Annotated in this window: 59 protein-coding genes (2 of these 59 running past the window's edge); 41 read left to right on the forward strand and 18 right to left on the reverse strand. The window is 50.8% G+C overall.

What is annotated here, in order from left to right:
• On the forward strand, positions 1 to 1,159 hold the 3' portion of the coding sequence (locus tag A3GO_RS0105030) for a Kelch repeat-containing protein (RefSeq protein WP_169720366.1). It extends 860 nt beyond the left edge of the window; the window shows 1,159 of its 2,019 coding nt (coding positions 861-2,019); its start codon lies off the left edge, out of view; it ends in the stop codon at positions 1,157 to 1,159.
• 51 nt (positions 1,160 to 1,210) lie between these two features.
• Here A3GO_RS0105030 and A3GO_RS0105035 read toward each other — a convergent pair whose 3' ends face one another.
• Together A3GO_RS0105035 and A3GO_RS0105040 are read right to left on the reverse strand one after the other, a co-directional pair.
• Entirely contained in the window at positions 1,211 to 2,443 is a 1,233-nt protein-coding gene (locus A3GO_RS0105035; RefSeq protein WP_084609792.1) for a pyridoxal-dependent decarboxylase, exosortase A system-associated, read from the reverse strand.
• A complete protein-coding gene (locus tag A3GO_RS0105040; protein WP_029132474.1) occupies positions 2,440 to 4,035 on the reverse strand; it encodes an acyl-CoA ligase (AMP-forming), exosortase A system-associated in 1,596 nt (531 codons plus the stop codon). Before A3GO_RS0105040 ends, A3GO_RS0105035 begins: the two co-directional genes overlap by 4 nt.
• Positions 4,036 to 4,800: 765 nt before the next feature.
• Here A3GO_RS0105040 and A3GO_RS26665 point away from each other — a divergent pair.
• The 8 genes from A3GO_RS26665 (at position 4,801) to A3GO_RS0105085 (ending at position 11,319) form a co-directional block, all read left to right on the forward strand.
• Positions 4,801 to 4,926 carry a hypothetical protein gene (locus A3GO_RS26665; RefSeq protein ID WP_281179364.1) on the forward strand — a complete coding sequence of 42 codons (126 nt, stop codon included), beginning with the start codon at positions 4,801 to 4,803 and terminating at the stop codon, positions 4,924 to 4,926.
• A gap of 28 nt (positions 4,927 to 4,954) precedes the next feature.
• The gene (locus A3GO_RS0105050; RefSeq protein ID WP_029132476.1) at positions 4,955 to 6,127 is read left to right on the forward strand and encodes an MBOAT family O-acyltransferase; all 1,173 of its coding nucleotides are present in this window, start codon (positions 4,955 to 4,957) and stop codon (positions 6,125 to 6,127) included.
• Complete coding sequence (locus A3GO_RS26035) at positions 6,127 to 6,264, forward strand: hypothetical protein (RefSeq protein ID WP_157606715.1); 138 nt, start codon at positions 6,127 to 6,129, stop codon at positions 6,262 to 6,264. The genes A3GO_RS0105050 and A3GO_RS26035 overlap by 1 nt, the downstream gene beginning before the upstream one ends.
• Positions 6,265 to 6,328: 64 nt before the next feature.
• Entirely contained in the window at positions 6,329 to 7,372 is a 1,044-nt protein-coding gene (locus tag A3GO_RS0105060) for an SGNH/GDSL hydrolase family protein (protein ID WP_157606716.1), read from the forward strand.
• A complete protein-coding gene (locus A3GO_RS0105065; RefSeq protein ID WP_029132478.1) occupies positions 7,369 to 9,003 on the forward strand; it encodes a class I adenylate-forming enzyme family protein in 1,635 nt (544 codons plus the stop codon). Before A3GO_RS0105060 ends, A3GO_RS0105065 begins: the two co-directional genes overlap by 4 nt.
• Positions 9,000 to 9,248: an acyl carrier protein gene (locus tag A3GO_RS0105070; RefSeq protein WP_051301856.1), complete on the forward strand. Its 249-nt coding sequence runs from the start codon at positions 9,000 to 9,002 to the stop codon at positions 9,246 to 9,248. Before A3GO_RS0105065 ends, A3GO_RS0105070 begins: the two co-directional genes overlap by 4 nt.
• Positions 9,249 to 9,252: 4 nt before the next feature.
• Complete coding sequence (locus A3GO_RS25185) at positions 9,253 to 9,762, forward strand: GNAT family N-acetyltransferase (RefSeq protein WP_084609794.1); 510 nt, start codon at positions 9,253 to 9,255, stop codon at positions 9,760 to 9,762.
• Between the two features lie 561 nt (positions 9,763 to 10,323).
• Positions 10,324 to 11,319 (forward strand): sulfotransferase, encoded by a 996-nt coding sequence (locus A3GO_RS0105085; RefSeq protein WP_029132482.1) that lies wholly within the window; start codon positions 10,324 to 10,326, stop codon positions 11,317 to 11,319.
• Between the two features lie 2 nt (positions 11,320 to 11,321).
• Here the strand turns inward: A3GO_RS0105085 and A3GO_RS22635 are convergent, their stop codons facing one another.
• Both A3GO_RS22635 and cysC read right to left on the reverse strand, forming a co-directional pair.
• Positions 11,322 to 12,479: a TIGR03088 family PEP-CTERM/XrtA system glycosyltransferase gene (locus tag A3GO_RS22635; protein WP_037374695.1), complete on the reverse strand. Its 1,158-nt coding sequence runs from the start codon at positions 12,477 to 12,479 to the stop codon at positions 11,322 to 11,324.
• A gap of 96 nt (positions 12,480 to 12,575) precedes the next feature.
• On the reverse strand, positions 12,576 to 13,202 hold the full coding sequence (cysC, locus tag A3GO_RS0105095) for an adenylyl-sulfate kinase (RefSeq protein WP_029132483.1): 627 nt from the start codon (positions 13,200 to 13,202) through the stop codon (positions 12,576 to 12,578).
• 230 nt (positions 13,203 to 13,432) lie between these two features.
• Between cysC and A3GO_RS0105100 the strand changes: the two genes are divergently transcribed.
• Both A3GO_RS0105100 and A3GO_RS0105105 read left to right on the forward strand, forming a co-directional pair.
• Entirely contained in the window at positions 13,433 to 14,206 is a 774-nt protein-coding gene (locus A3GO_RS0105100; protein ID WP_029132484.1) for a S1 family peptidase, read from the forward strand.
• Positions 14,207 to 14,250: 44 nt separating this feature from the next.
• Entirely contained in the window at positions 14,251 to 15,477 is a 1,227-nt protein-coding gene (locus A3GO_RS0105105) for a hypothetical protein (RefSeq protein WP_029132485.1), read from the forward strand.
• A 2-nt stretch (positions 15,478 to 15,479) separates the two neighbouring features.
• Here the strand turns inward: A3GO_RS0105105 and A3GO_RS22640 are convergent, their stop codons facing one another.
• Positions 15,480 to 16,940: a polysaccharide lyase domain-containing protein gene (locus tag A3GO_RS22640; protein WP_157606717.1), complete on the reverse strand. Its 1,461-nt coding sequence runs from the start codon at positions 16,938 to 16,940 to the stop codon at positions 15,480 to 15,482.
• Between the two features lie 172 nt (positions 16,941 to 17,112).
• Positions 17,113 to 17,247: a hypothetical protein gene (locus A3GO_RS26670; RefSeq protein ID WP_273437590.1), complete on the reverse strand. Its 135-nt coding sequence runs from the start codon at positions 17,245 to 17,247 to the stop codon at positions 17,113 to 17,115.
• 186 nt (positions 17,248 to 17,433) lie between these two features.
• Between A3GO_RS26670 and A3GO_RS0105125 the strand changes: the two genes are divergently transcribed.
• Complete coding sequence (locus tag A3GO_RS0105125; protein ID WP_037374696.1) at positions 17,434 to 17,925, forward strand: low molecular weight protein-tyrosine-phosphatase; 492 nt, start codon at positions 17,434 to 17,436, stop codon at positions 17,923 to 17,925.
• 463 nt (positions 17,926 to 18,388) lie between these two features.
• On the forward strand, positions 18,389 to 21,157 hold the full coding sequence (gene prsT, locus A3GO_RS0105130; RefSeq protein ID WP_029132489.1) for an XrtA/PEP-CTERM system TPR-repeat protein PrsT: 2,769 nt from the start codon (positions 18,389 to 18,391) through the stop codon (positions 21,155 to 21,157).
• 58 nt (positions 21,158 to 21,215) lie between these two features.
• On the opposite strand, the gene A3GO_RS0105135 is transcribed toward prsT, so the two are convergent.
• A complete protein-coding gene (locus A3GO_RS0105135) occupies positions 21,216 to 22,358 on the reverse strand; it encodes a GNAT family N-acetyltransferase (protein WP_029132490.1) in 1,143 nt (380 codons plus the stop codon).
• Positions 22,359 to 22,839: 481 nt separating this feature from the next.
• Positions 22,840 to 23,697 (reverse strand): ThiF family adenylyltransferase, encoded by an 858-nt coding sequence (locus A3GO_RS0105140; protein WP_029132491.1) that lies wholly within the window; start codon positions 23,695 to 23,697, stop codon positions 22,840 to 22,842.
• Between the two features lie 265 nt (positions 23,698 to 23,962).
• On the opposite strand from A3GO_RS0105140, the gene pepA reads away from it, so the two are divergent.
• Positions 23,963 to 24,745, forward strand: coding sequence for a flocculation-associated PEP-CTERM protein PepA (gene pepA / locus A3GO_RS0105145; protein WP_084609797.1), 783 nt, complete (start codon positions 23,963 to 23,965; stop codon positions 24,743 to 24,745).
• Positions 24,746 to 24,911: 166 nt separating this feature from the next.
• Here the strand turns inward: pepA and A3GO_RS0105150 are convergent, their stop codons facing one another.
• Positions 24,912 to 25,910 (reverse strand): HD-GYP domain-containing protein, encoded by a 999-nt coding sequence (locus A3GO_RS0105150; protein ID WP_029132493.1) that lies wholly within the window; start codon positions 25,908 to 25,910, stop codon positions 24,912 to 24,914.
• 240 nt (positions 25,911 to 26,150) lie between these two features.
• On the opposite strand from A3GO_RS0105150, the gene A3GO_RS0105155 reads away from it, so the two are divergent.
• On the forward strand, positions 26,151 to 26,513 hold the full coding sequence (locus A3GO_RS0105155; RefSeq protein WP_029132494.1) for a hypothetical protein: 363 nt from the start codon (positions 26,151 to 26,153) through the stop codon (positions 26,511 to 26,513).
• A gap of 20 nt (positions 26,514 to 26,533) precedes the next feature.
• On the opposite strand, the gene A3GO_RS0105160 is transcribed toward A3GO_RS0105155, so the two are convergent.
• The 3 genes from A3GO_RS0105160 to A3GO_RS22650 all read right to left on the reverse strand — a co-directional run bounded on the left by A3GO_RS0105160 (position 26,534) and on the right by A3GO_RS22650 (position 30,991).
• Positions 26,534 to 27,910, reverse strand: coding sequence for an L-serine ammonia-lyase (locus A3GO_RS0105160; protein WP_029132495.1), 1,377 nt, complete (start codon positions 27,908 to 27,910; stop codon positions 26,534 to 26,536).
• A 211-nt stretch (positions 27,911 to 28,121) separates the two neighbouring features.
• On the reverse strand, positions 28,122 to 28,865 hold the full coding sequence (locus A3GO_RS25190) for a glycerophosphodiester phosphodiesterase family protein (RefSeq protein WP_051301858.1): 744 nt from the start codon (positions 28,863 to 28,865) through the stop codon (positions 28,122 to 28,124).
• Positions 28,865 to 30,991, reverse strand: a complete 2,127-nt coding sequence (locus A3GO_RS22650; RefSeq protein WP_245621668.1) for a bifunctional diguanylate cyclase/phosphodiesterase — start codon at positions 30,989 to 30,991, stop codon at positions 28,865 to 28,867. The genes A3GO_RS25190 and A3GO_RS22650 overlap by 1 nt, the downstream gene beginning before the upstream one ends.
• A gap of 408 nt (positions 30,992 to 31,399) precedes the next feature.
• Here A3GO_RS22650 and A3GO_RS0105175 point away from each other — a divergent pair, with 408 nt between their 5' ends.
• The 4 genes from A3GO_RS0105175 to A3GO_RS0105190 all read left to right on the forward strand — a co-directional run bounded on the left by A3GO_RS0105175 (position 31,400) and on the right by A3GO_RS0105190 (position 33,255).
• On the forward strand, positions 31,400 to 31,699 hold the full coding sequence (locus tag A3GO_RS0105175; protein ID WP_211245083.1) for a TusE/DsrC/DsvC family sulfur relay protein: 300 nt from the start codon (positions 31,400 to 31,402) through the stop codon (positions 31,697 to 31,699).
• Positions 31,700 to 31,747: 48 nt separating this feature from the next.
• Positions 31,748 to 32,221, forward strand: coding sequence for a thioredoxin-dependent thiol peroxidase (bcp, locus tag A3GO_RS0105180; protein WP_029132497.1), 474 nt, complete (start codon positions 31,748 to 31,750; stop codon positions 32,219 to 32,221).
• 94 nt (positions 32,222 to 32,315) lie between these two features.
• The gene (locus A3GO_RS0105185) at positions 32,316 to 32,708 is read left to right on the forward strand and encodes a Spx/MgsR family RNA polymerase-binding regulatory protein (protein ID WP_037374697.1); all 393 of its coding nucleotides are present in this window, start codon (positions 32,316 to 32,318) and stop codon (positions 32,706 to 32,708) included.
• Positions 32,709 to 32,793: 85 nt separating this feature from the next.
• Positions 32,794 to 33,255 carry an EVE domain-containing protein gene (locus A3GO_RS0105190; RefSeq protein ID WP_037374698.1) on the forward strand — a complete coding sequence of 154 codons (462 nt, stop codon included), beginning with the start codon at positions 32,794 to 32,796 and terminating at the stop codon, positions 33,253 to 33,255.
• 28 nt (positions 33,256 to 33,283) lie between these two features.
• Here A3GO_RS0105190 and A3GO_RS26040 read toward each other — a convergent pair whose 3' ends face one another.
• From A3GO_RS26040 to dksA, 3 genes are all read right to left on the reverse strand, one after another.
• Entirely contained in the window at positions 33,284 to 33,439 is a 156-nt protein-coding gene (locus A3GO_RS26040; RefSeq protein WP_157606719.1) for a DUF412 domain-containing protein, read from the reverse strand.
• 155 nt (positions 33,440 to 33,594) lie between these two features.
• A complete protein-coding gene (gene gluQRS / locus A3GO_RS0105200; protein WP_029132500.1) occupies positions 33,595 to 34,479 on the reverse strand; it encodes a tRNA glutamyl-Q(34) synthetase GluQRS in 885 nt (294 codons plus the stop codon).
• A 126-nt stretch (positions 34,480 to 34,605) separates the two neighbouring features.
• On the reverse strand, positions 34,606 to 35,049 hold the full coding sequence (gene dksA / locus A3GO_RS0105205) for an RNA polymerase-binding protein DksA (protein WP_029132501.1): 444 nt from the start codon (positions 35,047 to 35,049) through the stop codon (positions 34,606 to 34,608).
• 191 nt (positions 35,050 to 35,240) lie between these two features.
• Between dksA and A3GO_RS0105210 the strand changes: the two genes are divergently transcribed.
• Together A3GO_RS0105210 and A3GO_RS0105215 are read left to right on the forward strand one after the other, a co-directional pair.
• Complete coding sequence (locus A3GO_RS0105210) at positions 35,241 to 36,008, forward strand: HAD family hydrolase (protein WP_029132502.1); 768 nt, start codon at positions 35,241 to 35,243, stop codon at positions 36,006 to 36,008.
• A gap of 76 nt (positions 36,009 to 36,084) precedes the next feature.
• On the forward strand, positions 36,085 to 37,239 hold the full coding sequence (locus tag A3GO_RS0105215; RefSeq protein WP_037374699.1) for a pyridoxal phosphate-dependent aminotransferase: 1,155 nt from the start codon (positions 36,085 to 36,087) through the stop codon (positions 37,237 to 37,239).
• Here A3GO_RS0105215 and cysZ read toward each other — a convergent pair whose 3' ends face one another.
• Together cysZ and A3GO_RS22655 are read right to left on the reverse strand one after the other, a co-directional pair.
• Positions 37,240 to 37,965, reverse strand: a complete 726-nt coding sequence (gene cysZ, locus A3GO_RS0105220; RefSeq protein ID WP_029132504.1) for a sulfate transporter CysZ — start codon at positions 37,963 to 37,965, stop codon at positions 37,240 to 37,242. It lies immediately after the preceding gene.
• A gap of 62 nt (positions 37,966 to 38,027) precedes the next feature.
• Complete coding sequence (locus A3GO_RS22655; RefSeq protein ID WP_051301859.1) at positions 38,028 to 38,726, reverse strand: 4'-phosphopantetheinyl transferase family protein; 699 nt, start codon at positions 38,724 to 38,726, stop codon at positions 38,028 to 38,030.
• 112 nt (positions 38,727 to 38,838) lie between these two features.
• On the opposite strand from A3GO_RS22655, the gene A3GO_RS0105230 reads away from it, so the two are divergent.
• From A3GO_RS0105230 to A3GO_RS0105270, 9 genes are all read left to right on the forward strand, one after another.
• The gene (locus tag A3GO_RS0105230; RefSeq protein WP_029132505.1) at positions 38,839 to 39,492 is read left to right on the forward strand and encodes a glutathione S-transferase family protein; all 654 of its coding nucleotides are present in this window, start codon (positions 38,839 to 38,841) and stop codon (positions 39,490 to 39,492) included.
• A gap of 68 nt (positions 39,493 to 39,560) precedes the next feature.
• On the forward strand, positions 39,561 to 41,237 hold the full coding sequence (gene recJ / locus A3GO_RS0105235; RefSeq protein WP_245621669.1) for a single-stranded-DNA-specific exonuclease RecJ: 1,677 nt from the start codon (positions 39,561 to 39,563) through the stop codon (positions 41,235 to 41,237).
• Entirely contained in the window at positions 41,237 to 41,755 is a 519-nt protein-coding gene (gene yjgA, locus A3GO_RS0105240) for a ribosome biogenesis factor YjgA (protein ID WP_029132507.1), read from the forward strand. The genes recJ and yjgA overlap by 1 nt, the downstream gene beginning before the upstream one ends.
• 167 nt (positions 41,756 to 41,922) lie before the next feature.
• A complete protein-coding gene (gene sdhC, locus A3GO_RS0105245) occupies positions 41,923 to 42,297 on the forward strand; it encodes a succinate dehydrogenase, cytochrome b556 subunit (RefSeq protein ID WP_029132508.1) in 375 nt (124 codons plus the stop codon).
• Positions 42,294 to 42,638: a succinate dehydrogenase, hydrophobic membrane anchor protein gene (sdhD, locus tag A3GO_RS0105250; protein WP_029132509.1), complete on the forward strand. Its 345-nt coding sequence runs from the start codon at positions 42,294 to 42,296 to the stop codon at positions 42,636 to 42,638. The genes sdhC and sdhD overlap by 4 nt, the downstream gene beginning before the upstream one ends.
• Positions 42,639 to 42,664: 26 nt before the next feature.
• Entirely contained in the window at positions 42,665 to 44,428 is a 1,764-nt protein-coding gene (gene sdhA, locus A3GO_RS0105255) for a succinate dehydrogenase flavoprotein subunit (protein ID WP_029132510.1), read from the forward strand.
• A gap of 10 nt (positions 44,429 to 44,438) precedes the next feature.
• Positions 44,439 to 45,131, forward strand: coding sequence for a succinate dehydrogenase iron-sulfur subunit (locus A3GO_RS0105260; protein WP_029132511.1), 693 nt, complete (start codon positions 44,439 to 44,441; stop codon positions 45,129 to 45,131).
• A gap of 13 nt (positions 45,132 to 45,144) precedes the next feature.
• Positions 45,145 to 45,396 (forward strand): FAD assembly factor SdhE, encoded by a 252-nt coding sequence (locus A3GO_RS0105265; protein WP_029132512.1) that lies wholly within the window; start codon positions 45,145 to 45,147, stop codon positions 45,394 to 45,396.
• A gap of 39 nt (positions 45,397 to 45,435) precedes the next feature.
• On the forward strand, positions 45,436 to 45,909 hold the full coding sequence (locus A3GO_RS0105270; RefSeq protein WP_029132513.1) for a protein YgfX: 474 nt from the start codon (positions 45,436 to 45,438) through the stop codon (positions 45,907 to 45,909).
• Here A3GO_RS0105270 and nadB read toward each other — a convergent pair.
• Positions 45,860 to 47,488, reverse strand: a complete 1,629-nt coding sequence (nadB, locus tag A3GO_RS0105275; RefSeq protein ID WP_029132514.1) for an L-aspartate oxidase — start codon at positions 47,486 to 47,488, stop codon at positions 45,860 to 45,862. The genes A3GO_RS0105270 and nadB overlap by 50 nt on opposite strands.
• Positions 47,489 to 47,682: 194 nt before the next feature.
• Here nadB and rpoE point away from each other — a divergent pair, with 194 nt between their 5' ends.
• The 11 genes from rpoE to era all read left to right on the forward strand — a co-directional run.
• Positions 47,683 to 48,258 carry an RNA polymerase sigma factor RpoE gene (gene rpoE, locus A3GO_RS0105280; RefSeq protein ID WP_029132515.1) on the forward strand — a complete coding sequence of 192 codons (576 nt, stop codon included), beginning with the start codon at positions 47,683 to 47,685 and terminating at the stop codon, positions 48,256 to 48,258.
• A 41-nt stretch (positions 48,259 to 48,299) separates the two neighbouring features.
• Positions 48,300 to 48,878, forward strand: a complete 579-nt coding sequence (locus A3GO_RS0105285) for a sigma-E factor negative regulatory protein (RefSeq protein ID WP_029132516.1) — start codon at positions 48,300 to 48,302, stop codon at positions 48,876 to 48,878.
• Positions 48,879 to 48,883: 5 nt separating this feature from the next.
• A complete protein-coding gene (locus tag A3GO_RS0105290) occupies positions 48,884 to 49,852 on the forward strand; it encodes a MucB/RseB C-terminal domain-containing protein (RefSeq protein WP_037374701.1) in 969 nt (322 codons plus the stop codon).
• 10 nt (positions 49,853 to 49,862) lie between these two features.
• On the forward strand, positions 49,863 to 50,351 hold the full coding sequence (locus A3GO_RS0105295; RefSeq protein WP_029132518.1) for a SoxR reducing system RseC family protein: 489 nt from the start codon (positions 49,863 to 49,865) through the stop codon (positions 50,349 to 50,351).
• Between the two features lie 22 nt (positions 50,352 to 50,373).
• Positions 50,374 to 51,813, forward strand: a complete 1,440-nt coding sequence (locus A3GO_RS0105300; RefSeq protein WP_037374702.1) for a DegQ family serine endoprotease — start codon at positions 50,374 to 50,376, stop codon at positions 51,811 to 51,813.
• Positions 51,806 to 52,075, forward strand: coding sequence for a glutaredoxin family protein (locus tag A3GO_RS0105305; protein WP_029132520.1), 270 nt, complete (start codon positions 51,806 to 51,808; stop codon positions 52,073 to 52,075). Before A3GO_RS0105300 ends, A3GO_RS0105305 begins: the two co-directional genes overlap by 8 nt.
• A 180-nt stretch (positions 52,076 to 52,255) precedes the next feature.
• Entirely contained in the window at positions 52,256 to 54,061 is a 1,806-nt protein-coding gene (lepA, locus tag A3GO_RS0105310) for a translation elongation factor 4 (RefSeq protein ID WP_029132521.1), read from the forward strand.
• A 73-nt stretch (positions 54,062 to 54,134) separates the two neighbouring features.
• Positions 54,135 to 54,953: a signal peptidase I gene (gene lepB, locus A3GO_RS0105315; protein WP_029132522.1), complete on the forward strand. Its 819-nt coding sequence runs from the start codon at positions 54,135 to 54,137 to the stop codon at positions 54,951 to 54,953.
• A 78-nt stretch (positions 54,954 to 55,031) separates the two neighbouring features.
• Positions 55,032 to 55,379 (forward strand): DUF4845 domain-containing protein, encoded by a 348-nt coding sequence (locus A3GO_RS0105320; RefSeq protein WP_169720368.1) that lies wholly within the window; start codon positions 55,032 to 55,034, stop codon positions 55,377 to 55,379.
• Positions 55,376 to 56,053: a ribonuclease III gene (rnc, locus tag A3GO_RS0105325; protein WP_029132524.1), complete on the forward strand. Its 678-nt coding sequence runs from the start codon at positions 55,376 to 55,378 to the stop codon at positions 56,051 to 56,053. The genes A3GO_RS0105320 and rnc overlap by 4 nt, the downstream gene beginning before the upstream one ends.
• Positions 56,046 to 56,824: the 5' portion of a GTPase Era gene (gene era, locus A3GO_RS0105330; RefSeq protein WP_029132525.1), read on the forward strand. Its footprint extends 121 nt past the window's final position; only the first 779 of its 900 coding nucleotides appear in the window; the start codon lies at positions 56,046 to 56,048; its stop codon lies beyond the right edge, outside the window. Before rnc ends, era begins: the two co-directional genes overlap by 8 nt.

Below are 56,824 nucleotides of genomic sequence, written 5' to 3' on the forward strand. Positions count from 1 at the left end.
TCCGGATGCGAAGAATCCTGGATGGCGTCACTACAACTGGATGAAACAGGGGCCCCAGCGCGGGGATGTTCGGGTGTATGGAAAATGGGTCTATCTGAAGGATTACGATTTGTATGCCGGCATTTCGTCCCATGAAACGGGCTTCTGGATATATAAGCATCCTCCACAGATGAAACCGGTCAATTACGCACCGTTCAACCTGGGTGAACTAGTGAAAAAGACAGTAACCGGTGGTGTATTGAAAGTGCCGGCCGGGATCTATGGCCAGGGGCTTTATATCAACAGGTCGATGACTGTCGATCTCACGGGAGTGTCCATCAGAGGGATTGCAAATCGCAAGGGAATAGTGAATGTCTCCTGCAATGGATGCCAGGTGAAAATTACAAATCTCAATGCCGACGGGATACAAGCAGACTGTCTGGGTGGGAATTGCGCCGGTATCAAGGCGGAGGGTAAGGGGTTTGATCTGACCGTTGATCACGCCGTGATCAAAAACACCGTGATAGGGATCATAACTGACAACAGAGGGGGGACTCTTCGTTTGACAAACAGCCTGATCGAAAACAGCGGCCTGGATGATCGTTCGAAAACCCTGGGACATGGATTTTACGCGGGTGATATCGACAAGGTAGTGGTGGAGAACAGCGTCATCAGGCGCTCTTTCGGCAAGGGGCACTTGTTCAAGAGTCGGGCCACAGAAACAGAGATTGTTAACACGGTGATAGCTGGACTTGATGGCAGGCACTCACGCCTGATTGACTTCCCTTGTGGGGGGCACCTTTCGGTACACGAAAGTGTCCTGCAACAAGGCGAACGGACAGACAATATCGACCTGATCAGTGTGGGTACCGAGGCAAAAAACTGTGGTGGTAGTGTGCGGCCCTCCAATGTCTCAATTACCAATAACTGGGTTATTTTTGACCGGGATGAGTCGGAAGATGAACCCGCTTTCAACTATGGCTTTAACCGCTTTTTTACCTGGCGTGCACCGATAGAAAAACTCGTGGTTTCTGGCAACCGGATCATCGAGACTACCGGGCGCTTCCGGTTTGATGGGGAGGATCATGTCCCCGACCTGTCAGAGGGAAATCAATTCTTCAAGAGTCGAAAAGCGGCTGGACTTGGGCCTGACCAGTTACCAGGGAGACCTTCCCGGTAACAAGGCTGAGGCCGAGTAAATAAACAATAGTGCATGCATCCACGGCTCCAACTATAGCAGCACCTCAACGGTGTGTGGGTGGCTTAGGAAATCCTGTGGGCTGGCATTCAGCCCATAGGCCCCAGACTGGTAGATAACCACCAGGTCGCCGATTTCCATCACGGGCAGTTCCATCTTGCCGGCCAGAATATCCAATGGTGTACAGAGTGGCCCGACGATGCTCACGACTTCGGTTGTACCCGATGACACCCGGTTGCCGACGCAGACGGGATAATTCTTTCTGATCACCTGGCCGAAGTTACCCGATGCGGCGAGGTGGTGATGCAGTCCCCCATTGGTAACGACAAAGGTCTCGCCCCGGGAGACTTTTTTATCAATCACTTCGCAGACATAGATGCCGGCTTCGCCAACCAGGTAGCGGCCCAGTTCAATGACTATCTCCGCCTCTGGCAACCTTGGAGCATAGTTGTTCAGAAGGGTTTGCAAATTCTCCGCGACGGGGGCAGGGTCGAGCGCCTTCTCTCCAGGGAAGTAAGGAATGCCGAAACCACCACCAATATTCAGCCATTCAATCGGGGAGGGTGCGTGTTCCGATAAACGCCAGGCCAGTTCAAAGGTCTTTGTCTGCGCCTCGATCAGTGCTTCCGGCCTGAGGTTTTGCGATCCGCTGAAGATATGAAAGCCCCTGAAATCCAGTTCCAATGAACCAATTCTCCGCAGCACCTCGGGAACCCGCTCGGCATCTATACCAAAGGGTTTTGGGCCACCACCCATCTTCATGCCGGAGGTCTTGAGTTCGAAATCTGGATTGACCCTGATCGATACCCTGGGCCGAATCGAAAGTGCATTGCCGATATTGGCAACGCGCTCCATCTCGCCCTCCGACTCCATGTTGATAATCACACCGGCCGCAACAGCAGCCGTTAACTCCTTGTCGGTTTTGCCTGGACCGGCAAAACTGATGTTGCCGGGGGATACACCAGTATCCAGTGCGATTTTCATCTCGCCAAGGGATGCGACATCAAGGCCATCGGTAATTGCCGACAAATGCTGTACCACCGCGGGCATGGAGTTGGCCTTGATGGCGTAGTGCAGATGGATAGTGTCCGGGAGGATCGCGCGAAGTGCCGAAACCCTTGCCGATATCAGCTGGCGGTCATAGGCATAGAACGGGGTCTGACCTACCCGCGCCGCGAGTGTTGAGAGCGGGATGCCGCCGATCTGGAGTTGGTTATCCTGCACCGGAAATTGCGCCATTGTCTCGTGCCTGGGTGTTGCCTTCATGTCAACTCACTCTCCTGAAACAACTCCCGGTACTGCTGGGCAAGGGATTTCCTGTCGATTTTTCCGTTCTGATTTCTGGGCAGACTTTCTCGTATCAGTACCGCCTGTGGCACCATGAAATTGGGCAACGCCTTGCGGCATTGCTGCAGGATGCTTTCTTCCGTTTCAGTACCCGCATCCGTCACGAGCAATAGTATGGCCTGGCCCAATGTCGGATGGGGGATGCCCAGGGCCGCCACCTCGCTGGCCAGTTTGCAGCCGTAGACCACCTCTTCGACTTCCGTGGGGCTGACCCGGTAACCGGAGGTCTTGATCATCTCGTCCTTGCGGCTGATAAAGTAGAGATAGCCCTCTTCATCCCGCTTCACCTGATCCCCTGACCAGACCGCGATCTCGGTTAACGGGATCTCGGCTGCCTGTCCGGGGCAGGGCCTGAAGCGCTCAGCGGTCTTTTCCGGGTCGTTCCAGTATCCCTGTGCGACCAGTGCGCCGCGGTGCACCAGTTCGCCCGGTTCACCCGGCGCGCATTCGGAACCGTCCTCGCGTACCACCAGTATCTCGGCGTTTGGTATTGCCTTGCCCATCGATTCCGGCCGGATGTTCACCTGGTCAGGTGGCAGATAGGTGGAGCGAAAGGCCTCGGTCAATCCGTACATCAGGTAGATATCGGTAGAAGGAAGCGCCTGCTGCAGGTTGCGGGTGGTAGTTTTGGGCATGGCGCCGCCGGAATTAGTGATGTAGCGGAGTGATCTGGCGGTGACCTCGGGCCACTCCAGTTGCGCCAACTGGTTCCATAGCGGGGGGACGGCGGCCAGACCGGTAATCCTGTAACGCTCGACCGCACGAATTACGTCCCGCGGCAACAGGTAATCCATCAGCACGACCCGGGCGCCGACATGGAAGGCGGTGGTCATCTGGCTGAGACCGTAGTCGAAGCTGAACGGTAGCACCGCCAGCAGCCTGTCATCGGGTCTGTTCCCCAGGTATTCGGCAACGCTTTCGGCCCCGGCAATCATATTGCGGTGTGAGAGTACAACACCCTTCGGATTCCCTGTACTGCCGGAGGTATAGAGTATGGCGGCCATGTCACTATCGATACGGCGATGGCCTTCCTTCCGCCCGCCATCCTCGCCGGAGAATGCTTCACCCCAGTGCAGGATATTCACTGCCGGGAGCATCGGTCGCTTACTTTCCGGGTTTCCCGACACCACCACACTGCGCAGGTCATGACACTCAGGCAGGACCTCGGCGAGCAGGTTGAGTCGATCGGTCGATGTGATCAGTATGCGGACATTGCAATCTTTAAGGATATAGGCCACCTGGTGCGGTTTTAGCAGGGGATTGATCGGAACAAACACGCCTCCGGCCCGGGAAGCCCCAAACAGCCCGAATACGGTTTGCGGTTGTTTGGGGAGATAGACAGCCACGCGCTCCGAGGGGCTGAGACCCAGCGCCAAAAGGCCCGATGCGACCGTATCGACCTTTGATCTGACAGAAGCGTAGGTGAACTCCTCCTGTTTGTGAACCAATGCTACCCGGTCTGGCCAGTTATTGGCGGCCGAATCGATTAACTGATGAAGGAGTATTGACATCCAGTTCCCTCTAAGTATTTGAATATACGTGGATTATCTTTAGCAAATTTAATGTGCGGTGGCCTAGTTGTTTAAGTGGCCAAACAAATATCTAACCAACAAGAAAACCCTCAGTAATGAGCAAAGATACCAGAACCTTGAACAAAGTTGCGAAGATTGATGACCACCGAATTCAAAACCACTTTGGTAGGCGGGGGGCTATGAATAGCTTACGCTAAAGTCACCACCCAAGTCGGCCGGGATTGTAATGCTGAAGGTTGGGTACAGAGGAGGGAGGCGGGTACTTGCTCCAAATGTCTGAAACACTTCGGTCGTGAGTATCACGATCATCCTCTGATGACCACAAACTTTAAACAGTCCTTAGGTTTATCTCACAATGCAACCGCGTCCCTATTTTTAGGCTCAAGTGTCATTGGAAGGGGCACTACTGTCTTCACAGACTCAATTATATATGGAATAATACTCCCTCGAAAATTGCCGTATCAGTAGTGTGCTGCGTTCTTCACAAATTCGGTGCGCAGAAGTAATTTAGTATTCTAAGGCAGCGCTACAGTAGTAGCGTTGATTTAGCTTTAGTAAAATCGGCACAGGGAAGAAACAATAAATCCAGATAACTTGGTATGGAGACGCATATTCTGGCCATCCGTGAGTAATACTCCAACGGCGTTCTCCCTGCGTAAATCTATCTACCATCAGAACTTCTGCGCTATCGGTGTCGACAGCACCATTGTGCGAACCAAAAGAAAAAACAATGGTACCGGTGTTATGCAAAAACGTACAGCCCCGCTGTTTGCCTGGTTTCTGAGCATCCTCTTCGCCGCGCTGATCGTCGCTGGGCTAGCTACCTACAGCAAGCTGAAATTTGGAGATATCTGGTATTTCCTAAGCTAAACGGGACAACACACTTACACCAGCATCCATGACCTTTACCTCCCTCACCTGGCTAGCCCTGATTGTGGGCGTCACAGGAATATACTGGCTACTTCCGGCGCCTTGGCGAAACGGATTTCTCGCACTCGTTAGTTTTGTCTTTCTTGCCAGTATTCAATTGACATCGGCTCTGTTTCTGGTCGCATTTACCCTTATAAGTTACCTGATAGTGAGGAAAGACCGGGTATCGAAAGCCATGATTACTGTGTCTGTGGGATTGGTGATCGCCGTGGTCGCTTATTACAAGATGCGGGTCGCACACTCACCGGTCGAGGTCCTACGTGACGTCGCCATGCCTATAGGAATGTCTTATTATGCCTTTCGCGTGGTGCACTACGTGATCGACAAATATCGCGATGTGTTACCCACACACGGCTTTTACGACTATGTCTGCTACCTGTTTTTCGTTCCAACCATGCTGGTTGGTCCCATTCATCGCTTTACCGCGTTTCATAACAATCACATTGCCATTCGTTGGAATGCCTCTGAGCTATCAGAGGGCATTGAACGCATCCTCTTGGGATATTTTAAGATCATTGTGCTGGGAAATTTCCTGTTCAATAAATACCTTGCCAACCAGATTGCGCAACTCGACTCGTCGAACCAGTCGCTTATCTATTACCTAGAGGCCGTGCGTGGTAGCCTAAATCTCTATGTTCAATTTTCCGGCTACTCGGATATCGCCATCGGCTTTGCGCTGATGTTGGGGTATCGCGTAATGGAAAACTTTAACAACCCATTCATGAAGACCAACATTGCAGAGTTTTGGCGCTCCTGGCATATTTCACTGACCAGTTGGTCGCGCGATTATATCTATATGACAATGGTCGGGTTGACTCGTAACCCCTACTTGGGCACGTTGGTCTCGTTGCTTGTTGTAGGTATATGGCATGAATTGTCGCTACGCTACGTGATCTGGGGGCTTTATCACGGCCTTGGCATTATCTTTGTGAATAAGCTGCAGCAGTACGTACGCCGTAGGAACCGCGAAAGGGGCCTCAAGGGAAAAAAGCACCCGGATCCACTACTGGTCAAGGTGTTAAAGATATTTGCAACTGCCAACTACTTTTTCTTCGGATACATTATCATTAGCCAGGAGTCATTCGCAGATACATTGCAAATATATCGGATCATATTCATCGGCTGGATTGGAGGTAATTGATGTATCACTGGATTAGTAAAAAACTACCGCCAAGTTTTGCGGTACCGGCCGCCGCTCTGATCTACGCTCTGATGCTGCTACTTATCCTCTATTTTTCGTTTGAAGAGGAAGCAAAATTCAACTACCTAGTGCTGTGATATGACAACCTTGGGCAGCACACAATCAACACGCCGATATGAAATACTCACTGGCGTTGTACTATTGGGCCTGACCTTGGGCATGTTTTTAGTTGGTGAAATCGGTTTACGCCTAGTCCAGTTTGCTAAGTTCGGTGTTGAGGAGTCTGTGGAGAAGTCTTCTGCGTTCTATGTCGACGATGTCACGGGGCTGCGTCTCATTAATCCAAACCGGCAATTGGGGCAGGTACGCATAAACAATTTGGGATATAGAGGACCAGATATTCCTGAACGAAAGTCTAACGGGGTAATACGAATCCTATTTCTCGGCAGTTCGACGACCTACGAAGCAAACATTACAGAAGGAAAGAACTGGCCGCACATGACAGTCAATCTGCTTTCGAAGTTCTATCCGGATTGCCGCTTTGATTTCATCAACGCCGGGCAGCCGGGATTTGGAACGAAAACCTTGTTGACTCTCTATAACTCCCGGCTAAAGTCATTGGATGTGGATATCGCTATTCTACTTCCCGGCGACATAAATCAGGACCTTGACTGGTTGGCCGCTGAACAGGGGTTCGACACCAGACACTACCAACCTTCGGCGCTCGCTAGCCTATCGATATTATGGGCGAAACTAGAGAAAAATTTCCGAATAATTGAACTGCAGCGATCTGCCTTCAGCCACGCGGGTAAACTCCGCCTGGACCTGGAACTTATTCAGGGGCGCTTCCGCGACCGACTGCAACGTCTTACCGATACTTTGCTCGAAGATGGCCTGACTGTTTTTGTGGCGCAAATCGGCTCACAGCTCCGACGTAACCAAACGCCCGAAAAACAGCTTCAGGCCGCCAATACCAATCTGTTCTATATGCCGCATGTGGCGTTGCCGGATCTGATCGCCACACGCGAGGGTTATAACGAGGTAATCGCGGAGTTACCAGATTATAATAGTGTCGACATTCTGCACAGCACCTTGCTCCCACCAGCCGATCGGAACCACTATACTGACACCATGCACTTTACCGCCCGGGGATCCGCTCTTATGGCCGACGCGACCTTCAAGGAACTCATGGCTCTGCCCCGGTTTCAGCAACGCTTGCAGCAACTGGGTTGCACCACACCATGACACGCCGTGGCCTACTGTCCGTCGTTCGTGAATGCTTCGAGCGGGAAGCCGACGCACCTGCAGTAATGGGTCTGGGAGTTGACTGCGAAGAGCAGGTTTCTTTCTGCGAGCTTTGGATTAAAGCGGAAATCTATGCCACTCTGATAAAAGAATATCACCGACCTGACCAAGTGGTCCCTCTGTTCCTCACACGTTGCGTCGACTGTCTAGCACTCATGCTGGCCTGCGTAATCGCAGGGCGGGTATTCTCAGTGATCAATAGCCGGGTCCAGGTGACTCAACTCGAGCACGTATTGAAGCAAACCCAAACGGGTGCCTTATGGATCGATGGTCCCGGTATGATGGCGTTGAAAAAGGCCGATACTGACCAGTTAGAGTACCTGTCGGGGATAGATATCCTTGCGCTAAAGACCGAGAATTGGTTGTCGATGTACGACAAGCAGGTCATCCGAATGCAGGATCAGTTGTCGATTCGTGTCCTATCGTCGAATGACTTTCGCAAGACACCGGTTAGCCAAGTCGAAAAACGGGACCCTCTTAGTCCCTCCGCCTGCCTGTTTACGTCGGGCTCCACAGGTAAACCCAAAGGCGTGTTGATTTCGGATGCAGACCTGATTTCTCGCGCTGTCTCCGAGGCCCAAAACTTCAGACTCAATCCAGGCGACCGTCTGCTCAGCATACTGCCTTGGTCGTTCGATGTAGGACTCAGCCAGGTGCTGACCTCTTGGGTAATCGGTTGTCCGCTGGTATTACTGAATTCTTGGCTGCCGATCGACATAGTACAGACAGCTAGCCGTTTATCCATCACCGGCATTTCCGCCGTGCCGTCAATCTGGCTCGATCTGTTGGGATCAAACTTGAGTTTTCAGTCGCCCCTGCCCAGATACGTAACCATATCCGGTGGCAGCCTGAGCGCCGAAAAACAGGCGGCATTGATTCAGCGTCTGGATGGCATTCAGGTCATTAAAACCTATGGCCAGACCGAAACCTGTCGCTCGACTATCGCCTTCCCGGACGATATAGCAGTCGCGCCTAGCAGTGTCGGTCGCGCCTATTCCGGTACATGTATCTACATTGTAGACGCAGACATGCGCCCGCTGCCGCCCAACGAGCATGGCGAAGTCCTACATGTCGGAGACGGCGTGATGCTCGGATATCTGGATGGTGATAGTAGCAGCAAGCTCATCGAAAACCCCTTCTACGACCCGCCCTGCAACTCATCTAAATTTGCCGTACGCACTGGCGATCTGGGCTACATGGACGCCGAAGGCAGGCTCCACCTTCTGGGTCGTGCAGATGACATGGTCAAAATTAAGGGGAACCGGGTTCACCTGTCCGAGGTTGCTTCCGAGGCTGAAGCTTTGCCGGAAATCCAACAGGCCCTGCCGGTGGTGTTGGCCGAAGGTGATCAACTGGAACTGGCGCTTTTCGTTACCTTGGCAGAGGATAATCCACCTCTGGATGAAACTGGACTCCGCAGGCGTCTAGCCACTTACCTACCGAGTTATATGCTACCCAAACAAATATTGATCCTTGACCGCTTTCCTCGCACCGCCAGCGGCAAGCCAGATAGCCAAGCCTTGAAAATAATCGCCATCAATCAGCGCCAACAAGGAGTAATAAAGACGTGAACCCTTCATCATTCAAACAAAACCTGTTGACCTATATTGCGGACAATTTCGACATCGACATAGAGGACATAGACGACAACACACCGCTGTTTTCATCTAGCATACTCGACTCCTTCAGCATGGTTGATCTTGTCACTTTCGTGGAGCAAGAGATCAACACGAAAATCGAGGCCCTCGACCTGCACCTCGACAACCTGGATTCGGTCGAGAAAATCACCGCCTTTGTTCAGCGCAAGATTGTATAGCTCAATGCTCGCGACAATCCGTCCTTTGGGTAATGGCGATTATGGACAGGTGGCCGGCTGGTTGATGGATCCAAAAATTAATCGCTGGCTGTATTCCGAATGGCGCAATCGCAGCATCGATGAAAAACTCATTGCCATCGCCTCGAGGACCGGAAAAAACCACATGTGGCTGGCGCTGCTCGATGATGAGCCTTACGGCTTGATCACTGTCGGTGATATCAGCCGCGTGGACAAGTCGGGCGTGATCTGGTATCTCCGCGGATCGAATATGGTGCGGTATCCTGGGGTAATGACCGAATGCGTAAAACTGGCCATACAGCACGCATTCAGTAAGCTGGATCTACATAGCGTATCCGCTAGCACCCAGGCGGGAAACTTGGCTTCGGAGCGATTACTTAGAGCCTTGGGATTCAGGCTAGTGGGGACGATGCGTGAGGCTTTCTTGGTCAACGGGAATTTCGTCGACCGCAATCTATTCGACTTGCTGGCGCAGGACTTGACAAGCAACCTATGAAGTTGGAGCGGGTTAATCGTCCTGTAACGCTTTACTATCGCTCCCTTTTGGGTAAACTCAGGAATCAGCATGTATCGGTAATGTCTATATGGGATATTTCCATCAATCTGTAGTTAACTCGATATATAGATCGACCATGGCAGCGATAGTGCAACGCTCCTCGATCCGATTGCAGACCGCTATACCATGCATTTCCAATAGTTCGGTACCCCACGGGTACCGCACCGATGCATTTCCCAATGCCTGACGGTCTGCAGCGGGGATCGCGGTGCCAGTTTCACCGTCCACGATCAGTTCCGGATTCTAACTCACGACGGTAGGATAGTCCTACTCAGTTATAACAGTGAAAAGAATTTCACAAGGGGATTATTAATGGTCATGGTGGTGTCAGAATACACTAGCAGAACTCGTCGGGATAATACTTGAAAAAGTAAGGATAAAGATATGATCCCATATCCAGGGAAAATGCACTAAAAGATGGTTTGTGTTATCAGTTTGACGGAGAACTACCGGACCGGGGATTAACAACCTGTTTTTTACTCAAAGGAAGTAAATACAAAAATGGATCGTACAATATTTGCTTATGGATCCGGTCGTTCAGGCACTACGCTGCTTGCCAAGCTGATCGACTCTTCCCGCTCGGTTATCTATCGGCACGAGCCGGACAAGACATCTCCAAACAACGATATACCCTTTCTTCCGGAATCTGAACAATACTTGGAGTTTGCAGATGCTTCCCGTCGTTACCTTAGGCATCTGTGCAGGGAGCGGTCTGCTTTCGTAAATGGGAAAAAACCCCTGTTCGAAAAGGATTTCCGTTCGACGGCCGGCACGATGTTGCTGCGATTTCTGATTCCCGCCATCGCGGTTGCGGAGAAGGCTGGGATAAAGCTGCCAATCCCGGATTTGGCAAAGAATGACAACTACCTAACGCTTATCAAATCCGTAAATTCTTTGGGAAGGGTGCCGATGTTTGCTCAGGCGGTGCCCGAGATGAAATTTATACATATCGTACGTCACCCTGGTGCCATTATCGCCTCACAGCTTCGGGGTATAGAACAGAATAAGATGGGACAGGAGTTGTTCATAAATTCTGTTTCAAAAATGTCCAATAACCGTTTTTTCCCAATCGATATCGAGGCGATATCAAACGCCAGTTTTGAGGAGAAGAGCGCCTACATCTGGATGATACAAAATGACAAGAGTTACAGGGAACTCTCGGGCAGTGCAAACTACATGCTCGTTTCTTACGAGGATCTCTGTGTGAATATGAGTGACAGAGTGGAGGCGCTCTGCGAATTTATGGACATTCCCTTTGATAGACAGATGCAAAAATTTATTGAAATGCTCTCGAGAACGGATAGTGAATCCGGCTATTTCTCGGTAATGAAGAATCCGCTCGCGAATATTGATAAGTGGGAGAAAAGTCTAGATTCCCACACGACTGACAAAATACTGAAAATCATTGGTCACTCTGAAATTGGCCGATTTGTAATCGAGAATTATCAATCCTCCAAACAATCAGTCGCTGAAAAATTGGGCCGGGAACCGGCGTGAGTTCAGAGGTTACGGGTGGATGCACTAAGCATTTGGTCGTAAACGCCGATATATTGCTCGACCATGGCGGTTATGCTGAACCGCTCCTCAATTCGCTCGCGAGCCGCTGTGCCATGCGTTTTCAACAGTTCCCGATTCCACAGGTAGTGCGCCAGCGCATTCGCCAAAGCCTGGCTGTCCGCGGCGGGAATCAGTGTACCGGTTTTGCCATCCACGATCAGTTCCGGATTCCCGCCCACTGCGGTGGCAATAACAGGCAATCCAGATGACATCGCTTCCAGCAGGGTGTTGGATATTCCTTCAGCCAGCGAGGGAAGCACGAACAGATCCATGGCAGGAAGGAGGGTGTGGACATCATCTCTGGGGCCGGGGGCCCAGACAAGGTTGGCATAACCCGCCTCATTCAGCCTCTCCAGAACGGATTCACGCAGCGGACCATCGCCGATCATTACCAGTCGGGCCGTTTTCTTTAAATCGGGATGTTTTTCCAGAAGCTGGATAAATCCTTCGGCCAGGTTCATCTGGTCTTTTACCGACTGAAAGCGGCCAACTGTGCCAATGATTATCGATTTGTCATCCGTAAACCCTTCATTGGCCGGCAGGCATGGCCTTACGCCAGGTGACGGCTTGAACCTGTCCGTATCGACACCGTTATAGATCTGGGTAATGTGGGCTGAATCCACACCGATCTTCTCTTTCAGGTAGCGCTCCAGATCTTGTGAAAGCGGTATGTATCGGTTGACCAAAGGGCGATGCAGGCGCCGCAACAGTTGCAGTTTTTTATTGCTGCCATCCAGATCGTCGATATCCCGACCGTGCTCACCGTGGACCCGGTGTTTGATTCCCGCCATGTAAGCGGGTAATAGGGCATCCAGTCCGGAGAGATTGCGCGAATGGAGGATGCTGGGTTGCAAAGCCCGGAACAGCTTGAATAGTCGCCATTTCGCAACAGGATCTCGCCCTGGTTTCTTGTGGATGGCAATAATCTGTACATCATCCCGCTGCAGTCGATCCCGGAAATCTGAAAAATCATCCATGCATATAATGGCGTGCCGGTAACGTTCATTAGGAATGCGATTGATCAGGTTGATCAGGCCGTTTTCCAGGCCGCCGATCCAGAGGTGGTGGATTACATGTGCAATCAGGGGAGGGGATGCCATAGAGCCCTATGAATTGTGCGGATTAATTATTTTTCAACGAGTCATATAGAGGGTGGCGAAAATAAAAACCAGTTGGCTGGTAATGATTGCGACCCTTTAACAACTTGCCGATCTGTCCAGGGTTGCAGGCACAATAATCTGTTTCCTGGTCAGGTACTCAATGATTATTTCCACACATTGATCAATGTTTTTTTCACTGGTGTCGATCACAATTTCCGGTTTTTCCGGTTCCTCATAGGGCGACGAGATGCCGGTGTAACCCTTGATCAGTCCTGCACGCGCCTTCTTGTAGAGACCCTTTGGGTCGCGAGTTTCACAGACTTCCAGCGGACATTTTACATGGATCTCGATAAAATCCCCCTCGTCGACCAGGTCTCTGGCACGCTGGCGGTCTGCCCGAAAAGGGGAAATAAAGGCACTCAAGGCGATCACCCCAGCATCGATGAAAAGCTTCGAGACTTCACCTACGCGCCGTATATTTTCGTTCCGGTCCGTATCGGAGAAGCCCAGATCACCGCAGAGACCGTGCCTGACATTGTCGCCATCAAGCACATAGGTGTTGGCCCCCACTTTGTGGAGACTCTCCTCGAGGGCGTGTGCGATGGTAGACTTGCCGGCGCCGGAAAGTCCGGTAAACCAGAGAATGACGCTTTTGTGTCCATTGTTCTTGGCACGCCTGTCGCGAGTGACGGTGGGTTGGTGCCAGACTACGTTCTTGTCCATCAAATGCTTTCCTTGTGAGTCGCCAAAATCACTTGTAAGTCATCTACGGCATTGTTAGGAGTTTATGTAAGCGCCTATTATAACCGATAAGTTTTCTGGTGGGCAGAGATTGCTCCCCCTATCGGGATGGCTTTTAGTGGAATGTACAAATACTGTGGTATGTGCCCTTCTCTATCCAGGGTACTAGCCATTTTCACTCAGCCAAATGGAATAATTGAAAGGTGTTATTTATGAGAGTCCAGGTCTTTGCAATCTTTTCCGCGCTGCTGTTGGGCCTGTTGTGCCACCCCGCAATCAGTGCGGAACTGCCCGATACTATCGACCGGATTCGACCCAGTATAGTTGCCGTGGGAACGGTTATGCCGCTGCGCCGCCCCTCGGCCCAATTCATGGGGACCGGTTTTGTAATTGGCGACGGGCGGATGGTAGTTACCAATTATCATGTGATTCCGGAGTTGATCGATACGGCAAAAAAGGAGCAGCTGGCCGTGTTCAGTGGTAGGGGAAAAAATGCGACGGCACATATGGCCCGGATCGTGAAGTCTGATCCGGACCATGATCTGGTGCTCCTGGATATTGGCAAGGCTCAACTCCCGGCGATGTCACTGGCACCTGCGACTGCTATTCGTGAGGGTAAGGAGGTCGCCTTTACCGGTTTCCCCATCGGTATGGTGCTGGGACTCTACCCGGTAACACACCGGGCTATCGTCTCCGCCATCACACCGGTGGTGGTGCCCTCCAACAGCTCCAGGGAACTAAAGGCGAAACAAATTATGCGCATGCGGAACAAGTTTGAAGTCTATCAGCTTGATGGCACCGCTTACCCGGGCAACAGTGGCAGCCCGGTCTACGAGTCCGAGAGCGGCAGAGTGGTCGGTGTGCTGAATAGTGTGTTTGTGAAAGATACCAAGGAGACCATCCTGGAGCGGCCCTCAGGAATCAGTTATGCCATTCCTGTTCGTTATGTTCATGAGCTGACAAGTGAAATTACCAAGCAGCCATAGCCATGGTTTGCCGCTTTGCAGCGAAAGCCAGAGCATGATCTGATATGCAAGTTTATCGTGGGGCAAGGCGCTATTTTTATTGGTTTGGATTAACGGCCCATATTCTGCTGATCGCTTTACTCTGGGCTCTGTTTTCCAACCAAATTACCAGTCATTGGCGCTGGAAACAGCTGGCAGGATTTTTTAGTGGGCCTGTTGATTCAACACCGGTGACTGTTATCAATGCGGTTCCGGGTGGCAAGACTAACCCGGCTTTTCACACACTTGCCAAAGGGCGCTGGATCAAAATACATCAGCAGGGAGCTGAAGATACGGTAAAGTTTGATCGTCAGCGGCATGGAGGCAGCGCATTTGATAGCAAGCGGGGTCGATTGATTCTGTTCGGCAGTGATACCCACGGGACGGATTGGTCAAATGTAATTAGAACATTTGATATGGGAGCGCTTCGTTGGTCGGTATTCGGCGAGATTGGTCGGCCCGAACACTACACCGTTTCATCTGATGGTGTGCCCATCGCCAGCACAGGTCATATTCAGCCCTGGGCAATGCATACTTTTGATGCGATTGAGTATGATCCGATCCACGACCGTTTGATTGTTGCGAGTCATCCCGAACATTTGAAGCCTGGGCGATTCGGCAATTGGTTGGCCGATATTTGGCCACAAATTCAGCAACATCCCACTTGGGTGTATGATTTCGTTTCGAATCAATGGGAGTATGACCTCGGGAAGACGACCTCTTTTTTCCCCTATGCTACCGCCTACGATAGTAGGCGTGGGCATTTATTGGGAATCAGGCCCGATGGTATTTTTCAATATTTGCAGCAGGGTGGTTGGAGCAAAGTAGTCAAAAAGGGTCCCTACGCCTACCACACCAATGCTGTTTATGATCAGAAAAATGATGCTGTCGTGATTTTCGGGAACAATAAAAACTCGAACGACGTCTGGATTTACCGGCCGGAGACAGAGCAACTGAAGCGGCAGTCCACGGCCGGTATCAGGCCGCCGGGCACCCAGGCCAGCCCCCTCGCTTATCATGCTGGAGTGGGGCAGGTGGTGGCGCTTGTTGATGATCCTGACCAAGACGCACGGGTGGCTCAAACCTGGATGTACGATACCGCCTCAGACCGGTGGGAGAGGGTACCGGAAGGGGATTTTCCCTTTCGACTGGGTATGAACTACAACTTGCAATACGATAACTTGAATAACCTGCTGGTGTTGGCGGCGAATGCACCGAAAGAAGCAATCTCCGTCTGGGTACTCAGGCTCTGATGTCACTCTCGATAGAGTGGTAAGCAGGATCGGCCATTGCTGTACTGAATCGGTCCAAGGTCTGGATGCTGCGGATCGGCAGTATTGTCACAAAAATCTGTCATCTTTTTATTGATCGTTATCCCGCGTCCCAGAATCAGTGAACCCTTTTGAAGCCTGAAATCTCCCGCGTAGGGTGCCTGGTAAAGTTCATCGACAGCGCAACTGAATGGCCAATACGACCCAGGTTGTACACAATCAATATCGATCAGGTTGTTTTGACGTATTGTTGTTGCTCCATCGCGGTCCTTGATCCGGCCGGCTATGATGTTGTTCGCAATCAGAGCAGAGGTGGATCCGAATCTTGCGTCGATACCTAATGTGTTGATGAGTGCGTTGTGATAGATCCGGGTTTTCGCAGCCTTGTTCAGGTAGATGGCCACATCGGTAGGGCAGTTAAGGATGATATTGTTTTTAATAATGCCTTCGGAATGCTCCGTTTCGCAGGACTGATCCCTGCAAAATGCCGTGCCTGTTCCACCCCCGCCAAAAGAGAGCGCTACCTGGGTTTTTCCGGAATATGTGAGATTCATTTCGCAGATCACAAGGTTATTTTCAAAGATCCCCTTTCTGCCGTTGCCTTTCATAAAGGCTCCGTAACTCAGTTTATCTCCACCAGATTTCATAAAATCGGCCAGCAAATTGCTTTGTACCCGCCAGTTATCGACACTGTTGATATTGAGCAGATTAACCGGATTGGGTGTTTTTCTTGCGTGTTGGTTATAGAAGTTACTGTGTTCGATCAAGCCATTGTCCGGGTAGTGCCCACTGCTGCCGTTGACTTTAACGTGGGCATTAAAATCCTTGATTGTGCTGTTTCTTAATACGAAACCCTGGGCATCACCCACAACATGGAAGGCATGTTCACAGTCAGAATCATTCTTGCAGGTTCCGGTGATAATGAGGTTTTCAAACACCCAGTAAGGCGCCATTACATGGAACCCTTCGAGCATTGAAAACTCCAGCTGGGCTTCTCCCAACCGGTTGGCCCTTACCATAATGGGTTGCTGCACGGTTCCCGCATGGGTCACGGGAATGCTCCTGCCATGAAATCGATAGATACCCGGTTTTATGGTTATCACCTGGCCGGGTTTTGCCGACTTTACTGCCGTCAACAGCGAATCGGTTGTATCGACGGTGATATGTTCCCCCTCTGGAGGGGCAGAGGGAAAAACAGAAATCGCTGAAGAGGGGATAGGAATGCCGTTGTCTGAATAGTGCTGCGGTTGGTAATAGGCATGCTGACGGGCGCCCTGTCCTTTCCACTGGTGCATATCTGTAGATAGCAATGGGACATGTCGAATGCTGAGAGTTTGAAATATCCCTCGAATCAGCTCGCCGGCCTGTTTACGATAGCCGTAGGGCTCATTGGTGAGCCGAGTGCCGGCCCTCTCGACAAACGAGGTAAAGGGCTCTTGATACACCGATCGGACCAGGATAATACCCAGCGCAATCCCAATGTGGATCAATACACCGCTGGCGATGAAATAGACGCCAAACAGCCTCCGGGCGACGACTAGAGGTGTTCTCCGGCCAGATTGTTTTACGGATCTTCTTAAAATTTTTGTAGCTCTTCAGATTTGCCTATCCGCAAGCTTACTGGAATAAGAAAAATTTTTCTTCTGGCAGTTCGAGGATTTCCTGTGCCTCGGTAACCTGCGAATGGCCGAATATCTGCATTTTCATAACAGGCAAGGGATATTTTGCTGATCCGGTGTTCTTACTTTTCATGATCGCCCCGAGTTCCCTGATCGTGTGCCGATCCACTGAAGCCACCGGGACTGCCCGTCGGGCCAGCGGGTGACAGTCGATCAATGCCTGCCGGAAGATCCTGCGTGTATATGTGGTAGATTGTTAAACCTGTTCGGTAAAATGCCTCGGCTTCTCGGTAGATCCCGTAACTACGTCAGCATTAAAATGTTCAAGAAAAAAATTACTATTCTCATGGTCTGTACCGCCAACATTTGTCGTTCACCCATGGCCCAGGGGGTGATGCAGAAAATTATCCAGGAGCGGGGGCTGAAGCGGCGGATCAAGGTCGATTCTGCCGGTACCCATGTGTCCCGAGCGGGGACAAGACCGGACATACGCGCCCGACAGGTGGCCAGTGGGCGTGGAGTTGATATCAGCAGGTTCAAGAGCCGGATGCTTGAAGCGTCCGATTATGAGCGATATGACTACATCGTCGCCATGGATCGTGAGAATATGCACCGATTGGTGCAGGAGTGCCCACCTGAAAATAAACATAAGCTGTCGTCGATCATGGATTATTCAGCTGTAGCGGATGTGCCGGAAGTCCCCGACCCCTATTTTGGCAACTTGACGGGCTTTGAGCGCGTGATTGAGTTGTTGGAGCCGGCTTGTGTCGGCCTGGTGAATTCCATCCTGGAAAGACATCAGGTTACTTGACTTTCAATCTGTGTCGATCGGCTCCTGGTGGCATGTAGTGCTACCGATGAATCGGTTATGCGTTCACCTTTGGAAAAATCCCTGTCCTTGGAGTGGCACCAAGCGCAGTGCTCGCTCCATATTCCAGTAATCTCTGGGGTATTGACGGAAGCTGGTGCCGCAAGACATAGGATCTAAATGACTGGCTAATTGTATCAGGACCAATATGGTCTTGCTCAATAGCGGATTTATACCTGTTTATTAATAAGTTATACGTTAAATTTCGCCTTATGATGTTGCCGATAATTAGTGCCTCGGGCATTATGTGATCATCATTAATATGAGTTTGTCACAGGGCAATCTCTAAACCAGGATTGGGTAACACAGCTACAATTTGCTGTGAACTCGCTGCATTCTCAAGTAGATCATGGAGTTCAGGTCGACTGAACACACCCTGCTTGTGGATCAACAGATAGGAAGTTAAATGAATAAGACCTTAAGACGCGCACTCTGCCTCTCTTCATTGCTGTTTATTGCCGGTTGCGGCGTCGTTGATGATCAGCAGTATCTTCAAAATGCACAAAAATTTGCGGCCGAGGGTGACTTCAAATCGGCACTGATCGAACTCAAGAACGCCCTTCAACAAGACCCTGATAACAGTACTGTCCGAACCTATCTGGGGCAGCTGTACCTGAATACCGGTAACCATCTTGCGGCTGAGAAAGAGCTGAAAAAAGCAAAAGAACTCGGCGCCGATGACAATGAGATATTCCCGAGCTTGAGCCAGGTACTGCTTCAACTGAGAAAGCTCGATGATGTGCTGGCCATGCAGGCAGATCATCTTGCACCGCAAGAGCAGGGTGAAGTTCTGGCGGCCCAGGGGATGGCTTTTTTACTGAAGAGTGAGTTCGACAGGGCCATTGAAAGAACCGAACGGGCAATCGGTATTGCCGCAGGTTCGGCTTATGTTCAGGTTGCCCGGGCCAGCACTTACCTGATAGCGGAAAAGTCCCCGATAAAGGCACGCGAACAGCTGAATCACGCTTTTGAGGTTGACAGGAATTATGCCGCAGCCTGGAGCCTGTTAGGTGACATCGAGCGAACCGAGAAGAATATGCAGGCGGCACGGGAGGCCTATACCAAATCCCTTTCCATTCGTCCCACCAGCCTGGCTGATCGGAATAAGCGGGTGACCGTCAATATTCTGTTGAATGATTTGAAACAAGCTCAATTTGACCTGGATATCCTGAATAAACAGCTTCCTGACAATCCGGGGGTTGCTTTTTCCCAGGGACTTGTCCACTTGGCATCAGGCAATCTGGAGGATGCAAAATCAGCGTTTGATCTGGCGCTGCTCGATCAGGATCGCTATCCGGTGTCACTGTTCTATCTGGCTTACGTGAGCTATCAGCAGGGAAATATTGCGCAGGCGGAAACCCATTCAGAGCGGTATTTTACCTTAACCCCGGAGCATCTGCCCAACCGGAAACTTCTGGCGGAAATCAAACTTGCAAAGAAAGAGTATGATTATGTTGAAACACTACTGAATCCGGTTGTAACAACCGCTAATCCAGATGAGGGTGCACAGAATATCCTGGCTAAAGCACTGCTCATGAGTGGAAAAACAGCAGAGGGAATTGCGCTGCTTAACCAGGTTGTTGAGCGTAATCCTGATTCTGCCGATGCCAGATTCCGCCTGGGTGCCAGTCTGATGATGAGCGGGAATCAGGAGGAAGGAATTGCACAGCTTGAAATGGCCATCAGGCAGGATGAGGAGAATGATCAGGCACATGTTTACCGGATATTAAGCTATCTGCGGTCAAGGCAGATGGAAAAGGCACATCAGGCGGCAGCCGAGTTCCGGGCGAGGGCGCCAGAGAGTGAAATTCCCTATAACATGATCGGCATGATCTATATCGCTGAAAATGATTTCAAGGCCGCCAAAAAAGCCCTCGAACAGTCATGGAAAATAAAGCCGGGAAATACCGATGCGGGTCACAATCTTGCGTCTCTTGCTACCTTAGAGAAGTCATATGACAAGGCAAGAGATTATCTTGACGGGGTGATCGCGGCGCATCCGGATAATTTGGAAACTTTGATAAAGCTTGCGGAAATTGATGCGCTTGAAGGGAAAACACAACAGCAGATCCTGCGTCTGGAAAGAGCAATGCGCCTGTACCCGGACGCACTGAAACCCAGGCTGGTATTGGCCCAGCACTATATCAATTCAGGAAATCCGGGGCAGGTTGCCGGACTCATCGAAACGCTTGATGCTGAGGCAAGAAAACAGCTGCCGGTCATGGAGGTGATTGCAAGCCAGGAGATTGCGCAGAGAAATTTCAAATCCGCTGAGAAGACGGCAAAGGCGATCATATCCAGAGCACCGGAAGCCCCTCAAGGCTACTTTATCCTGGCCCAGGCCTATGCCGGAATGGGGAATCTAGAGCAAGTAAAGGAAATGGTGGAAAAGGCCATACAGTTGGATGACCATTTCATCCCCGCGCGCATTGTGTTGCTTCGCCTTCTTGTGAACAACAAGGATATTCCTGCAATAGAGCGGGAGATTGCTGAATTAAAAACCTTTGCCGCCGATAATGAAAATGTAATGAAAGTGGAGGTTACCCTCGAGGCCCTGAAGGGTAATCAACAGCAAGCGCTGAAACTTGCCGAGCGCGTCTTTGATGCCTTCCCGAATCTCGGCAATATGCTTGCGCTATCAAGGCAGAAATCGCAGGCAGGGGATAATGGAGGTGCGCTTAAACTCAAGGTGGACTGGGCTGAAAACCATACAGATGAGTATTATCCTAATTTAATTGTCGCCATCAGTTATACCCGTCTCAAACAGGATGATTTAGCGGTCAAGTATTATCAACGGGCATTGGTGGTGTCGCCTGAATCTGTCTTGGTGTTGAATAATCTGGCCTGGGCGTTACGGAGTACCGATCCTGCTCTGGCACTGATTTATGCCCAAAAGGCCAATAGACTCAAGCCGGGTTCAGTATCATTAATGGATACCCTGGCAATGGTCTATTTAGCTAACAGCGACTTTGAGGCGGCGCTGCGTACGATAAAAGAAGTACTCTATCTGGAACCAGACAACCCAACGCTGCGATATCACGAGGCGTTAATCAATGCGACCGCCGGGAATAATAGTCAAGCAGTTCAGATACTCACTGAACTGCTTGGAAAGACACAGGATTTTTCAGAACGTCCGGACGCTACTGCATTGCTCGATAGTCTGAAAAGAGGATGAGCGAATTGCACCATGATTCAATAATTCACAGGGCGCACGGGCAGGGGGCTTTCTACAGCTAATTGGAGTTGAAATCGGACATTTCGCTACTTGCCAGGATACGGGAACACAAGCCACGACACATGTTCATCAATACCTTGTTGGCCAGTTGTCCTTCGTGCTTCAGTAGGCGTGATAAGCCCCTTTCATCCAGGGACAACACTTTTACATTATCTGTGGCGGCTATAATACTGGCTGTTCTGGGAACTCCCAGGAAGAATGCGATTTCACCTATCACCTCGCCAGGCGATACCATGGCGATCATCTGGCCGTTTTTCTCTACGGCCACATGACCAGACAACAGAATGAACATGGTTTTTGCCGAGTTATCCTTCTCGATAATATGATTGCCTTTTTTACAGGCAATGATATGACTCTTCTGAATTATACGTTCGATTTCACTCTCTTCGAGCGCATCGAACAGGCTGGGTGTGGTATTGAATGTCCATTGCTTGCCGGGTGAGAGGACGCGTATCTCTTCCAGGAACTGTGCCGTGCTTGAAACAGTGAGGCTGTGAACATTGGTTTTATTGCCAACGATTTGTGAGAGAGACTCGACTGAACTGCAGTAGGCGAGGTCCTCAGGTTTGGTTAGCATGGCAAATGGTGAACCAATCTGCTTCAGGTGCTCATAGTCGCCAACGATCAGCGCCATCGGAATTACCAAGCCTATGCCTGGATAGGTATAGGGTGATGTAAACGGTCTGAATCCAAGTTTTAAGTAAGAGTTGAGATGGTGGGGTTCACAATCGAGAAGTACGATTTCAGCGCGATGTTTGAGGACAAAATTCATTACCTCCTTATACATTTTGAGCGTTACATTGCTCCCTCTATGGCCTTCGGTGACCATCAGTCGCTCAACTATACAGATTTGATCCTGATTCAATACGCCGAGGAAAGGGGCAATACTGTATGCCTCAATCAGTGAATCAGAGAATGGGAAATCACCACCCCAAAACAGACGAAGTGTGCCAATGGGTTCACCATGTTGAATGGCAATAACTGCCCGTGCTGATTTGTCGTATTCGTCCTTCAGCTCTTGTTTTTCATGATCGCCTTTTTCTTTCAGACGTCCCATACTCTTTACATAGATCTGATAACGCAGTCTAAATGAAGCTTGATTGTCTTCTTCCGTTACCGCAAATCTGACGCCATCCTGCATAAAGTTTCCTCGTTTACCTACTACGTATCCAATCTACAACCAACAACTATCAAGACGATCCAATGGACAATGAATAGCAACAGCTCCAACACCTGGAAGCTCAGCTTGGACAGGATAATATAGTACCATTCTCCATGCTGAATCTATCGAATCCTGGATATTTATTCCCCTGTTTGTTTTGTCATTCCCTTAGAGAATATAGCAGTTTGGGAAGATGGGTTCAGGTTATTTTAATAAACTCCTAAACCACTGATATACATGTAGATGGGTGACGGTTAGGCTTCAGGTAATGGACGCTTTACAAGTGAAAGCGATCCAGAAGATCGGCTATCAATCAACGCTCATATGATTAAAAATCGGTAGAACTATTATCTTTGAATGCCCATCAAGGGAATATAGACAAAAGACAAAACGAGCAGATAAATCACGAAATATTTCAAACTTGTCGGCGGCTTCGGTCAACCCTTCGAGCATCACCTATTCACAATCCGAGTAGCCGTTTAGCTACCGTGAACTTGATTTTCTGAATTGGATTCCTGTTCCCCAGCCAGAGCGTTCCCTTTTTCAGCTTGTTAAGCCGGGCGTCATAGCAGGTGTAATAGGGTATCGGTTTTAACTCATTCGGATGGAGTATGGCCAGAATCGTCTGGGTAATGACCATGCCGGTCGCCAGTTTACAGCCACTGGCGATGCTTGGCGCTTTTCGTTGACTCAGATCGACCGATTCTGGATCAACATATTTTAGGTGGAAGCCAGCAGGGGCACATCCGAGGGACATTTTTAATACCTGGTGTTCCAAGGAGGCAGAGTAATCAATGTCAAAGTAATCATCAAAGGTCATCCCATTGTTGGTGTACACCAGCATGCCGACACCAAAACCCAGTGGTACTCCAAAGATGGCCGGTATACCCCTTTCCCGGCAGGCGTTTATGATCATCCGATGGGTCTGGATTTCGAAAAATTCAACGGCATCAACAAAGACATCCACATCTTTTAAGAAGCTGTCAATATTGGACTCGTTGATACCTTCTCCGTAAGTCTCTATATGACACTCCGGATTGATATCCAACGCCAGGTCCTGCATGACCGTCATTTTTGGTTTTCCGACAGATGACAGGGTGGCGCCATACTGCCGGTTGAAGTTACCGACCTCAAACTCATCAAAATCGGATATTTTGAAATTACCCACACCGGCTCTGGCCAGTGTAATCAAATAGTCACCGCCAACGCCTCCCATGCCGGCAATGGCCACAGTAGCCTTTCTCAGTCGCTGCTGTTCCTGATCGGTGGTGATACCACTGTTGCGAGAGAATGCCAGATCGTAATTAAATTCATTCATTGTTATTCTGCCTGTGCTCGTGCAGATGAACTGCCCCCCTGATTATTGGTTGTTTTTACCACGGACGGTGCTATTCCTACAAAATGTGTTCAGCAGACCGTATCAAGAGTGTCGATATTTTTTACAAAAAAATGATTGATAGATAATGTGGTATTTGTAACTAATTGATAAACATAAATAAAAAAAACTGGCACGGGGGATGCATTAGTAAAGGCAGCCCGTGCTTTGGCGGCTGACACAGAATTTTTTTATAAGGAGATACACCATGAATAACATGTTCAATGCAAAGCTACTTACAGCAGCTGCTGTAATTGGTCTTAGCATGGCGAGCGTGCCAGCGGGCGCCGTAGCACTCAATGACTTTATTGTAGATGAAAGCAGCGTAGAGGGTTTGGGTGGCCAGTTCACAGCTGATAAAATCAACGGCTCGTACAGCGAAGTAGTTACTTTTGGCGCTGGCACCTTTGATACAGTCGCCTATGGCGATTTTGGCCAGTACCTGTCCAATGATGGTGCGACAAATGTCACGCCGATTGAGCTTAACAACTCATACGGAATGTATGCCTTGTTCGATGGCGCGGGTACTTTTGCCAATTTGGGTGGAGGTCTCACGCAATTTACCTTTACCTCGGCCAGTTTCAATCTGTACATTGACGTGGATCTGGATACCGGCAAGACGCTGCCAGGTGGAGCGCCCGGTGCGGTTGCCCTCGCAAACAGCGCGGATGACTACCTGATTGCCAGCGCCACCATGATGACCGCAGGATCGGGTGTCCTGGTTGCTGGGGTGGGTGGTTTCTTCGACCTCGTATTCAACGACTTTGCCCTGACAAATCCAGCTGGCACGAGCTACTTCGTAGACCCTGACCCCTTCCACATGCGTGTAAATGTGGATGGTGATTTCGACAGCTTCATCGTTGCTGGCACGCAGACCATCAATGGTGATTTCAGCGCGGTCTTTGTACCGGAGCCTGGCAGCCTTGCATTGCTGGGAATCGGCCTGACCGGTCTGGGTGCACTGGCGCGTCGTCGCCGCAAGAGTGCCTGAAACCTAGTCAGCTAGTTAGCTAGTCAGCCCAGATAAGCCCGGCTTTCCGCCGGGCTTATTTGTGGGGAACGGAACAGGAAAAGTCCGACCGCTCCTTCGCCATTCTGTTTGATACTGAAATATTCGTTGCGTGTCAGATTATTTTACAGTCACGACGCTCTTCGAATCATTTAAATAACAGCACAAATTCAGCGAAAAGCTTCTTGTCGAAATGCTCTGACATCTGTTGCTGCATCAGCTTCAGCGCATCGAATGGTTTCATGGCCTTCTTGTAGGACCGTTCGGACGTCAGTGCATCAAAGACATCGGCGATACAGCAAATGCGTGCATAGCGATGTATCTCCTTGCCCTTAAGGCGCTTTGGATAGCCTGTTCCATCGTGGAACTCGTGGTGCTGCATAACGATGTAGCGGCACTCATCCGAGAGGGCGTTGGCCTGTTTTAGTATTTTATATCCCTGAAAGGGGTGTATTCTCACATGCGCCATCTCGGCATCGGTCAGTTTTCCCGGTTTATTGATGACGTTCGGATCGACCATGATTTTACCCAGATCATGCAGAAAAAAACCTGCCCCCAGTTCATGCAGATCATGGGCATCGGAGTTTTTAAACAGTGCCTTCGACAGTAGAATTGAGGTTATACCTACATTGACTGAATGGGTATACGTGTAAAAATCGTGCGAGGTGATACGCAGTAAATTACTGGATGTCTCATCGTCGGCGAGTATCAGATCGGTAATGGAGGCGATCACCTTTTTGCTGGTTACAATGTTCTCGGAAGATGGGCTTTCAAACAGTCGTTCCATCATGGTTCTTGAATGCTGATACACCGCTTTGGCCTTCATGTCGGAAGCCATACTGCTATCATTCAGCGCTTCCAGAAGTTCGCTCGGGGCGAGAGTTTGCGGATTCCAGTTCTCAGGTACCGGTTGGTCTTTGGGATCGGCAATCCGAGTATCATCTTCTGACAGCGATGCGGGAATTGGCACATCGCTCCGATCGACATCCACCAGTATGTGTGTCAGCTTGCAGTTTTTAATTTTTTCGATCTGTTCTCGGTTCTTGATCTTAAATGAGCTCTTTAAGAACGGATGGTCGCTCCAGGAGAGCGGTAACTCAATGAACATTCCGATCGTTAACTGCTTGGTCGAAATTTTCTGGCGCATTCGATTCTCTTCGATTAATTATTATTAACTATCAATGTTAGTGTGTCTTGCGCTCCCTCCCAAAATAACCTCAAGATAAATAAGGGGTTAATCTCTTTGGAGGGGATGTTGAGTTCACATTATTTAACGGCAGATATGCCTGGGAGTTTAAGAGAAAATCGTAAATGCAGAGGGGCAGGGTGACTCACCGGATCTGATCAAGGATAATGGCCAAAACATGGCCAGTGAGGAGAGCTTGAGTTGGAGCTATCAAACTATTTTTACCGTACCCTGATCTATTCCGAGGTGAAAGGCCAGGTGCATGTTTATGAAAAATTGCCACCACATTCGTTGATTCCCCTGGATCCCTGGCTGGGGCGGGTTATTCAACTGGCCGATGGTCAACACACGCTTCAGGAGTTAATAGATTATGTAGCCAGTCAATATCAGGGAGACATACCGGAAAACTATTTAAAAACAATAGGATCTGTGATTGAACGATTGATTGAGTCCGAGGCTATTGGACTCTCGGAAACCCCCCATACCTTGCCCTATCACTTGGCCATGCCGAAAGAGCATCAAGACCCGGCGATGACAGAACGCTCAATGAAGGGTACAGTTTAGCCCGCTGGAAGATTCAGGGTTCAACAGTCGATAAAATTGACAGCAAGCCCACCACGAGCCGTCTCTTTATATTTGCTTTTCATGTCCTTTCCGGTTTCGCGCATGGTTCGAATGACCTTGTCCAGTGATATGAAGTGACTGCCATCACCATACAGGGCCATGCGGGATGCGTTTATCGCCTTTACCGAGGCCATGGCATTTCGTTCAATACAGGGGACTTGTACCAGTCCACCCACCGGATCGCAAGTTAATCCCAGATTGTGTTCCATGCCGATTTCAGCGGCATTTTCCACCTGCTGCGGTGTGCCGCCAAGGGCCTCGGTGAGTCCAGCCGCCGCCATGGAACAGGCTGATCCGACCTCTCCCTGACAGCCCACTTCGGCACCCGAGATTGAGGCGTTGATTTTATAGAGGATACCTATAGCGCCCGCTGTTAATAGAAAGCGGACAATGCTTTCATTATCGACCCCATTGCAAAATCGACTGTAATAGTGGAGGACGGCGGGGATGATCCCGGCGGCACCGTTGGTCGGCGCCGTAACGACCCGTCCACCGGCCGCATTCTCCTCATTGACCGCCAAGGCATAGAGATTCGTCCAATCCATGGCACTGAGAGGGGAAGAGCCACGCTCTGATTCAGCCTTGAGCTTGCGGTAGAGCCCCGCTGCGCGCCGTTTCACTTTCATCCCCCCGGGTAGAATTCCTTCTGTATGGCACCCCCGTTCAACTGTTTCCTGCATCACTTGCCAGATCTTGAGCAGCTGCTCCCGAACAGCATCTTCCGATTGCCAGCTTTTTTCATTCTCCATCATTAACTTGCTGATACTGTGGCCGGTATTGTTGCAAAGCGACAATAATTCAGCACCGGTTGAAAAGGGATACGGAAGATCAATAGATGTTTGCGGCAATTTGTCATCTTTGATCTCACTCTCTTCCAGGATGAATCCGCCACCTACCGAATAATAGACTTTGCTTTCCAACAGATGGTCATCTTCTCCAATGGCGCTAAAGCGCATTCCGTTTGGGTGGAGAGGCAAGTTCTTGCGCTTATGTAGAATCAGATCACTACCCTCAAAATATGAAACAGCCCGCTCACCGAGGAGATGAAGTATTCCTGAAGTACGTATTTGTGTAAGCCTGGGTTCAATCCGCTCAATATCGGTTGTGTCCGGTTGTTCACCTGATAATCCCAGCAGAACGGCCTTGTCGCTTCCGTGGCCTTTCCCTGTCGCCCCAAGGGAACCAAAAAGCTCCGATTTAATGCGTGATGTCTGGGATAAAAGGCCCGCAGATTTTAGGTGCAATGCGAATAGGCGTGCCGCCCTCATCGGTCCTACTGTGTGGGAGCTGGAAGGTCCTATGCCAATCTTGAAAAGTTCAAAGATGCTGATTGACATTGATTATCTCTCCAATAGTTGCATTGCAATCTTCACTATAGCTTAGACGGTTTATTGGATTGATAAGTGCCCGGGAAAAGTGGTCTGGGAGGAGGGGGCGCATGTAGCTGAAATATTCACCGGGAAGATCGGCTTGGCGTGGATTTTCTTGTCATCGAATCTTGGAGAATGCGGGCGCACTTGACGCGGAAGCTTCGCTGAATCCCTACCATCAGTCGGTGATGCTGGCATGGACGACCAGCTTCCCGATATCCCGGGTCTCTATCAAATCAATACCCTGGTGCATCCAGTGAACGGCCAGATCGGGATCAGTGATGTCATAGAGCATCCAGCGCCACGGGCCTGACGCGGGCATCTTGTCTTGGGATAACTTTGTGTGGTTGCAAATCAGGTATTGAGGATTCAGTCCCAATGCCCGGGTGACGCTTCGCTGGTCATAATTCCGCAGTACCCAACCTATGTCGATATCGCAGTGATTCTTCGCGTATTCGAGAGCATCGATACTGAACGATATCAGTATACACTGCGTCTTGAAACCAGTGAGGATCGGTAGTAGTGCCTGCATGACGGGTTTCAATCCCCAATGAGTGAGGCTCTCTTCCTTGACCTCAACCATGGCGCGCGCTGATGGGTATCGAACGAGTCGGGTCAGCGCTTCTTCCAAAAAACAGATGGGTTCTGGATTGAATCTCTCGCCCAGACGCTCAGGTTCATGAATACTGATTCCCTGCAGCTGTGCTTCAGGAATATCAAACAGGGCTCCCGGGTAATTTGCAGTGCGTTGAAAATCGGCATCATGCAGCAGGATAAACTGCCCCGGCTTATACATCTGGATGTCAAATTCCACCCAATTGGCCCCGGTATCAAGAGCGGCCTGAATACCTCTCCAACTGTTCTCCGGATACATCTCCATATATCCCCGGTGTGCCACCAGACGTGAAGAAAAGTCGTGCACTAGACGGCCTCTCCTTGACTGGATTTGCGATGTTGGCGGTTCATGGTACCTGGACGTGGGTGTCCATAGTAGTAGCCCTGAGCATAGTTTATACCATAGGTCTGGAGCAGGGCGTGGGTTTCTTCATCTTCCACCATCTCGGCAATGGTTTTTATGCCGAACTGATTGGCAATGCTGGCAATATGCTCGACCATGATCCTGTCGCGGCGATCCACGGCGATCTGCCGGACAAAGCTGCCTTCAATTTTAACGTAATCCACGGAAAGATATTTTAGATAGAGGAAGGAGGAGAAACCACTGCCGAAATCATCCAGGGCGAACTCAATACCCAGTTCATGCAGTTCATCGATCAGATGACTTAGCTCGGATATTCTCGGAAGCGCTTCCCGTTCGGTGATTTCAAATACGATCCGATCAGGCGGTATTTCCATCTTATTGGCAAATGCAACCATCTCACGGATCGTCTCTTCGTTTGCCAGGGTGCGTGAAGCGAGGTTGAAAAAGAGTTTGGTCTTTTCCACTGGATGTCTGACCAGGTACTCGATCCCTTTTCTGAAAACCTCCTTGTCCAGTTCGACCGTCAGTCCCAACTCCTCGGCGGCATGTATGAATTCATTTGCGGTAATATATTTTCCCTTCTCTTCAATGCGGGCGAGCACCTCATAGGCATGGAGGCCGCCCGGGATACTGACAATCGGCTGCAGGAAGGCGGCGATTCGATCCTCTTCCATTGCCAGGCGCAGAAATTCCCCTTTTTTGAAAATCTCCATTTCGGCGCAATTTTCATTTTCTCCCAATACAGCCACACAGTTTTTACCGCTGCGTTTGGCTTTGTACATCGCCACATCCATTGCAATATTGAGGTTCTCGACACCATCGCCATTGTGTGGATAGCTAACGACACCAAAGCTGCCGCTGATCCTGATTTTGCAGTCGGGCAACTCCAGCGCAGAATTGACCAGAATATTCCGCAGTTTTTCCGCCGAAGAGAAACCGTGATCAAAATCCGTCTCCGGTAAAATTATGGCGAACTCATCCCCGCCGAGACGTGCGATCACATCACTTTTTCTGGTTTGGCCTTTTAGTAGCAAGGCCAGTTTCTGCAAGGCCATATCGCCGATCGGATGTCCATAGGTATCATTGATATGCTTGAAGTTATCCAGGTCGATCATGATCAGGCAGAAACTGCGACAGTGCCGGGTGGCGCGGTCCACCTCATAATCGAGAAGCTGTTCGAATTTTCGCCTGTTGTAGAGCCCGGTCAAGGGGTCCCGCACTGAAAGCTCTTCCAGGCGGTACTGGAAATCCTGCAGGGTAACCAGCATTCGGTTGAAGTAATCCGTGAGGTGATGTACCTCGCGTATCCAGCCTCCGTGCCTGGCCCGCTTCGAGAGGTCGGCGCTATGGGTGATCTCTCCCATGATTGCGGCCAGGGTGGTTATGGGTTTGACTACGAAGGCTTTGAGTTTAAAAAACAGGCCCACAAACAGCAGTGCCATGATCAGAATAAAGTATCCGAGCATGATGTTGATAATGAGTGAGAGTGATATTTTGAGATTCTCTATCGGATAACGAATATCTATGACGCCGTTGATGTCACCCGGTTGGGCCTCCTCGTGGCACCGCGTACACTCTTCACTGACGATAACCGGGTAGATATAGCGGATCTCTGATGAACCGGTTTTCAATATCTCCTTGCCGCTGTTGAGAGCCTGCTGAATCAACGGATCAGCTTCCCTTAGCTCTGCCTCACCGGGTATGTCGCCGTACTCCTTGATAACCGGCTGGCCGCGAAAGGCCATGATCTCCATCCTTGGAGCGGCCTTATTCAGCCGTTCTATAGTTGCCAATATCTCTTTTTTATTCCAGCCATCACTCATCACGGAATAAAGACTTTGGAAAATTAGCTCCGCAGTCTGCCGTGCATCCTCCCTGGATAGGTCTTCAATGGCCTTCTGTTTGACATTTGAGGAAATGAGGAAGATCACAATAAGGGAGATAAACAGGTAGCCGACTGATAGCAGCAGGATAAAGTGCAGAAGGGGCATTCCCTTGAAGCGTTTTTTTATATTTTGCGGCATTTTTCCATTCGCCTTGTAACCACTGTCTTGAAGGTTACGGTTCATCTGGCATTATCCAGCCAGATCAAATAACCATAATAGTTAGATATTACCCATCCTGGTGTAACGACATTAATGATGCGATAAATAATAACCGTATACCAGCGTTTGAATCTTGAAATATCAAGCTATGGGGCTGTGTTGCTAAGTGTCCTGATAAGCCCTGCGCAGTTTTAACTCACGAACTCAGCGGATTCTTGAGTGCGATTTTCCGGCAGATAGCGGGGTATACTCGGTAAAGTCTGCTTCATGCGGGCATGGTCGAGGCGGAATTATATATAAATAACAATAAGATATCCCATAATAACCAGCCAATTAAAACCCTGGTAATTGAGTGGTGTATTTTAAGTAATCCCAGGTACAATCCCCTGTAAATACTTACAAGATTACTAGGTTATTATGGAGAGTATGACAATGAATATAGAAATCCCCCAGCGTGACGGTGACGGCTATCTGGTTGATATGAACACCTGGACACCGGAGGTTGGCAGGGCAATGGCCGATGCTGATGGTGTGATGCTTGATGATGAAAAATGGGGTCAGATACTAAAAGCCCGTGAATATTATGAAGAGCACGCTGTTGTTCCGCCTATCCGAAAGTTCGCCAAATATCTGGGTGCGCCTTCCAAGGAGATGTTCAATCTCTGGTTGACCGGGCCTATGAAGCCAATCACCAAATACGGTGGCCTGCCCAAACCGACAGGTTGTGTATAATCAGCGTCTATTTATCTGAGGATGGGTGTTTTTTAAAGGCGATCAATGATGAAGTTTCCTGAAACCGGAAAAAAGGCACCCAAATTCACGCTGCTTGATCAGAACCAGAATAAGGTCAGCCTGGCGGACTACTTGGGAAAGAATGTGGTGATCTACTTCTACCCCAAGGCGTCCACGCCGGGCTGTACCGTTCAGGCGTGCGGAATACGTGATTCCAAACGCGTATTCGATAAATTGAACACGGTGGTTATTGGCATCAGCCCGGATGCGCCTCGGCGCTTGATCAACTTTACCGAAAAGCAGGATCTCAACTTTACCCTGCTTTCAGACGAGGACCATGCCGTTGCGGAAAGTTATGGTGTCTGGGGAGAGAAGAAGTTCATGGGCAGGGTGTTTGATGGTATCCATCGGACAACCTTTATTGTCGATACCAAGGGTATCTTGCGGCATGTCATGGCAAAGGTAAAAACCAAGACTCACCATGAAGACGTGGTGCAATACATCGAGAATAATCTAATCTAGCGACCGCGATTGCGAAATTGCGGATGTATTTTCACCAGAAAAAGCATCGCTCTTAGGTAACCGTCCATCTGGACAGGGCGTATAATAAGCACGTATGAAGACACAGATTTATCAAGGTGCCATGAGTACTCTAAAAGTCTATTTGTATGCCGGTTGCGGAACCTGCCGAAAAGCAAAAAAATACCTCGCTGAGCATGACATTCAGTTCACTGAAATCCCCATACGTGAACAACCTCCCTCGGTGCAGGAACTGGGCGCTATGCTCGATGCCTACGATGGTGCGATAACCCGGCTTTTCAATACATCAGGGCAGGATTACCGGCGGGGCGGTTATAAAGAAAAGCTCAAGACCATGTCTGTTGAAGAGATGATTTCGGAGCTTGCCGTGAACGGTAACCTGATTAAAAGACCCTTTGTTATTTCTGACGCGACAGCCCTTATCGGATTTAAGCAAGAGGAGTGGGATAAGGTTTTTCATGTCGGTTGAGTTCCCGCCGGCAGAAAGTTCGTTAATATCTCCTTATATTTTTAGCACCACTGAACCAGGATAGATTCCAGGAAGATCCACATCAATGAAACAATACTGGCTAATGAAAACAGAACCGGATGCCTATTCGATTGATGACTTAAAACGGGATCGAACCGAACATTGGGATGGCATCAGGAATTACCAGGCCCGCAACTTTATGATGAAGGATATGAAACCGGGTGACGAAATACTGTTTTATCATTCCAGTTGCAAGGTTCCGGGGGTTGTCGGATTGGCCCGTGTCTGCAAGGAGGCGTATCCAGACTTCACTGCATGGAATCCGGACTCAAAATATTACGACCCAAAATCAACCCCGGAAAAACCGCGATGGTATATGGTGGATGTGGAGTTCGTAAAAAAATTCCCTGAAGTGATTTCACTCAATCAGATCAGACAAACGCCTACGCTAGAAGGGATGAAGTTACTGCAAAAAGGGAACAGACTCTCTATCATGCCGCTCAATAAGCATGAATTTCAGACTATCTGCAAACTTGCGCAAGCTTAGCCGACGCCATATTCACATCAGAAAAAAATTATTTTTCTGATGTGACCAAATCTTTAAGCAGATAGTTACTATAGGCATCAAGAACTTTTTGCTGGGCCTGGGTCCTGGGTGTGTTTGCCTGGGCCATTTTGCGGTTGTACCAGCCTAAAATACCAGGGGGAAGCGGGGTCTGGGCTTTCCTCATGTCGATATTCCTGTTTAAAAATCAAATTAAATCTATGTACTAAGTATACATCTGGACTCGATAAAAGCATAGATTGTGGATGGAAAACGAGTCATTTTTCTTAGAGGCAGATATGCCTGGCGGGCTTTGTTTTCTATAAGTGGCTACGTACAGGATTATTTGGGGTCAATCGTTCTTAGATGATTCCATTGGGCTATGGCCCAGCGCCAGAACTCTGCAATACTTGCCGAATGCTCAGGCGGTAGTGGTTGGTTGAGGAAACTCAGTGCGCTGATTAACACGGCAACCGGATTTGTCATATTGATTGGATCAGAGCCCAGGCACTTGCTCAATTTTTGGCCGTTTTTGTCGGTAACCAGTGGCAGATGCTTATAGTTTGGCGTGGGAAGATCGAGTAATTGTTGTAAATAGATCTGGCGTGGCGTGGAGGTCAGCAGATCAGCTCCACGCACCACATCGGTAATGCCCTGGTAGGCATCGTCCACCACTACCGCAAGTTGATAGGCAAAGAGGCCATCGGCTCGTCTCAGTATGAAATCGCCGATCTCCCTGGCGATATTTTGACTAATGGTTCCCCGTATTTCGTCAGTAAAAATGACCGGCCGATCTTGGGTGATCAGGCGAATCGCGTGCCGTTTTGCACCACTATTTGACCTTGAGATGGGTCTGTTTCTGCAGGTCCCTGGATAAATCACCCCTTCTGCGCCTGCTACACCCAGGGCCTGAATTTCGCTGCGGCTGCAAAAACACGGATAGAGGATATTTTTTTGCTGTAATTCATTCATTGCCTCCCCGTAAGCATCAAGACGGGTACTTTGATAAAGCACCGACTCGTCCCATTCGAAACCAAGAGACTCAAGTGTCCTTAAGATGCTGTCCGCAGCACCCGCCACCTCGCGTGGTGGATCGATATCCTCTATCCTGATCAGCCACTTGCCTTGCCGCTTTCTGGCATCAAGATAACTGCCCATGGCGGCTACCAGCGAGCCAAAGTGAAGAGGGCCGGAAGGTGAAGGTGCAAATCGTCCGCGGTAATTCATAGATCGAAGTAAAAAACTATACGCTCCGAGCGAAAATATCCCGATGTTTCGCGGTATAACTCCATCCCCGGACAAAAAAGCCGGCTAAAAGCCGGCTTGAGTTTGACAGGTGCGATATTGATGGCTTTAGCTCATCTGTTTTTCCCGGATCTCATCCAGGGTCTTGCAATCAATACAGAGAGAGGCGGTAGGTCGTGCCTCCAGCCGGCGAATCCCAATTTCCACACCACAGGCTACACAATAGCCGTAGTCATGGCTGTCAATAAGATTTAAAGTCTCTTCGATCTTTTTGATCAGCTTCCGCTCGCGGTCACGGGTGCGCAACTCAAGGCTGAATTCCGATTCCTGGGTGGCCCGGTCGTTGGGGTCGGGAAAGTTGGCGGCGTCATCCTTCATGTGATGGACGGTCCGGTCAACCTCTTCCATCAATTCCTGCTTCCATGCCCTTAGGATGGCCCGGAAATGCTCTTCCTGCGCCTCACTCATGTACTCCTCGCCCTTCTTCTCTTTATAAGGCTTGAAGCCAAAAGGGCCGGTAAGGTCATTCTCTGGCTTTTTCTTTGCGGTCATTCAATGACTCCTGGAAAACCACGCTAACGAAGTCGGGTATGATAACCAGAATCTTCTGTTTCGGGCAACACTTGTCAGACACCCCCATTATTGGTCCGTGTTGCGTACTGCCGGCTCAGGTAAAATAGACGTTTTCAAACCTGTCGCCTTGCCCTGCAAGGAATGATAATTAGCAGTTAAAAGAGTAGGTTATGACAAATCTGGAAGCACTGATATGGGATGTGGATGGCACATTGGCCGACACTGAGCGGGATGGACATCGTGTCGCTTTTAATAGCGCATTTTCCCAGGCTGGCCTGGAGTGGCACTGGGACGTGGAAATGTATGGTCAATTACTCAAAGTGACCGGGGGCAAGGAGCGAATCCGCTATTATCTCGACAGGTTCAATCCTGCCTGGGAACGCCCATCTGATCTGGACCGGTTTATTGCTGAATTGCATCGTCATAAGAGCGAGGTTTTCGTGTCACTAATGAAAGAAGGCCGGATACCTCCACGAAGTGGGGTGATCAGGTTGATTGACGAGGCGGCGGCAGCCGGTTTACGGCTGGCCATTGCAACCACCACAACGCCGGCCAATGTGGATGCCCTGCTGGAACAGTTTTTCGGACGTGCAGGAAAGCATCCGTTCGAGGTGATAGCTGCCGGTGATGTGGTTCCGGCAAAGAAGCCGGCGCCGGATATCTACCTCTGGGCCCTTGAGAAAATGGGCCTGAAACCAGAGGCGTGTGTGGCGATAGAGGACTCCCATAACGGTCTCCTATCGGCCACCTCCGCCGGTATTTCGACCGTGGTCATTACTCTGAATGGATACACGGCCAATGAGGATTTCACCGGTGCCAGTCTGGTCGTGGACCAATTGGGGGATAGTGAAAATCCAGCCTGTGTCGTGGCTGGCGAACTTAATGGGGCAGCCGTGGTAGATGTCGGTATGTTGCGCAGGCTGCATGCGGTATCCTGAGCTGGCAGCCTGTCTGTGGTTTTACCCTTGCAACTTAAATACCTTTCAATCACACATTAAATGAGTAGCTTCGCCGATGATAGCTGATCGAATGGCATCTATACGCCCCTTCTATGTAATGGAACTGTTGGCGCGTGCCAGGGAATTGGAAAACAGCGGCCGCTCAATTATCCACATGGAGGTAGGGGAGCCCGATTTCGAGACGCCCAGGCCTATTATCGAGGCAGGGATGCGGGCGCTGGATGAGGGTTATACCCACTATACACCGGCGGCGGGAATTCCGGAGTTGCGTGCAGCTATAGCCGCGGATTATCGGAATCGTTATGGCGTTCACCTTGATCCGGCGCGGATACTGGTAACCCCGGGTTCTTCAGGGGCGTTGCAACTGGTGATGAGTATCGTAGTGAATCCGGGGGAGGCGGTGATGATGGCCGATCCCGGTTACCCCTGCAATCGCCATTTTGTCCGACTGGTTTCCGGCGAGCCGGTGACCGTACCGGTGGGTCCGGAGTCCGGTTATCAACTGACGGCCGAGATTATCGAGCGCGAGTGGACTGACAATATGCGCGCGGTGATGGTAGCCTCGCCTTCGAACCCTACCGGCACACTGATCAAGCGTGAAGAACTGAACAGGATATACCGGGTGGTCAAAGAGCGGGGTGGTATCCTCATAGTCGACGAGATTTATCAGGGGCTGGTATACGGAGCTGATCCCTTTACCGCACTTGAGATCACCGATGATCTGTTTATCATCAACAGTTTCTCCAAGTATTACGGTATGACCGGCTGGCGGCTGGGCTGGATGATCGCTCCCGAACGTCATGTCAGCGCTGCTGACCGGCTGGCGCAAAATATTTTTCTATCCGCACCAACCCCTGCCCAGTATGCCGCGCTGGCAGCCTTTGGAGACGAGACCCAGCGTATTGTTGAACAGCGGTGTGGGGCATTCCAGGCGCGCCGGGATTATCTGTTGCCGGCACTGAGACAGCTGGGTTTTGACATTCCCGTGGAGCCGGAGGGTGCTTTTTATCTGTACGCCAACTGTAAAAAGATAACCGAGGACAGCTTTGCCTTTGCCCATGAATTGCTGGAGTCGGAAGGTGTAGCCACTACACCGGGTAAGGATTTTGGAGATAACCTGCCAGAACAACATGTGCGATTTGCCTACACCACCTCCATGGAGAAACTGGCAGAAGGTGTGGCGCGAATCGCCCGCTTTATCGATCGCTGATCATTCCCGCGCGGTACCGGCACACCAAAGGCGTGTTGCACCGACCACGGCCGCAGGCATGGCGGCAAAGTTCAGTATTGGAATCATCATCAACAGCGTGACCCCGCCACCAAAACCAAGCGCTGCCAGGCGGGTCTGTTTTAGCCGGTCATGCTGTGATCGGAAATCCAGTCCATGATTCCCCAGTGGATAATCGGCATACTCGATGGCCAGAAACCAGGCGCTGAACAGTAACCAGAGAAAAGGTGCCAGCAGGTTAATCCCGGGAATGACGAACAGCAATAACAGAGGTATTGCCCGGAGCAGGAAGTAACCCAGTTTTCTCAATTCCGACTGTATGGTCGGCAGAATCAGTTGTTGGAGGGTCCGCCGGCTTTCAGGCGGTTTGTTGCCGGTCAATAGCTCCTCCACCTTGGCGGAGAGTAGACTATTGAACGGTGCGGCAATCAGGTTGGCGACCGCGGTGAACGTATAAAAGGTGATCAGCAGAACACTCAGGGCAAACAGTGGCCATAGCAGCCAGCGCAAAAAGCTCAGCCAGCTGGATTCTGGCAGAAAGGTATTCAGCAGGCTGTCAAACTGGCTAAAACCGATCCAGCCGATAATGACAAAGACTACAATGTTGATTGCAACGGGTGCCAGCAGATATCGCCTGAGGCCGGGCCGCGTCAGCATCTTTAGTCCCTGGAATAGCTGATTGATGCCGGTAAATGGATTGTTTTTCATGTAGTTGTATAGCCGGGCGGGTGGTTTATTATCGGAATAGCAGGTGCGAAATTGCCGATATTCTACCCTATTTGTGTATCCAGATCAGGCGAGAACTTCAGCGTGCTCCAGTTTTTGGCCGCCGGCAGACTACCCACGGAGGCGAGCGCGGCGCACCAACCAGGGTGTGGCTGAAAATTGACGCAGGAGAGACGGCCGTTTTTCATGGAACGGGAAAAAATACCCCTGCCTTCGGCCTTGGTACTGGCTTCCAGGGCGGTCCAGTGGACAAAGAATGCCTGCTTTAAAGCTTCGTCATCCAGTGATTCAAGCTGCCTAAATACCTCATGATCAAACATCTTACGGGCGATTCTTCGCAAGCTTTTCCGCATAACCACAAACTCCAGATCAATGCCAATGGGATATTCCGTGCTCACCGCCAGCAAGGCGAGCTCTCCGGCATGGCTGAGGTTGAACTGGAGATTGTTTTCTGCTGATTTCAGCCGGGGTTTGCCTTTCTCACCATAGCTGATCTGTATCAGGGCAGGAGGGATTCCGGAATATGCAGATAATATCGAGCGTAAGCAACCACGGGCATTTCCAAACCGGATCTGCTCTTCTCTGTGTGACAACTGCTTGCGACGTATTTGTTCATCAGGGGTGAGCAGGTGTGCGAGGTCCAGCCCCGGCGTGGATAATTCGATTTTCCAGATATGGACTTCATTCCTGCCGGGCAGGGCGGGCATGACATCAGGTATTATCCACTGATCAATCTTCAGCATTATCTCAAGAAGCGCTCTGCTATGGAGGATTCATGGGTAGCTTTCTCCGGCTTCATGATATTCTTCCATGATCATTTGTCGGAGTCACTCACCAATTACCGGAGGTATTATCATGGGCCTGGAGCTGGTCAGTTTTGCCATTTGTCCGTTTGTGCAGCGTGCGGTAATCGCATTGAAAGAGAAGCGTGTGGATTTCGATATCACTTACATCGATCTGGATAACCCCCCTGATTGGTTCAAGGAGATTTCACCTTTTGGCAAGGTACCACTGCTCAGGATAGGTGATGAAGTACTGTTCGAATCAGCCATCATCAACGAGTATCTGGATGAGGTTTATCCACCCGCACTGCATCCGGAAAACCCGCTGGAACGCGCCAAGCACCGGGGCTGGATCGAGTTCGGATCAAATCTGCTATTCGATCAGTTCAAGGCGATGATGGCGAAGGATGAAGATAGCTTCCAGCAGCAGTGCGAGGTTCTGGGTGGTTCCTTCGCCCGCCTTGATCCGGTGATCAGTGACGGCCCTTACTTCATGGGAGAACGTTTCTCATTACTCGATACCGCCTATGCGCCTTTTTTTATGCGTTTTGAAATCCTCAAAAAACATCATGAAGCCCTGGAAGATCTTATGCCGACCCGGCTGAGTCGATGGGGTCAGGCCTTGCTGGACAGGGATTCCGTCAAGACCTCTGTTGTGGATGACTTTGAACAGCGTTTTGTGGCTTTTGGCAAGAGCAAAGGCTCCTTCATCCTGGCGAAAGCCTAAATCCGCGCGTGACAAACCGCGAAAGAACCATTATCCGCCCAGCGGTTTCGTGCCAGTCAGTTGAGCAATTGTCTGATCTGCCACCACTGTTGCGGCGTATCTACGCCCTGCGCGGTGTGAGCGGCCCCGACGAGTTGCAATACAGCCTGGGCGCCCTGATTCCGCCGGAGCAGCTTGGTGGCACGGCCGGGGCGGCAAAACTGATTCACCAGGTAATGGAAAACAATGGACGCATACTCATTGTCGCCGACTTTGATGCGGATGGTGCAACCAGCTGTGCCCTGGCGGTCCGCTCACTGACAGCCATGGGTGCAGAACGGGTCATGTTCATGGTGCCGAACCGTTTTTCGGACGGTTACGGATTGACTGAGGAGATAGCCGGGAAGGCGGCGGATTTCGGCCCGGATCTTGTGATCACGGTGGATAACGGTATATCGAGCCTGAAGGGAGTGGCGCTGCTACGAGAGAAAGGGATTGCCGTTATGGTGACGGATCATCATCTGCCCGGCACCGATTTGCCCAACGCCAACGTAATCGTGAATCCGAACAGTCCCGATGAGTCTTTCGAAAGCAAACATCTTGCCGGGGTAGGGGTTGTGTTTTATGTCATGGTAGCCCTGCGAGCCTGGTTACGGCAAATTGGATGGTTCGAGTCGAGAGATCTTGCGGAGCCAAATCTGGCTGATTTTCTTGATCTGGTGGCACTGGGGACGGTTGCCGATGTGGTCAGACTGGATCATAACAATCGGATTCTGGTACAGCAGGGGCTGGCGAGAATTCGCGCGGGCCGATGTTGCCCTCTGATACGCGAAATATTTTCCAAAGCCGGGAAGTCGTTAGCGCGCGCGGTTGCTGGCGATCTTGGCTTTATCGTGGGCCCCAGGCTTAACGCTGCGGGGCGGCTGGACGATATGTCTGTGGGAATTGCCGCATTGATCAGTGATTCGTCGATCCAGGCCGCGAAAACCGCGGATCTGCTCGATCAGATGAATAGCGAGCGCAAGCAGATTGAGCAGGCGATGAAGGAGCAGGCGCTGGAGCATCTCAGTCGCCTGGAACTGGGTGAACAGCTTCCGTACGGGCTTTGTGTATACCAGGAAGGGTGGCATCAAGGTGTTATTGGCATCCTGGCATCACGTATCAAGGATCGCTATCACCGGCCGGTAATCGCTTTTGCCGAGGCAGATGAAAACACTCTGAAAGGCTCGGCCAGGTCGATCGAAGGTCTACATATCCGGGATACCCTGGAAGCAATAGCAGTCGCCTGTCCCCGGTTGCTGCAGAAATTTGGCGGGCATGCCATGGCGGCGGGTTTAACCCTGGCAAAATCCGATTTTGGGGAATTTCGCAGTCGGTTTGATGAAGCGGTGGCGGTACAGCTCAGGGGGCGGAGCCTGACAGGTGAGTTGGTTTCCGATGGCAGTCTGGAATCGGATCAGCTGGACCTTCAGTTAGCTGAACAGCTTGATCAGGCGGGGCCATGGGGGCAGGGCTTTCCCGAGCCGCTGTTCGATGACTGGTTTGAGATTGAGCAGCAACGGACGGTTGGCGGCAGGCACGCAAAAATGACTTTGCGGCGAAAAGATTGCTCCGAAATCCTGGAGGCGATCGCTTTTAATCAGGCTGAATCCATGCCGGCGCAACAGGGGGCAACCATTCATGCGGCTTACCGACTTTCAGTCAATGAGTTTCGAGGCGCAAGAACATTGCAGTTAATGATTGAATATTTTCAGGTGGTTAAGTGATGTCCGATGATTTTGAATCATATGAATATGATGAAGAAGAGCAACAGGTCTCCCGTAGCGAAATCAAGCGTCAGCACCTGGCGCTTCAGGCATTGGGCGAGCGACTGGTCAGCCTCAAACCGGCGCAGTGGGAAGAGTTTGGCTTTTCGGACGTGATGCTGGATGCCCTGCAGGAATCACAGCGGATCAAAAGCCATAATGCCATGCGTCGTCACATCCGGCGCCTTGGGAAGCTGCTCAATCAAGAGGATACGGAGAAAGTAGAGTTGCTGTTCAAGCGGATGGATGATCGGGCGATGCAGGATACTCAGCGTTTTCACCGTATAGAGCAGTGGCGGGATCGGCTGATCGATGGCGACGACAAAACTCTGTCAGATCTGTTGGATATTTGTCCTAATGTAGACATTCAGCACATAAGGCAATTAATTCGTGCTGGAAAAAAAGAACGGGAAATGGCAAAGCCACCGGCCGCTCAACGTAAATTATTCAAATATCTCAGAGAGTTAGATATTAAATGAAAATTTATTTACGGATGATTTACTGCTAAGTAAATTTAATGGCTGTATAAAATATACCCTTTCAAAGCCGGGACAAATCGCTATAATTGGGTTCGGTTCCGTCAGGTGCAACGTTTCTGACGAAAAAACACAAACGTACATTAGGCTGAGACAACGAGACTATCTGTATGACGACAAAAAACCGGCCTGTCTATCTAGACCTGACGCAGTTCCGCTTTCCGATTGCCGCCATCATGTCGGTGGGACATCGGGCCAGTGGTGTGCTGATGATCCTGGCCATTCCCTTCCTGGCATATACCCTTGATCTCTCTCTCTCCGGACCGGAAGGTTTTGCAGAGGCGAAGGCGATTTTGGACAGTCTGTTTATTAAACTGGTCCTGTTCGTCGTTCTTTGGGCGATGCTGCACCATTTACTGGCGGGCATTCGTTACCTGCTGCTTGATTTTCACCTGGGTGTTGAGAAGGAGATAGAGACCAAATCGGCGCAGGCCGTTATGGTGGCTGCTCCTGTCCTCGCCGTATTGATTGGGTTAGTGCTATGAGTCGTCAAGCATCCGGATTGCGCGCATGGGCGCTGCAACGCATAAGTGCAGTCTATCTGGGCCTGTACCTTATATATATGCTCGGCCATCTGAGCTTCAATGCGCCTGAAACCTACGAAGCATGGCGAGCCTATGTTGCGGACCCCGGTGTTACCATCGGCATGTTGCTGTTTGTCACAGCACTACTGATACATGCCTGGGTCGGCATTCGCGACGTGCTGATCGATTATATCCATCCCATCATGGCCAGGGTAGGTCTGCTCAGCCTGTTTGCGATCGGCTTCATCGCTTGCGGCCTCTGGTTTGCCAAGGTTGTATTCCTCGCCAGTGTGGCTGCCTGAACACCACATATTAATATAGGTATATCATGACGCTAGCCAGAAGACGTTTTGATGCGCTGATTATCGGTGCCGGTGGTGCCGGTCTGAACGCAGCGCTACAGCTTGCCAACGCCAACCTGCGAGTTGCAGTTGTCTCAAAAGTATTTCCAACCCGCTCCCATACGGTTGCCGCTCAGGGTGGTGTGAATGCCGCGCTGGCCAATGTCTTTGAAGATAATTGGCACTGGCATATGTTTGATACCGTCAAGGGATCGGATTACCTGGGTGACCAGGACGCCATCGAGTATATGTGCCGCGAGGCAATCCCCACTGTCTACGAGCTGGAGCACAATGGCGTGCCGTTCTCCCGCCTGGACAACGGGAAGATCTACCAGCGTGCCTTTGGCGGCCAGAGCCAGAATTTTGGTGGTGCCCAGGCGGCACGCACCTGTGCCGCGGCGGACCGTACTGGTCACGCTATTCTGCACACGCTGTACCAGCAGAACATCCGGGCCCGCACCCACTTTTTTGACGAGTATTTCGGTGTCGAGCTGATTCGTGATAGCGAAGGCGCTATCCTGGGCGCCCTGACACTGGAGATCGAGACCGGTGAGCCGCTGCTGATTGAGGCCAAGACCACCTTGCTGGCCACCGGCGGTTGCGGACAGGTGTTCCGTACCACCTCCAACGCCCATATTAATACCGGTGACGGTATGGCCATGGCGTTACGGGCTGGCGTGCCGTTGATGGATATGGAGTTCTTCCAGTTCCATCCCACCGGTATCGCCGGACGTGGCATGCTGATTACCGAGGGTGTGCGCGGCGAGGGTGGTTATCTGGTCAATAAGGATGGAGAACGCTTCATGGAGCGTTATGCCCCCAACGCCAAGGATCTCGCCAGCCGCGACGTGGTGGCGCGCGCCATTGTGACCGAGGTGAAAGAGGGACGTGGTTGCGGCCCCAACGCGGATCATGTGCTGCTGAAGGTGGACCACCTGGGTGAGGATATCATCGCCAAGCGTCTGCCGGGCATCCGCGAAAGCTCCAAGATCTTTGCCGGCGTCGACCCTGCAGTAGAGCCGATTCCGGTATTCCCCACCGCACATTATGTGATGGGTGGTATCCCGACCGACCGACTGGGTCATGTGGTGGTGCCTGCTTCCGACGGCTCTGAGCAGATCGTGCCCGGACTCTACGCCGCTGGTGAGTGCGCCTGCGTGTCGGTGCATGGCGCCAATCGACTGGGCGGTAACTCGCTGCTGGATATTCTGGTATTCGGTCGTGCGGCTGGACAGCAGATTATTGATCATCTGAAGGACGACCCGGAACACAAGACGATGGATGAAACCGCCGTCGAGCAGGCCGTGGCCAGACTGACCCGTTGGGAGCAGCCGGGCGAGGGTATCTCGGTGCGCGAACTGCGTGACGAGTTCCGCAAGGTAATGGAAGATCATGCTGGCGTATTCAGAACAGACGACATCATGTCGGAAGGTGTCGCCAAGGTTAAGGCGCTTCGCGAGAAACTGAAGGATGTGCGCCTGGGTGACCAGAGCAAGGTGTTCAATACCGCACGCATTGAAGCCCTGGAGCTGGAAAACCTGATTGACATCGGTATGGCGATTGTTCTTTCCGCGCTTGAGCGCAAGGAGAGCCGCGGTGCCCACTCCCGTCCTGATTATACCGAGCGTGATGATGCGAACTGGCTGAAGCATTCGGTCTATTTTAAAGAGGGTGATCGGCTGGATTACAAACCGGTTCAGACCAAACCGCTTACCGTCGATACCTTCCCACCGAAGCCACGTGTCTACTGAGGGTTGATGAATGAAATTTTTTGTTTACCGTTATAACCCCGACGTCGATACCGCTCCGCACATGCAGGAGTATGACGTCGAGGTGACCCGAGGCATGATGCTTCGCGACGCCCTGATGGAGATTAAACGTCAGGATGAGGCTTTCGCTTTCCGTCACTCCTGTGGCGAGGGCGTGTGTGGCTCAGACGCTGTTAACGTCAATGGCAGCAATCTGCTCGGTTGCACCACCCCTGTGAGTGAGTTGAAAGAGCCGGTCAATGTCCGTCCGCTTCCGGGTCGCCCTGTAATCCGGGATCTGGTCGTCGATATGTCCCAGTTCTATCAGCAGTACCGGGCGGTCAAACCCTATCTGATCCACAAGGACCCCCTGCCTGAACAGGAGATTCTGCAGTCTCCCGAGGATCGGGATAAACTGGACGGTCTGTACGAATGCATCATGTGCGGTTGCTGTTCCACTGCGTGTCCTTCGTTCTGGTGGAACCCGGACAAGTTCCACGGTCCGCAGGCGCTGCTGCAGGCTTGGCGATTCCTGGCGGACAGCCGCGACCAGGCCACCGAAGAGCGTCTGGACGCACTGGAAGGACCCTATAAATTGTACCGCTGTCACTCGATTATGAACTGTGTTGAGTATTGTCCAAAATCACTCAATCCCACCAAGGCGATTGGCAAGATCAAGGAACTGATGCTGAAGCACTCAATCTAGTGTGATTGTGCCAGTGCAGGAATCCGGCCTTCCTCCTCTCGGGCAGCTACGCTGGCAATGCCGGCGTGGCATGCTCGAGTTGGATTATGTGCTGATCGGATTCCTTGATAGGCACTTTTCCGACCTTCCGCTTGAAGACCAGCAGCTGTTTGTGCGGATGCTGGATTTTGAAGACCAGCTGTTGCTGGACTGGGTCATGGGTAACGTGGTTCCCTCCGATAGTAATATCCGGCGCCTGATCACGCTGATGCAGATGCGATCCTAGTTAGAAAAATCCTATTATTTCTGTTACACAGGGAGTGTGATGAACAGAGAGCAGGCGCCGTTGCGCATTCGGCTTCACCAATCAAAAATATTGATCCTTTACCGGCACCTGTTGCATGCGGTGTTGATCGCATATTCTGTTGTCGCTGCGGTTTCATATCCCCTGGAGATGCTGTTGCCAATTGCCTGGCTGGTGGTCTCCTGGTATCTGCTGTATCAAAAAATACGGTATCGGGCAGGCGAACAATCAACCATTGTCTGGAGACCGGATGGCAGCTGGTTGATCGAGCGGGAGAACGGGGCGACTCAGTACTACCCGGCACTGCATAGCTGTTTTTCTATCCACCGGCTGACAATCCTGGGGTTTCGGAAAGGATATTTCAGCCGGCGATACTATCTCCTGCTTGTGGACAACTGTGATCCTGAGCAGCACCGACGATTACGGGTCCACCTCAAGCTACGGATCAGTCAACAGGATTCAAGGGTTGATAATTATTCGGTATCAGGACAGTAGGCATCTTCTGGAAACGATCGTCCTGACGGGGGAAGTCGATATTAAAATGTAGTCCGCGACTCTCCTTACGATGCTGCGCGGAATGGATAATCAGGTAGGCAACCTCTACCAGATTGCGCAGCTCCAACAAGTCATTGGTAACCCGGAAATTGCTGTAGTACTCCTTGATCTCATGCCGTAACAGGTTAATGCGCCGTTTCGCACGTTCCAGTCGTTTGTTACTACGGACAATGCCGACATAGTCCCACATGAAGTGGCGCAGTTCGTTCCAGTTATGGGAGACCACCACCTCTTCATCAGAGTCGGTAACCCGGCTTTCATCCCATGGCATGACCTCGGGCAGCGTGGCGGCTGAGGGCAGGCGTTGCTCGATATCCAGCGCCGCCTGCTGCGCATAAACCAGGCATTCCAGTAGGGAATTGCTGGCCATGCGATTGGCGCCATGCAATCCGGTATAGGAGGTTTCACCAATGGCGAAAAGATTCGGCACATCGGTTCTGGCCTTGAGGTCGGTAATGACACCGCCACAGGTATAGTGGGCGGCCGGTACCACAGGAATTGGATCGGTGGTTATATCAATGCCGAATTCGAGGCACTTGGCGTAGATATTTGGAAAGTGTTCACGGATGAACTCGGCTGGCTTGTGACTGATATCCAGGTAGAGGCAGTCCGCGCCAATCCGCTTCATCTCATGGTCTATAGCCCGCGCCACTATATCCCTTGGTGCCAGTTCGGCGCGCTTATCAAACCGCGGCATAAACTGTGTACCATCCGGAAGCAGCAATTTACCACCTTCACCCCGTAGTGCCTCGGTAATCAGGAAAGATTTGGCATGCGGGTGATACAGGCAGGTTGGGTGAAACTGGATAAACTCCATATTCGCGACACGACAACCCGCCCGCCAGGCCATCGCGATCCCGTCTCCGGTGGAGACGTCCGGGTTGCTGGTATAGAGATAGACCTTGCTGGCGCCACCGGTTGCCAGCACGGTGAATTTTGCCGTGAAGGTTTCGACCCGGTTGGTCTTTTTATTCAGTATGTAGGCGCCTAGGCAGGGGTTTTCAGGGATGCCCTGTTTGGCCCCCATGATCAGATCAATGGCGTTGTGCTCTTCAAACAGGCTGATGTTGCGGCGGGCCTTGACCTGGGATTCCAACCGGCTCTCGACCTCCTGTCCGGTAGCATCCGCCGCATGGATAACCCTGCGGTGGGAATGACCACCTTCCCGGGTAAGGTGATACCCGCTGCCGGCGGGGGTATCCCGGGTAAAGTCCACACCCTCATCAAGCAGCCACTGAATGTTTTCCGGGCCTTTTTCAACGACCAGACGGACCGTCTGTGCATCGCACAGGCCGGCCCCGGCATCCAGGGTGTCTTCCACATGGGAATCAATAGAGTCTTCAACATCCAGCACGGCGGAGATACCGCCTTGGGCATAATAGGTGTTACCCTCGCTTAGTTGGCGTTTGGCGATTACGGCAATGCTGATGGATTCGGGCAGCCGTAGGGCAAGACTCAGGCCAGCTGCTCCACTGCCGATAATCAGCACATCAAATTGTTTTGGGGCGTTTTTATTCATGGGGTTTACCCGAATCCTGGCTTGGGGTCATAATTCAGCTTGAAAGACAGTGTCCCTACGTCGCAGGCACTGTGGGGGAATCCTATCCTAATTCACGGATTTCTAGAACCGGATATTGAGAACTTATCACACAGCATGTTGTCAACCACATTGAGAATGGAGCGGAGCTTGCCACTATCAGAGGGCACACCCTGATGGGGGAGCGGCAGATAGACCGGGAGTTGGTCGAACGTGTTCAGCGTGGAGATAAGAAGGCCTTTGATCTACTGGTACTCAAGTATCAACAAAAGGTGGCAAATCTGGTTTCCCGCTATGTAAGAGACCCCAGTGAGACGCTTGACGTGACACAGGAAGCTTTTATCAAGGCGTATAAAGCGTTACCCAACTTTCGCCAGGAAAGCGCGTTCTATACCTGGCTTTATCGTATCGCCATCAACACGGCAAAAAACTACCTGGTTGCCCAGAAACGCCGTCCTCCCAGTTCGGATATTGATGCCGACACAGCTGAGCAACTGGATGTCGGTGTCCGGTTGAAAGAGCACGCCACCCCGGAGCATCATCTGCTGGAGAAAGAGATTGCCGAAACCGTTAGTCAGGCGATAGATGAGCTTCCCGAAGATTTGCGAACAGCCATAACCCTCAGAGAGCTTGAGGGACTCAGTTATGAGGAGATTGCCAAGGCAATGGAGTGCCCGGTAGGGACAGTGAGATCAAGAATATTTCGTGCCCGTGCAGCGATAGATGCGAAACTACAACCGCTTCTGAGCTGATACTTTAACAGTAGTACTATATCGACCGGTCGGATATGACAATGACAGACGATATCAATGAGCAGATTTCCTCGCTTCTGGATAATGAACTCAGCCAGAAAGAGATCCGTCACACCCTGGACCTGCTCCAGGAAGATGAAGCCCTTCGTAATAAATGGGATCGATATAACCTGATTGGTGATGCCATGCGTGGTGAGGCGGTGCGGTTTTCCGCTGTCTCAATAGCTGATCGGGTACAGGCAAGACTGGAGCATGAATCAGTGGATTTTTCCAATGTTCAAGCCCTTCCAGCGACCCGTTTGAGGCGTTTTCCAGCCCGTTGGTATAAATCCGCCGGTGGCGCAGCGCTGGCCGCTTCTGTGGCGGTAGTTACCGTACTGTCGTTCCCACAATTTACCAATATGTCCCCGGAACCGGGCAGTGAGGTGATTGCTGAAAGCGTGGCGCCCGATCCTGCCCCCTATCTGGTTCAGTCGAGCACTCGCTGGAAGAATCTTTCAGAGCCGAAAGTCGAATCAAAACTTAACAGCTTTCTGATTGATCATAATGAATTTGCAGCTCCGGGCGGCATCGGTGTCATACCCTATGCGAACTTCGTCAGTTACGACAGTAACCGCTGAAGCATATGAGATTTATTCATATTTTTTTAAATGCCGCTCTGCTGATTACTGTCTCTCTGAATGCTACTGCAGATACGGCGCAGGACGATGTGCGTATCTGGCTACAGCGGATGGTCAATGCCGTTCATTCACTGAATTATGATGGTACCTTTGTCTTTTTGCATAATGCGCAGCTCGAAAGCATGCAAATCGTTCATACCGTGGACAATGGCGGAGAAAGAGAGCGTCTGACTTCCCTGAATGGCGTGGCCCGGGAAGTATTCCGGGATAATGCATCGGTAACCTGTATAGCTCCGGATATCAAATCGGTCTCGATCGGCAATCGTGTCAGTGGTCGTGGCTTTCGTGCGGTATTCTCGGTCGATATCAATCAACTCTCCGACTACTATAACTTCCATATGCTTGGCGAGGAACGGGTAGCCGGTCGCCAGGCCAAGGTTGTCGCCATCATACCCCAGGATGCTTACCGTTATGGATATCGGTTGTATCTGGATACCGAGCATGCGCTTCCACTGAAAACCGATATGCTGAATGTTTCAGGTGTATCGATATCCCAGCTCATGTTCACCCAATTGCAGGTACACAGCAGTAGTAGAGAGATCGCGGAAATTTCGCTGGATGGCAAGGAGTATTACCAGTGGGTGCAGCAAAAACCGATGCGTACTATTTCTGATCGGCAGTTTTCCGGATGGTCTTTCAGTGATCTGCCAAAAGGATTCGATGTTACCTTGCATTCGAAACGAAAGGCCGGAAAACAGGCGAGGGGAATAGATCATTTCGTGCTATCGGATGGTTTGGCGTCACTCTCTGTCTATGTTGAAGACGACGATGATGTCGGCCTGCAGGGAAATTCGACCATGGGCACTGTCAATGCTTATGGCAATACAATTTCCGGTTACCAGGTGACGGCGGTTGGTGAAGTCCCGGCAATGACAGTGGAGCGCATTGCAAAATCGCTCCGTTTCTCAAAATAGTGATCGGGAAATGATAGAAGAGAGCGCAATAGTGACAGCGACCAATGGGGAATTCGCCCGGGTGGAAACACAAAGGGCAACCAGTTGCGGAAGCTGTGAAGCAAAAAGCACCTGCGGCACCTCCGCGCTGTCCAAAGTGTTCGGAAATCGCCGAACAGTGGTAGAGGTTTTGAACCCGATAGGTGCGGTAACCGGTGACCGGGTGGTTGTTGGCCTTGACGAATCGGCCCTGACCCGTGCCTCGTTTTTCTTCTATATCGTGCCGCTTATTTTATTACTGGCGGGTGGCATATTGGGGCAATGGTTTGCCGAAACAATCAGTCTCCAATCTACGGAACCACTTTCTATTATTTGCGGTCTACTGGGTCTGTTAATCGGACTTGTCTGGTTACGCTGGTTTGCCTTCAAAACCAGCAGGAGCAGTTCCTATCAGGCTGTAATCCTTCGCCGCACCAGTTCGATTCATGTCATTAGTGACATAACAAAGAACACTCTGTAATAGATTACCCGGAGCACAACTCATGAAGACGTTGTTGTTGAAAAATCGCTTAACCTCTATCCCTGCTCTCATCGTTCTATTGCTGGCATCCTATGCCGTGCAGGCTCAATCATTACCTGATTTTACAGCGCTGGTAGAGAGCAATAGCCCGTCCGTGGTCAATATCAGTACCAAGCAGCATAAGTCGGTGCCAAGCCGGTTGAATCGGGAGTTCCAGATGCCCGAACTTCCCGAAGGGAGTCCCTTCAACGAATTCTTCCGTCACTTCTTTGGAGAGGGCGGGCCAGGTGAGTTGGAGCCGCGTGAGTACGACGCCCGCTCACTCGGATCAGGATTCATCATCTCGGATGACGGCTACATCATGACCAACTTCCACGTTGTCAAAGGTGCCGATGAGATTCTGGTAAGGCTCAGTGACAGACGCGAATATTTGGCGAAAGTAATCGGCATGGACAAGACCAGTGACGTAGCGCTGCTGAAAATCGATGCCAAGGATTTACCACAGGTAAAGATTGGCACCACCAGCAACCTCAAGGTTGGGGAATGGGTTCTCGCCATAGGCTCACCATTCGGTTTTGATCACTCGGTTACCGCAGGTATTGTCAGTGCAAAAGGGCGTAGCCTGCCAAATGAAAACTATGTCCCCTTCATTCAGACCGATGTCGCCATCAATCCCGGAAATTCAGGCGGACCGCTATTCAATCTTGAGGGCGAAGTTGTAGGCATCAATTCTCAAATATATAGCAGGACCGGGGGCTTTATGGGTCTTTCATTTGCCATACCGATCGAGTTGGCAATGAATGTGGTCGATCAGTTACGTACCAGTGGTGAGGTGAAGCGTGGTTGGCTGGGCGTCATGATCCAGGATGTGACTCGCGAACTGGCTGAGTCTTTTGGCATGGAGTACCCCTATGGAGCCTTAATCGCCAGGGTTGTGCCGGGCAGTCCTTCAGAGAAGGCTGGCCTGGAGGTAGGTGATGTCATACTGAAATACAATGGTACCAAACTGGAAAGCTCTTCAATGCTTCAGCACCTGGTCGGCGCCAGTCGAATTGACAAACCTGCTGAGCTGGAAATCTTGCGTAATGGTGTACGCAAAACGATTAAGGTAAATATTGGTGAATTGAAGAATGATATGGCCCAGGGCGGCATGGAAGGATCGATGCAGCAGAGCTACTCCAGTCTGGGTATGAGTGTTGTTGAACTGGACAGTGATATCAGGAGTCAGTACAAGCTAAATGGAATCAAGGGTGTATTTGTCCAGTCAGTGGATGACGGTGCAGCCAAGCGTGCTGGAATTGAACCCGGTGATGTAATACAGATGATTAACCGTGTGCGGGTTTCAACTGTCAAGGAATTCGACGAGGCGGTAGAAAATCTGCCCAAGGGGGCGACGATCGCTGTACTTATACACCGCAAAAACGGGGCACGTTTCATTCCTTTACAGGTCCCGAATGAGTAAATTCGGGGAGCATCCTGGTCTCTCGTTTTACTACCGCGATGGCTGCCACCTCTGTGAAGACATGTGGCAGCATCTTCAATCGATACGAGAAACCGACCCGTTTGATGTCGATTTGATAAATGTTGACAGCGATCCCGATCTGCGGGAGCGGTATGGGACCCTGATCCCGGTGCTGGCATCGGGTGAGAAGATAATCTGCAACTACTATCTTGATCCGGTCGGACTGGAAAGGTTTCTCGGTGGCCTGCCGGACAGCGAATGAGGCTATTTGAGTACAGTACAAACTGCGGTATGATGTAGCCTTCGTGGGAACAGTCAATCAACGGTATTGCCGACGGAACTTTTTGAAAAAAAGTTCCGTTTTTTTCAATGGGTTACAAGATTTTATTAAAGTGTAATCCTTCGCTTTACAACTCAGGGCTCATTGCGTAGTAAATCATTCATGACAGATCTCCAGCATATTCGCAATTTTTCCATCATCGCCCACATCGATCATGGAAAATCGACCATCGCTGACCGCTTTATCCAGCTTTGCGGCGGTCTAACCGAGCGCGAAATGGCCGAGCAAGTGCTGGATTCCATGGATATCGAGCGTGAACGCGGCATTACCATCAAGGCCCAGAGCGTTACTCTCAACTACACCGCCCCCAATGGAGAGACCTATCGGCTCAACTTCATTGATACTCCCGGACATGTTGATTTCTCATACGAGGTATCCCGCTCATTAGCCGCCTGCGAAGGGGCATTGCTGGTGGTGGATGCGGCTCAGGGGGTGGAGGCGCAAAGCGTTGCCAACTGTTACACCGCCATTGAGCAGGGACTGGAGGTACTGCCGGTCCTGAACAAGATCGACCTACCGGCGGCAGAGCCAGAACGGGTGATCACGGAAATTGAAGAGATCATTGGCATTGAAGCGCATAACTCGATACGCGTGAGTGCCAAAACCGGAGTAGGTATACCTGAACTGCTGGCCCAGCTGGTGGAGTTTGTGCCGCCGCCCCAGGGAGATGAAAACAAGCCTTTACAAGCCCTGATAATCGACTCCTGGTTTGACTCCTATGTGGGAGTTATCTCATTGATCCGCGTGGTAAACGGCCGAATTAAACCCAAGGACAAGATGCTCCTCATGTCGACCGGACGGACCTTTCAGGTGGAGAAGGTGGGCGTATTCACGCCGAAACGTGAGAACCGTCCCGCTCTGGGGCCGGGCGAAGTCGGCTTCGTGATTGCAGGTATCAAGGATATCAACGGCGCACCGGTTGGCGACACCCTGACTCTGGCGGACAACAAGGCGACCAGTGCGCTGCCAGGATTTGCCCAGATGCGTCCCCGGGTATTTTCCGGACTGTATCCGGTCAGCTCCGATGATTACGAAAACTTTCGCGATGCGTTACAAAAGCTGAAACTCAATGATGCCGCCCTGCATTATGAGCCTGAGACATCACAGGCGCTTGGATTTGGTTTCCGCTGCGGTTTTCTTGGCATGCTGCATATGGAAATCGTGCAGGAGCGCCTGGAACGGGAATATGATCTTGACCTGATCACCACGGCACCGACGGTAATCTACGAAGTTGAGAAGACCGATGGCAGTATTGTAATGGTGGACAATCCGGCGAATCTCCCGGCTCCAAATCAGATAGCCGAAATACGCGAGCCAATCATTGAGGCACACATCCTGGTTCCCCAGGCGCATCTCGGCAACGTTATCACGCTCTGTATTGAAAAACGCGGAATGCAAAAAAACCTGCAGTATCTGGGTGGTCAGGTGCAGGTGACCTATGAACTGCCGATGAATGAAGTGGTGCTGGACTTTTTTGATCGACTCAAATCGGTCAGCCGTGGCTATGCGTCATTTGAGTATGAGTTCAAACGCTTTCAGGCAGCCAGTCTGGTAAAGTTGGACATCCTGATTAATGGTGAACAGGTAGATGCCCTGTCCCTGATTGTGCACAGGGAAAACTGCGAGTCGCGGGGGCGTGAAATCACTTCCCAGATGAAGGAGCTGATACCCCGACAGATGTTTGAAGTGGCTATACAGGCGGCCATCGGCAGTAAGATTATTGCCAGAACCACAGTAAAGGCGTTGCGCAAAAACGTCACGGCCAAGTGTTATGGTGGCGACATCACCCGAAAACGCAAACTGCTGGAAAAGCAGAAGGCGGGTAAAAAACGCATGAAACAGGTGGGTCGAGTTGAAATACCGCAAGAAGCCTTTCTCGCAGTGCTACGTGTTGGAAAGGACAATTGAACGTTCACAATTATTAATCGACAGTAATTTTCACAAACTACGCGAGTAGTTCGGGATCAGGTTGGAACCGCCTATGAATTTCGATTTCCCCCTATTTCTGGTCATTGCAACTTTTTTGACCGGCTTCATCTGGCTGATTGATGCGGTTTTCTTTGCTGGCAGGCGGAGACTGCAGGCAGGTGGGAAAGACAAGGCAAAAGAACCGATGCTGGTTGAATATTCTCGCTCGTTCTTTCCCGTTATTCTGGCAGTTCTGGTATTGCGCTCTTTCGTTGTCGAGCCATTCAGAATCCCATCCGGTTCAATGATGCCAACGCTGCTGGTTGGTGATTTCATCCTGGTAAACAAGTTCTCTTATGGCATCCGGTTACCGGTGCTGAACAAAAAAGTGATCGAACTGGATGATCCCAAACGTGGTGACGTGGTGGTGTTCAAGTATCCGCAGAATCCGCGCGTGGACTATATTAAACGGGTGGTGGGCGTACCCGGTGATATGATCAGCTACAGCAATAAAACACTGTATATCAACGGGGAGCCGCAACCACAGCGCCATGTCGAAATCTATACCGGAGTCGGTAGCGGGGCACGCGAGACCGGGGCGTTGAAAAATATTGAACAACTGGGTGATGTCGAGCATGAGATCCTCATCAACCCCGTGGCGCCGGATTTTGGTTATGGTTGTCAGGTATTGATGCGCGGCCCTTTTACCGTACCGGAAGGGCACTACTTTGCCATGGGTGATAACCGGGATAACAGTAATGACAGCCGCTGTTGGGGGCTGGTGCCGGAACAACTCCTGGTGGGCAAAGCGTTCGCCATCTGGATGAACTGGGACTCGAATCTCCCGAGCTTTCCGGTTACTTGGGCTCGCATAGGCAATGGCATAAACTGAAGCGGCTGATCAAGCAAAATCAAGACGAAAAATAGATCAGGGGGAATGATGAAAGGTGGATTGACAAGACAGCGGGGCATGACCCTTACAGGTTGGATGACGGTTATTGCATTGATTCTGTTTTTTGCCCTTCTGGGCATGAAGATCGGTCCTATATACCTGGAAAATCTGACGGTCAAGGATGTGGTGGAATCCTTGAAGGAAGAGCCGTTGATTACCAAGCGTTCAGCCAGTGAAGTGAAAAGCATGATTATGAAGCGTTTGGACATCAATGGGGTATATGACCTGAAGAGTGATCATGTCACGGTCAAGAAAAGTCCGGGCATTATGAAAGTGGATATCACCTACCAGGTACAGAAAAAGATGGTGGGCAATATCGATATCCTGGTCTCCTTTTCCGATCAAATAGAGCTGATTTCAAATTGAGAGAACCGGTTGAACGCCTGTGCCGGTCTATAGGCTATGAATTCAATAACCTGGGGCTGGTCGAAACAGCACTGACACACAGAAGTGCCGGTAGTAGTAACAATGAGCGTCTGGAGTTTCTTGGAGATGCCATTCTTGGCTTTGTGATAGCAGATTATCTCTATGCCAATTATCCGGATGCCGATGAAGGACAACTCAGCCGGCTTCGGGCCGGGCTGGTAAAAGGGGACTCACTGGCTCAGATCGCCAGAAAGCTTGAACTGGGCAAGTTTCTTAACCTGGGGGCAGGGGAGCTCAGAAGCGGCGGACACTCACGTGGCTCTATTCTGGCGGATGCTGTTGAGGCGCTGTTTGCCGCAGTCTATCTTGATAGCGGATACAAGGAGGCACGTCGCGTTATTCTTCAGTTATTTGCAGATAAACTATCAACACTGAGCAAGAAATCGCAACAGAAAGATCCCAAGACGCGACTGCAGGAGCTGCTTCAATCACAGAAGAATCCGCTGCCCACTTACACCATTATCAGCATTACCGGCGAGCAGCATGAGCAGTGTTTTACCGTTAGCTGCCAGGTAGATGAGCTGAATCTGACGACTGAAGGAACGGGTAACAGTCGAAGAAAGGCCGAGCAGGATGCCGCCAGCAAATTCTTGAGGCAAATAGACAATGTCTGATCAACAGAGTGGCCGGTGTGGTTTTTGCGCCATTGTCGGGCGACCCAATGTGGGCAAGTCGACCCTGCTGAACCGGTTGATTGGTCAGAAACTTGCCATTACCTCACACAAGCCCCAGACAACGCGCCATAGTATTCTGGGAGTTAAAACCACTGAATCGGCGCAGATCGTCTATGTGGATACCCCAGGGATTCATAAGCGTGGTGATCATGCCATGAACCGCTACCTGAATCGGACCGCGCGATCCGCCCTGTCCGATGTGGATCTGATCCTGTTTGTCGTGGAGGCCCTGCGCTGGACGGATGAAGATCAGGCGGTACTGGATGCCTTGTCCCGGCTGGATATGCCGGTTTTACTGGTAGTTAACAAGATCGATACCGTCAAGAACAAGGAGGCGTTGCTTCCCTACCTGGAGAACCTTGCAGGAAAATTTGATTTTACTGCAGTCATACCGTTATCTGCTCGTAAGGGTAACAATCTGGAACCACTGGAGAAGCAGGTAATTGCCTGCCTGCCGGAAGGTGAACATATTTTTCCGGATGATCAGCTAACCGACCGGTCCGAGCGCTTTTTTGCCGCGGAATTGGTACGTGAACAGTTGACCCGGCGGTATGCGAAAGAGATCCCTTACGCACTGACGGTGGAGATAGAAAAGTTTGAGGAAGAGGGCAATCTCTATCGAATCGACGCGTTGATCTGGGTGGAACGCCAGGGCCAGAAAAACATCATTATCGGTGCGAAGGGTGAAGCCTTGAAAGAGGTCGGCACTCA

It is taken from the genome of Sedimenticola selenatireducens DSM 17993 (assembly GCF_000428045.1).
In the GTDB taxonomy this organism is placed as follows: domain Bacteria; phylum Pseudomonadota; class Gammaproteobacteria; order Chromatiales; family Chromatiaceae; genus Sedimenticola; species Sedimenticola selenatireducens.

Bases quoted from the DNA above. Each gene is read 5' to 3' on its own strand.
- A3GO_RS0105035 (WP_084609792.1), bottom strand. From the start codon at position 2,443: ATGAAGGCAACACCCAGGCACGAGACAATGGCGCAATTTCCGGTGCAG.
- A3GO_RS0105040 (WP_029132474.1), bottom strand. From the start codon at position 4,035: ATGTCAATACTCCTTCATCAGTTAATCGATTCGGCCGCCAATAACTGG.
- A3GO_RS26665 (WP_281179364.1), top strand. From the start codon at position 4,801: ATGCAAAAACGTACAGCCCCGCTGTTTGCCTGGTTTCTGAGCATCCTC.
- A3GO_RS0105050 (WP_029132476.1), top strand. From the start codon at position 4,955: ATGACCTTTACCTCCCTCACCTGGCTAGCCCTGATTGTGGGCGTCACA.
- A3GO_RS26035 (WP_157606715.1), top strand. From the start codon at position 6,127: ATGTATCACTGGATTAGTAAAAAACTACCGCCAAGTTTTGCGGTACCG.
- A3GO_RS0105065 (WP_029132478.1), top strand. From the start codon at position 7,369: ATGACACGCCGTGGCCTACTGTCCGTCGTTCGTGAATGCTTCGAGCGG.
- A3GO_RS25185 (WP_084609794.1), top strand. From the start codon at position 9,253: ATGCTCGCGACAATCCGTCCTTTGGGTAATGGCGATTATGGACAGGTG.
- A3GO_RS0105085 (WP_029132482.1), top strand. From the start codon at position 10,324: ATGGATCGTACAATATTTGCTTATGGATCCGGTCGTTCAGGCACTACG.
- A3GO_RS22635 (WP_037374695.1), bottom strand. From the start codon at position 12,479: ATGGCATCCCCTCCCCTGATTGCACATGTAATCCACCACCTCTGGATC.
- cysC (WP_029132483.1), bottom strand. From the start codon at position 13,202: ATGGACAAGAACGTAGTCTGGCACCAACCCACCGTCACTCGCGACAGG.
- A3GO_RS0105100 (WP_029132484.1), top strand. From the start codon at position 13,433: ATGAGAGTCCAGGTCTTTGCAATCTTTTCCGCGCTGCTGTTGGGCCTG.
- A3GO_RS0105105 (WP_029132485.1), top strand. From the start codon at position 14,251: ATGCAAGTTTATCGTGGGGCAAGGCGCTATTTTTATTGGTTTGGATTA.
- A3GO_RS26670 (WP_273437590.1), bottom strand. From the start codon at position 17,247: ATGAAAAGTAAGAACACCGGATCAGCAAAATATCCCTTGCCTGTTATG.
- A3GO_RS0105125 (WP_037374696.1), top strand. From the start codon at position 17,434: ATGTTCAAGAAAAAAATTACTATTCTCATGGTCTGTACCGCCAACATT.
- prsT (WP_029132489.1), top strand. From the start codon at position 18,389: ATGAATAAGACCTTAAGACGCGCACTCTGCCTCTCTTCATTGCTGTTT.
- A3GO_RS0105135 (WP_029132490.1), bottom strand. From the start codon at position 22,358: ATGCAGGATGGCGTCAGATTTGCGGTAACGGAAGAAGACAATCAAGCT.
- A3GO_RS0105140 (WP_029132491.1), bottom strand. From the start codon at position 23,697: ATGAATGAATTTAATTACGATCTGGCATTCTCTCGCAACAGTGGTATC.
- pepA (WP_084609797.1), top strand. From the start codon at position 23,963: ATGAATAACATGTTCAATGCAAAGCTACTTACAGCAGCTGCTGTAATT.
- A3GO_RS0105150 (WP_029132493.1), bottom strand. From the start codon at position 25,910: ATGCGCCAGAAAATTTCGACCAAGCAGTTAACGATCGGAATGTTCATT.
- A3GO_RS0105160 (WP_029132495.1), bottom strand. From the start codon at position 27,910: ATGTCAATCAGCATCTTTGAACTTTTCAAGATTGGCATAGGACCTTCC.
- A3GO_RS22650 (WP_245621668.1), bottom strand. From the start codon at position 30,991: ATGAACCGTAACCTTCAAGACAGTGGTTACAAGGCGAATGGAAAAATG.
- A3GO_RS0105175 (WP_211245083.1), top strand. From the start codon at position 31,400: ATGAATATAGAAATCCCCCAGCGTGACGGTGACGGCTATCTGGTTGAT.
- bcp (WP_029132497.1), top strand. From the start codon at position 31,748: ATGAAGTTTCCTGAAACCGGAAAAAAGGCACCCAAATTCACGCTGCTT.
- A3GO_RS0105185 (WP_037374697.1), top strand. From the start codon at position 32,316: ATGAAGACACAGATTTATCAAGGTGCCATGAGTACTCTAAAAGTCTAT.
- A3GO_RS0105190 (WP_037374698.1), top strand. From the start codon at position 32,794: ATGAAACAATACTGGCTAATGAAAACAGAACCGGATGCCTATTCGATT.
- A3GO_RS26040 (WP_157606719.1), bottom strand. From the start codon at position 33,439: ATGAGGAAAGCCCAGACCCCGCTTCCCCCTGGTATTTTAGGCTGGTAC.
- gluQRS (WP_029132500.1), bottom strand. From the start codon at position 34,479: ATGAATTACCGCGGACGATTTGCACCTTCACCTTCCGGCCCTCTTCAC.
- dksA (WP_029132501.1), bottom strand. From the start codon at position 35,049: ATGACCGCAAAGAAAAAGCCAGAGAATGACCTTACCGGCCCTTTTGGC.
- A3GO_RS0105210 (WP_029132502.1), top strand. From the start codon at position 35,241: ATGACAAATCTGGAAGCACTGATATGGGATGTGGATGGCACATTGGCC.
- A3GO_RS0105215 (WP_037374699.1), top strand. From the start codon at position 36,085: ATGATAGCTGATCGAATGGCATCTATACGCCCCTTCTATGTAATGGAA.
- cysZ (WP_029132504.1), bottom strand. From the start codon at position 37,965: ATGAAAAACAATCCATTTACCGGCATCAATCAGCTATTCCAGGGACTA.
- A3GO_RS22655 (WP_051301859.1), bottom strand. From the start codon at position 38,726: ATGCTGAAGATTGATCAGTGGATAATACCTGATGTCATGCCCGCCCTG.
- A3GO_RS0105230 (WP_029132505.1), top strand. From the start codon at position 38,839: ATGGGCCTGGAGCTGGTCAGTTTTGCCATTTGTCCGTTTGTGCAGCGT.
- yjgA (WP_029132507.1), top strand. From the start codon at position 41,237: ATGTCCGATGATTTTGAATCATATGAATATGATGAAGAAGAGCAACAG.
- sdhC (WP_029132508.1), top strand. From the start codon at position 41,923: ATGACGACAAAAAACCGGCCTGTCTATCTAGACCTGACGCAGTTCCGC.
- sdhD (WP_029132509.1), top strand. From the start codon at position 42,294: ATGAGTCGTCAAGCATCCGGATTGCGCGCATGGGCGCTGCAACGCATA.
- sdhA (WP_029132510.1), top strand. From the start codon at position 42,665: ATGACGCTAGCCAGAAGACGTTTTGATGCGCTGATTATCGGTGCCGGT.
- A3GO_RS0105260 (WP_029132511.1), top strand. From the start codon at position 44,439: ATGAAATTTTTTGTTTACCGTTATAACCCCGACGTCGATACCGCTCCG.
- A3GO_RS0105270 (WP_029132513.1), top strand. From the start codon at position 45,436: ATGAACAGAGAGCAGGCGCCGTTGCGCATTCGGCTTCACCAATCAAAA.
- nadB (WP_029132514.1), bottom strand. From the start codon at position 47,488: ATGAATAAAAACGCCCCAAAACAATTTGATGTGCTGATTATCGGCAGT.
- rpoE (WP_029132515.1), top strand. From the start codon at position 47,683: ATGGGGGAGCGGCAGATAGACCGGGAGTTGGTCGAACGTGTTCAGCGT.
- A3GO_RS0105285 (WP_029132516.1), top strand. From the start codon at position 48,300: ATGACAGACGATATCAATGAGCAGATTTCCTCGCTTCTGGATAATGAA.
- A3GO_RS0105290 (WP_037374701.1), top strand. From the start codon at position 48,884: ATGAGATTTATTCATATTTTTTTAAATGCCGCTCTGCTGATTACTGTC.
- A3GO_RS0105295 (WP_029132518.1), top strand. From the start codon at position 49,863: ATGATAGAAGAGAGCGCAATAGTGACAGCGACCAATGGGGAATTCGCC.
- A3GO_RS0105300 (WP_037374702.1), top strand. From the start codon at position 50,374: ATGAAGACGTTGTTGTTGAAAAATCGCTTAACCTCTATCCCTGCTCTC.
- A3GO_RS0105305 (WP_029132520.1), top strand. From the start codon at position 51,806: ATGAGTAAATTCGGGGAGCATCCTGGTCTCTCGTTTTACTACCGCGAT.
- lepA (WP_029132521.1), top strand. From the start codon at position 52,256: ATGACAGATCTCCAGCATATTCGCAATTTTTCCATCATCGCCCACATC.
- lepB (WP_029132522.1), top strand. From the start codon at position 54,135: ATGAATTTCGATTTCCCCCTATTTCTGGTCATTGCAACTTTTTTGACC.
- A3GO_RS0105320 (WP_169720368.1), top strand. From the start codon at position 55,032: ATGACCCTTACAGGTTGGATGACGGTTATTGCATTGATTCTGTTTTTT.